The sequence below is a fragment of the Psychrobacter sp. Pi2-52 genome (assembly GCF_904846705.1).
GTDB lineage: Bacteria > Pseudomonadota > Gammaproteobacteria > Pseudomonadales > Moraxellaceae > Psychrobacter.
In genome coordinates this window covers 1-57,671 of record NZ_CAJHBS010000020.1, presented here as the reverse complement: position 1 = coordinate 57,671, position 57,671 = coordinate 1, and the positions used below count along the sequence as shown (strand labels likewise).

Here is a 57,671-nt window from a genome sequence, read left to right as displayed (position 1 = left end):
TTTACCGCGCACTCGTGGCGACTCTCAGAAGCTAATCGAAGAATGTATGCTGCTTGCCAATACTTGTGCGGCAAACTTTGCGCTTAAGCATGAGTTACCAGTCTTATATCGTAACCATGATAAGCCTGATAATGAGAAGTCGATGCGTATTCATGAATATGCGAAAAACTTTGGCTTACCATTTCCAGAAGAGAACCCGACTCAAGCGGACTATCAGCGCATTATTGAAGCGACTAAAGATAGACCAGATGCCATCAGTATTCATAGCATGCTACTGCGTTCAATGATGCAAGCAAACTATGCACCTGACAATATTGGTCACTTTGGCTTAGCATATGACGAATATAGCCACTTTACCTCGCCGATTCGCCGTTATCCAGATCTAATGCTGCATCGCGCGATTAAGGCAAAAGTCACTAATAGCCAACAACCTGTTATGGACTTTTCTCTTGAAGGTGCTGGTACACAAACGTCAGATACAGAACGCCGTGCAGAAAAAGCATCACGTTATGTAGAGTCTTGGCTTAAGTGTCATTATATGACCGATCATGTCGGTGAAGAGTTCGAAGGCGTTGTAACTACGGTTACTAGCTTTGGTCTATTCGTCACATTGACTGACTTATATATCGATGGTTTGGTTCATATCTCCAACGTTGGCGATGACTTCTTTGTCTACAATGAACAGCAACAGCAGCTTATCGGTAAAGATAAAGGCACGCTATTTGGACTGGGCGATTCGGTTAAAGTGAAGGTTGCGGGTGTCAATATGGATCTGCTACAGATTGATTTTGATTTGAAGGCTAAATTACAATCTAGTGCAATGAACCAAAGTAAAAAAGGTCAACCGAAGAAAGAGCAGCCTAAGAAAGCCCCAGCGAAAAGAAGCAGCAACCGCAGAGGCGCTGCCAAAAAAAGCTAAGCTTAGACTGATACTTAAATACTGATGTTGTAATACAATAAAAAAGGCTAACGCGATTGTTAGCCTTTTTTATGCTGTGTACTTTTGAGTTATAGATGATATAGCTATTTATTGTGCCTATTGCGCATCGTCCAATTGGTCTACACGGTCTTGCTCTGCTTGCTGCGCTTGGTCAATTTTACTGGTCGCACTATCTACGATAGCTTTCGGCTGTTGACTAAGTGGCTGGCTAGTAATATCTGTATTAGAGGTAGCTACTGTAGAGTCAGGCTGTTCAGCCGCTACACTACTGGTTGCAATCTCTCTATTTTGTTCGCGACTATTGCCATTGATAATGTTAAAGCCGAGTAATGCCACAATACCAATTACTGCAAAGATAATGACGTGTTTCATTTTCATAAAAAGCCCCGTATTTGGATAACCACCAAATATAGATTCTGTTGCACTTTTTATGCCTAAACCTTATTTAACATCTAATACCTATTCTTGCGGACTATTATTATTCAATAAATCCGTCTCATCTGAGCTTTGAGCAATCTCTTGCTCGACCTTTTCCATCAGCTTATCGTCAGGACGGGCGTCGAGAACCTCATTAGCACTGCGACCTTGTAAAATGGTCTTGGCTCGAGCCTTGGCTTGTTTTTTATTTTGGTCATCCATATGACTCTCGCTGACCTGATTTGTTTCAGTAGGTTTGGGGATAGTCGGCGTAATCGTCATATCAGATTGAATATTATTAGCATTGCTGACACTGCTTTGCATGTGCTCAAAGGCTTTTTCTAACTTGTTGTTAAAGCGTAGACGATAAATAGGCTCAGGTAAGCTAAAGCCTGTATCTTCTAGTGCATGCTTGGTCTCACGAATGGCGATACTGCGTGCTTTGGCAAAGTCAGTCTCTGATTGATCTACCCAAACCTGAAATTCCAAAACAATATTAGAATCACCCACATTGGTAATGACTGCAATCGCTTTAGGCTCGTCCAAGACAAACGCTAGTGTATGTATCGCATCCAATCCGACTTTGATTGCTGCTAAAGGATCATCATTGGCATCAACGCCTAGCTCAAAGGTGAATCGGCGCTCAGGATTTTTGGTGTAATTTAGAATTGTACCTTTAAAGACTTCAGCATTAGGAATACGTAGCTGATTACCATCTAATGTCATCAGTATTGTCGCACGTGAGGTCAAGCGAACCACGATACCCTCTTGCCCATTAATCACGATATGATCACGGGCACGAAAAGGTTGGCGAATGCTCAGCATTAGTGAAGCGATATAATTTTCAATGGTATCTTTGACTGCGAAACCAACCGCAATACCAATGACACCTGCCCCACCAAGCAATGTGCCTAAAATAGTCTCTGCACCTATTAGACTTAGTCCTAGAATCAGACCAAAGATAACAAAGATGACTTTGACCGTTTGCGACAGTAGCTCAGCGACAAATGGATTGGGTGTTAGACGTTGCCACATCCTTTTGCGATTAGATAACCAACTGCCAAACCATGCTACCAAGGCAAATATAACGATGCCGACCAATAGTAGTGGTAGCGCCTTCACTAGATTGGTCACCTGCGCTTTTAGACCTTGATAGACCGTTGAGACATTCTCTTGAACATCTAGCGTGCGGTTAATTCTGTCTTCTACAGTGACGACATCTGTTAGTCGGTTGGTTAAGTTAATCGCTTGCTGTGCTTTTTTTTCGTTGGCTGTTTCTCCCGTTAGGGTAACGACCCCTTGGGTGACACTAATATTGACGGCTTGTAAGCCTTCGATTTCAGAGAAAATACCGCTGATACGTTGACGAATATCGTTGTCTTTTTGCGGTGTTGGTGTGGTCTCGATTTGAGCATTATTAGTGCTTTCGCCACTGATTACTGGCGGTGGAGCAGGCGTTGGCAATGAGCTAGCAGGTTCTGTGGTATCACCTATTAATGTCTCATTTCCTGATATAGCAGAATCATCGTTAGATACGCTTTCCTCTGTTGTCTCTATACCTTCGGTCGTCTCTACGCCTAATGCTGCTGAGATACTAGAAATTTCTTCACTGGCAGCATGCGCTGAGAACGCAAAAAGGATGCTTAGTAGCAACACCATTTGACCCCACGCTTTTATAGAACTGCGTATTATTGGACGGTCAATGTAAGTGGCCATAAGCATCCTTTATTTTTTACGGATTTTTCTCGCTTAGCTAGTTGTTAAGAATTAGCTGTCTGGCTTTATTTAGCTATCTAAGTAAAGCTGCGCTTCGCTCAAGTTCAACGTGCCTTCATAGATAGCGCGACCGGTAATGATACCTTCGATACAATCACCATAAGGCTTCAACAGCTCGATATCTTTCATATCGGTAACGCCACCTGATGCAATCACAGGTAGTCCGCCTTCACGCGCCAAATTAACAGTTTGTTCAACATTAACGCCTTGCATCATGCCATCACGGGCGATATCAGTATAAACGATTGATGACACGCCGACGTCTGCAAAGCGCTTAGCAAGCTCGGTCGCTTTGGTATCTGTCACGTTTGCCCAGCCATGAGTAGCTACCATACCGTCTTTGGCATCGATACCGACGATGATATGCCCTGCAAATTCGCGACAAGCTTCAGCGACAAAATCAGGATCTTCAACAGCTTTCGTACCGATAATGATATACGTCAAACCTGCGGTAATATACTGCTCAATGGTGTTCATGTTGCGTACACCGCCGCCCAGCTGAATAGGCAGGTTTGGGTAGGCTTTGGTGATATCATTGACCACTTGTCTATGTACTGGCACGCCATCAAAAGCACCATTCAAATCAACCAGATGTAAGCGACGCGCGCCTTCATCTACCCAACGTGCTGCCATAGCAACTGGGTCATCAGAGAATACCGTATCATCTTCCATACGGCCTTGTTTTAAACGTACACACTTACCATCTTTTAAATCAATAGCCGGGATAATGACAGGCACAGCACACATATAGCATTCCTTATAAAGCACAAGATTGGCAATAAATTTAGTAAATTAAAATTTTGAGAATGAAACGTTATTGAAGAATCAAATAACGATAGAAAACGCAGCTTAAAAGTAGCATAAATTATGGACAGATCGAAAACCAAGATATTGCTAAGTTAGCAATCTGTTTGAATACAAATAAGAAAGACAGAAACTAGACAATCATAACCATAAGTTTTAGTACGTAGAATCACTACCAACAATCGTTAAATTCTATTACTGACTGGCAATTTTAGGTCAATTTAGCGTATAATCCTAGGTAAATTTTTATTTGTTTCTATGTGATAGTAACCATGTGTTACGCTTTTTGTTGAGTTGTTACGACTCACTAATACAGGATGGATCGAGCAATCGCTCAATATGCCAATAAAATATTGGCTAAGAAATTGCTAAAAAGGACTATCTGAAAAAATCTCAACCAATAGTCTCTAAACCATCGATTCTGCGGTATTTAACCTTAATTAGATGTCTTGCAAGTCCCTATCACTAGCTAACTATATTAAAACCGTTACGATTAAAACTATAGCAGCTTATAATAAGCGAGGTTTGCTTATCAGTTGCTTAGCTAGTTTGTCTTTTAACCAGTATATCATCTACCTTAATAGATCGTTATTTGGCCACACTCTTATTCTATCGAATATCTTTAAACGATATTAGTGAACGAGAGAGGGTCAAACATACTGGTGTTACAAGTTTTAAATTTCAATGAAACGTGTGATAAAACCTTTTGTATTTAAACCAGTCCCTTTTAGCCATGTGCTGTAGTGATTGATTTCGATGAAACGGTTTTAGCATACACCTTGGTAGCCAGTCGCCACTTTGGTAATTCGAATAAGACATTAACGTGTTGTTAAGGAGTCTAAGGTCAGCGTTAATACTCTTACTAGTAGTTATGATCATGTATTGTCTTCACAGAGCTTTCATCCCTATTTCACTATAAAGGAAATAGACGATTGAAGGCTTTGTTGAGTGATACAAACGTTCATGCTACCGATATACCAAACAGGACGTCTGGTATCGTTTTAGACTATGGACTAAGTTTTCGCTTATGATTACCATCAAAAAAGGTTTGGATTTGCCCATCACTGGTGAACCCTCCCGCGAGATATCTGAGCACCAACCGACACATGTAGCACTTGTTGGCTATGATTATGTGGGTATGAAACCCACTATGAATGTCAAAGAAGGTGACATTGTAGCCAAAGGTCAGCCCGTTTATGAAGACAAAAAACGTGTTGGCGTGATCTACACTGCCCCTGCTGCCGGTAAGGTCGTCGCTGTTAAACGTGGCGAACGTCGAGTGTTTGAGAGTCTTGTGATTGCGGTCGACCCAAATGGTGAAGAAGTAGACTTTGAGCGCTATGACTCACAGCAGCTTGCTGACCTAGACTCTGAAGTCGTTGAAACCCAACTGATTGCCTCTGGCGAATGGACGGCGTTCCGTACGCGTCCTTATAGCCGCGCACCCGAAATCGGCGCTCGTCCACATGCTATCTTTGTCACAGCAATGGATACCAATCCACTTGCCTTTGACCCGATGCTTGTGATCAATGAGCAGCTACAAGCGTTCAATGATGGACTTGCAGTATTATCTACGCTTAGTCCAAAGACCTTTGTCTGCCATCACGGCGATACCCAACTGACGCCAGTTGCAAAAACTGCAGCGAATAACGTCACTGAGTATCATGGTTTTGCTGGTAAGCATCCAGCTGGTCTTGCTGGTACGCATATTCATTTCTTGCACCCTATTAGCCGCGGTGTGACCGTATGGACGATTGGTTATCAAGACGTGATTGCCATCGGTAAATTGTTTACGACAGGTCGTCTATATACGCGCCGCATGGTGAGTTTAGCAGGTCCTGCGGTCACTAACCCGCATTTGGTTATGACTGAACGCGGTGCTGATATCACTGCATTGACCAAAGGTAAGCTGGCTGCTGGCGAGAACCGTATCATTTCAGGTTCAGTATTGTCTGGTCGCAAAGTGTTTGAAAATATCGCCTATCTGGGTCGTTTTCACAATCAGATCAGTGTATTGACTGAAGGCCGTGAGCGTCCTGCGTTCCATTTCTTTACTCCAGGTAAAAACCGCTTCTCAAAACTGCCTATCTACATTTCGCAGTTCTTTGGTGGCAAAAAGTACGACTTTACTACGACAAGTAACGGCTCACCACGAGCGATGGTACCAATCGGTGTCTACGAAGAAGTAATGCCACAAGATTACCTACCAACTCAGTTACTACGTGCATTGATCGTCGAAGACATCATTAGCGCCGTAGATTTGGGTGTGCTTGAACTGGACGAAGAAGATTTGGCACTATGCACCTTTGTATCTCCTGGCAAATATGAATTCGGTGATATTTTGCGTGATAACTTAACGCGCATTGAGCTGGAGGGCTAACCACGATGAAATTTTTACACAATATGTTCGATCGTATGGAGCCATCTTTCACCAAAGGCGGCAAACACGAAAAGTACTACGCTATTTTTGAGATGTTTGATACGTTCTTACGTCAACCAAGCTCGACCACTTATGCCTCATCGCATGTACGTGACGGCATTGACCTAAAACGTATTATGATTACTGTATGGCTATGTACCTTCCCAGCGATGTTTTGGGGTATGTACAACATTGGTCATCAAGCACTAACCGCTATCGCTCAGCTTGGCTTGCAGCCTGAAGGCTGGCGTACTGTAATCACTAGCATGGCAGGCTATAACCCAGACAGTATCTGGGCAAGCTTCGTTTATGGTGCGATGCAGTTTTTGCCTATCTATATCGTGACGTTTGCGGTAGGTATTCTCTGTGAGATTATCTTTGCTGTCGTCCGTGGACACGAAGTTAACGAAGGTTTTTTTGTGACTTCAGTTCTATTTGCATTATGTCTACCACCTGATATTCCTTTATGGCAAGTTGCCCTAGGTATTATCTTCGGTGTGGTTGTCGCAAAAGAAGTGTTCGGTGGTACTGGTAAAAACTTCCTTAACCCTGCCCTATCGGGTCGTGCATTCTTATACTTTGCTTATCCAGCCTATATGTCTGGTGACTCAGTATGGACAGCAGTAGATGGTTTCTCAGGCGCGACGCCACTTGGCCTTGCAGCCCTTGGTGTGGTTCCTCAGGACTTCGTCGACGTCTATGGTAATGCCATCACGTGGAGTGATGCATTCTTAGGTAATATGCAAGGTAGTATTGGTGAAGTATCGACGCTAGCTATCCTAATGGGTGCGGCAGTGTTGCTATGGACGCGTATTGCTTCTTGGCGCATTATGGCAGGTTGTGTGGTCGGTCTAATTGCGACGTCTCTTGTATTCAACATGATTGGTTCTGAAGACAACATGATGATGAGCTTACCGTTCTACTGGCACCTAGTTATCGGTGGCTTTGCTTTCGGTGCTGTATTTATGGCAACCGACCCAGTATCAGCTGCGCATACAAACAAAGGCCGCTGGGCTTACGGTATCTTGATTGGTTTTATGACCGTATTGATTCGCGTCATCAACCCTGCTTTCCCAGAAGGCATCATGCTGGCCATTCTATTCGCCAACTTATTTGCTCCATTGTTTGATTACTTTGTGACTCAAGCAAATATCAAACGCCAAACCGCTCGGAGGGTTCGTTATGTCCAAGCCCAAAAGTAATAACGTGAAAACCATCAGTGTGGCTTTGACGCTATGCTTGGTGTGTTCAGTGTTGGTCTCAGCAGTGGCTGTTGGTCTAAAGCCTGCGCAAGTTGAAAACGCACGTTTAGACCGCAACAAAAACATCTTAGTTGCGGCTGATATGTATGACGCTGAGTCTGATACAGCAGATGACGTCGCCGAACGCTTTAAAGACTTTGAAGTAAAAATCATTGATCTAAACGAAGGTACTTATCTCGATGACGATGCGCTAAAAACTGCTGGTATCCCTGATCGTAATGCTTATGACGCCAGTCAAGCGACAAAAAACCAAGCTCTAAGTGAAGACTTGGGTGACAACGATCCTGCTGGTATTGGTCGTAAGCCAAAATATGCCAAAGTCTATGTCAAGAATGATGACGCAGGTCAGCCAGAAACGGTTGTATTGCCAATTCAGGGCTACGGTCTATGGGGTACTATCTATGGTTTCTTAACGCTCGAAAGTGATATGAATACCATCAAAGGTATCAGTTTCTACGAGCATAAAGAAACCCCAGGTCTTGGCGCTCGTATCGAAGAGCCAGAGTGGCGTGCAAAGTGGAGCGGTATCGAGTCTTATGACGAGAATGGTAACGTTGCCACTGGTGTAACCAAAGCTGGTAACCCAAAAGAAAACTGGGTTGATGGCATTAGCGGTGCGACATTGACTAGCCGCGGCGTCAGCAACATGATTCAGTTTTGGTTAGGCGAGCAAGGTTATAAGCCTTATCTAGATACGCTACGCGAAAAGAGCGGCCAAACGGTTGAAGGTGCAGATACGCAAGCAAATCAATCAAAGCCAGCAGCTCAACCTAAAACCGAATTGGCAGCCAAGCTACCAGTAGCAAACGGCAAGGAGGCATAACATGGCTGACACTAAAAGCATTTTAACCACGCCTATCTTTGATAATAACCCTATTGCCCTACAGATCCTTGGTATCTGTTCGGCATTGGCTGTCACCACCAGCATGGCTAATGCTATGGTCATGTGTGTGGCATTGACTTTGGTAACGGCATTTTCAAGCTTCTTTATCTCAATCATCCGTAAGCAGATTCCATCAAGCATTCGTATCATCGTACAGATGACGATTATTGCTTCGTTGGTTATCTTGGTTGATCAGGTACTAAAAGCAGTTGCTTATGACGTCAGTAAAGGTTTGTCAGTTTTCGTTGGTTTGATCATCACGAACTGTATCGTTATGGGCCGTGCTGAAGCATTTGCTATGAGCAACCCACCAATCCCAAGCTTTTTAGACGGTATTGGTAACGGTCTTGGTTACTCAGCAGTATTGCTATTCGTTGCAACTATCCGTGAGCTATTAGGTGCTGGTACTTGGTTCGGTATTACGATTTTACAGCCAGTTACTGATGGCGGTTGGTACATACCAAACGGTCTATTACTGTTACCACCATCAGCGTTCTTTATCATTGGTTTGTTCATCGCTGTTGTCCGTATCTGGAAACCAGAACAAGTTGAAGAAGCTGAGTTTGTAATGAAGCCGCAGTCTAAAGGCATGGCACATGGAGGCGGTCACTAATGGGACATTATGTTAGTTTATTTATAACCTCAGTCTTTATTGAGAACATGGCGCTTGCCTACTTCTTAGGTATGTGTACTTTTTTGGCCGTATCCAAAAAAGTCTCTACAGCGATTGGTCTAGGTGTTGCGGTTGTTGTCGTGATGGCAATTACCGTTCCACTAAACAATTTACTATTCCAGTTCATCCTAAAAGATGGTGCGCTAGCATGGGCAGGTTTCCCTGATATCGACTTGAGCTTCTTAGGATTGCTAAGTTATATCGGTTTGATTGCAGCCACCGTACAGATCTTAGAGATGTTCTTGGACAAGTTTGTACCGAGTCTATATAACGCGCTTGGGGTATTCTTACCACTAATCACCGTAAACTGTGCCATCTTAGGTGGTGTACTATTTATGGTTGAGCGTGACTATAACTTTGGTGAATCTGTTGTCTATGGTGTGGGTGCAGGCTTCGGTTGGGCACTTGCTATTACAGCATTGGCGGGTATCCGTGAAAAGCTAAAATACTCAGACATTCCAGCACCGCTGCGTGGTCTTGGTATTACTTTTATCACGGTTGGTCTTATGTCGCTCGGCTTTATGTCGTTCGGTGGTATGTCCATCTAAACCGCTAAGCTCAAAGCTTTCATTAGCTATTTGACTTATTTAATTCATTTATTCGGTAGAGGTTTGGGTACAGCATAGATTATGCCCTCACACCCCTACCCCATAGATTAAGGATACCTACCATGGATTACGCTACGGCGATTGGTGGCGTTGCTATGTTTACCTTGATCATCATGGGCCTCGTCGCTATTATTTTGGCGGCGCGCTCAAGACTGGTCAGTTCAGGCGATGTCACTATCCATATTAATGATAATCCCGATAATGATGTGGTGACACCAGCTGGCGGCAAACTACTACAAACGCTAGCGGGCGAAGGTATATTTTTATCTTCAGCTTGTGGTGGTGGTGGTACTTGTGCGCAGTGTCGTTGCCGCGTTATTGAAGGTGGTGGTTCTATTTTGCCCACCGAAGAAGGCTATTTTACTCAAGGTGAAATCCGCAATCACATGCGCTTAGCTTGTCAGGTAGCTGTTAAGCAAGACATGAAAATTGAGATTGACCCTGAGTTTTTTGATGTACAGAAATGGGAATGTGAAGTTATCTCTAACGATAACGTTGCTACCTTCATTAAAGAGCTGGTACTAAAAATTCCAGAAGGCGAAGAAGTAAACTTCCGCGCTGGTGGTTATGTACAGTTGGAAGCGCCACCGCATGAAGTGCACTACAAAGACTTTGTGGTTGATGAAGAGTATAGAGAAGACTGGGAAAAATTCGGCATTTTCAACTATGTCTCAAAAGTTGATGAGCCTGTTATCCGTGCTTACTCAATGGCCAACTATCCTGAAGAGAAAGGCCTCATCAAATTTAACATCCGTATCGCAAGTCCACCGCCACGTGGTCCTGACGGTATTCCACCAGGCAAAATGTCTTCATGGGTATTTAGCTTAGTACCTGGTGACAAAGTGACAGTTTCAGGTCCTTATGGTGAATTCTTTGCCAAGAAGACCGAAGCTGAAATGATCTTTGTTGGTGGTGGTGCTGGTATGGCTCCAATGCGCTCACATATCTTTGATCAGCTCAAACGTTTGAATACTGACCGTAAGATTAGTTTCTGGTATGGTGCTCGCTCGATTCGTGAAATGTTCTATGTTGAAGATTACGATCAGCTAGAAGAAGAGTTTGACAATTTTGAATGGCATGTGGCTCTGTCTGACCCATTACCAGAAGATAACTGGGAAGGTCCAACAGGCTTTATCCATAACGTGTTGCTCGAAAACTATCTGAAAGATCATCCAAACCCAGAAGACTGTGAATACTACATGTGTGGGCCACCGATGATGAACGCTGCTGTGATCGATATGCTACACAGCTTGGGCGTAGAAGACGAAAACATCATGCTTGATGATTTCGGTGGTTAAATAACCCCGCCAGATAAACTTAAAAGTGTATGTAAAAGAGTCTCAATTGAGGCTCTTTTTTTGTGTGATTTTTAGCAATCATTGTGGTTGTTGAGACTACAAATCTAACTGGTAGATCAGCATTGCTATCCTATATCATGAACGCTCTAAATATTAAGAAAGGACTCTTATGAAAACGAAATACAAAGATCTAACCATTTGGATTACAGGTGCCTCTAGCGGTATTGGAGAAGCCCTTGCCATAGCCTTTGCCAAAAAAGGTGCTCGGATTATTTTAAGTGGACGTGATCAGGACAGATTAGACACAGTCAAACAACGCTGCAAGCGTGCTGACACACATATTGTCATTCCCTTTGATATCAGTGATTCCAGTCAAGCAAAATCCGCTTATGAGATGGCAATAGCTCAAGCAGGAAAGATCGATTGGCTGATTAATAATGCCGGCATCAGTCAGCGTTCGCTCATCATGGACACGGCTGAAGAAGTTGAACGCCAAATCATGGAAATAGATTACTTTGCTCAGACGCGTCTTACTAGACTGGCGTTGCCTGATATGATCGCACAAGGCGGCGGCAAAGTCGTGATGGTCTCGAGTGTGGCAGGTTTATTGGGTACACAATATCGAGGTGCTTATGGGGCAGCCAAGGCAGCGCTGCATATGTGGGCAAATAGTTTGCGTGCTGAGCTACATGACCAAGGTATCGAAGTAGCCACGATATTCCCTGGGTTTATTCAGACTAATATCTCTATCAATGCGTTGACTGGTGACGGTAGCGCACAAGGTACGATGGACGAATCAACCAGTAACGGTCTTACTGCGACTGATTTTGCTAAACAAGTCGTGAAGGCGCTCACTAAAGGGGATGAATATATCATCGTCGCTGGTCGCATAGAAAAACTGGCCACACGAGTCAACCGCGTCTCTCCGCCAAAACTCTATAAGCTCATACGTGAGTCACAAGTGAAATAAGCTACTCAACCGAACGAATTGTCGCTGAATGGTGCCTTCGTTGGTATTTTTGGGTTCAAGGGGTGTAAAATAAGCGTGGCTTGTTTTACACCCTACTCATTTCTACGCGATACCGAAAATATTATGAAAAACACTATATCCAGCTTATCTTCCAAAAAATCTCTGCACCTTACCTTAGTAAGCGTCGTCAGCCTTGTTAGTACTTTAGGTCTCAGCGCTTGCCAGCAAACCCCAGACTATAACTATCTGATCGGTGAGACGATGGGGACGAGCTACCATATTAGCTATCAATTGCCTGATGATGCGGACGAAGCTGCCATACAAGCTGCGGTAGACGAGCGCCTAAAACAAATTAACGATAGCATGTCTACTTATCAAAACGACTCAACGATATCTACATTCAATCGTTTGGGCAAAGACAAACCTATCACTATCGATGCGGATTTTAGTCGTGTGCTAGATGTCTCGCAAATTGTCTATCAGCAATCAGGCGGTGCTTTTGACCCTACTGTTATGCCACTCGTAAACACGTGGGGCTTTGGGAGCACCATGACGGTCGAGCGACTACAAAGTCCACCGACTGCCGTTGAGATTGCGCAAGCCAAAGCATTGGTCGATTTTGAGAGCATCATAAAGAAAGACGACACCATCTATAAAACCAAAGATGGCGTTGGTTTAGATTTTTCTGCCGTTGCCAAAGGTTATGGCGTCGATGTCATTGCTGATGTGCTGAGAGATGATTATCAAATTCGTAATTATATGGTTGAGATCGGCGGTGAAATTGCCACCTCTGGTGTGAACAACCAGCAGCAGCCATGGCAAATTGCGATTGACGCCCCTATTAAAGGCAGTACGGTCAGCGAACGTCAGACCATATCTGCTATTCGTCAACCCAAAAACACGGCTAGCCAAATGCATCTAGCGACCTCTGGCAACTATCGCAACTCTGTCATATTCGATGGCAAACGCTATAGCCATACTATCGACCCGACAACGGGCAACCCTATTGCAGGTGGTGCACCTTCAGTCACTGTCGCAGCGGACTCTGTCGCGTTGGCAGATGCGTGGGCAACTGCCCTTACCGCGATGCCTTATCACAAAGCACTAGACGTCGCTAAAACGCAAAATCTAGCGGCTATGTTCTTGGTACTAGCTGACGATGTAAAAGCAAAGGGTTCTGACGATATGTCCAACGAAGCTGCTGACGATAACATTGACGATTGGCAAGTGGTACAGACACCAGCGATGAAAGCGTTACGTGCTGATAAAAAGCTCTAAACGTTCTCCAAGCTCTAGATGGCACATTTTAAAAGCCACTGGTAAGTGATAGATGTGAAACAAGAGAATACGTTAACGCTCAACGAGCCGCACTAAAATTTGCTATACTATTATACAGTTGTTATTAACGGTGTTTAGCTGTCATGAACTTAGACAGTACTACTAATAACTGCCCTATTTTTTAAAATGAGGTTTCCTCTATGCTTAGCCAACTGCTTCCTATGCTTGCCATTACTTTCACCGTATTTGTCCTATTCTTTATTTTTATGGGCGTCGGTTATATGGTCAAAAAAAAGCCGCTTAGAGGATCTTGTGGCGGTGTTGCCAAATTGATGGGCGATGAAAATTGCTCGTTTTGTGGTAATGATCCCAATAAGTGCGATTCACTAATCGCTGAACAACAAGAGAATGCATTAAGAGCTGCTCAATTGGGTAAATCGGTTTAATAGCCTATTGGTTACCATACGCTGGTAGCATTTACCTGACATATGTTCTTATAATAGCGTCAAGTCATTCAAAGGTGACTTGGCGCTATTTTTATTGTGCGATAAGACTACTTATTTAAGATTCCTTATTATCGCCATCTTTTATTATCACTGTTCTAAAGCCGTAACTCGAAGTAACCACCCATACATTTTGACTAAGCTGCCTGCCAATTTAGCAAAGCCAGTTAAGCAAATTGTATGTCTTACGCGCTACATATATTTTTCGGTCGCATTTAAGATATCGATTACCGTTTAGGTACGTGTCTGGGTAAATGCTCTCTGGTGTTATTTTATAAGCGGCGATTTCTTGGCGCTGTCTAATAACGTGTTCTTTTTCGCTGTCATCGTTGTGCTGCTATGTCTACCTCGTCCAATCTATCTGCTTCCTCTAGCCTGCCCTCCTCACGCTTTACCTTTTGGTTGGTACTGTGTGCCATGGTTCTACTAGCCACCAATATGCGTGCGCCTATCGTCGCGCTAGGTTCTATCGCTCCAGTGGTAAAGGACGCGCTTGATATTTCTGAGTTTCAGATAGGCTGGCTAGGAGCAGTGCCTATGCTGAGCTTTGCTGTTGGTGCACTGATTTCCCCGACCATTGGTAAGCGATTCGGGCTAGAGAATACACTGATTGCCATGATTGGGCTATTGACGGTAGGGATGATTATCCGTACCGCTATCTCGACGTGGAGTGGGTTTTTAATTGGTACTTTATTACTTACCCTCGCCATTGGCTTCGCTAATACTTTAGCAGCACCTGTCATTAAGCAGCGTACCCCGCAACATATTCCGTTGATTACAGGATTGTTTAGCTTAACGATGACCACAGCAGCAGGTATCGTCGCAGGCGTGGTACTACCATTATCGGAGCAAGTAGGTTGGCAGTGGGCATTGGGTGGTTGGACGATACTGGGTGTTTTTGCCTTTGTCATCTGGCTATTTTTACGTGTGCGTTTAGGTTCATCCAATCATCAAGCCGTTATCCCTGCGGCGTTAGGTTCTTCTGATATCTCTATGTGGCGCACCACCTTTGCGTGGCAGATTGCTATTTTTATGGGATTGCAGTCATTATTGTTTTACACCGTTGCCAGTTTTCTACCCTCGATTTGGGTCAGTAAGGGACTATCTGCCGTCAGTGCTGGACAGATGGGCTCTGTATTTCAGTTTATGGCACCGGTTTCTATCTTAAGTTTAACTTGGTTGGTCAATCGCGGCCGACCTATTCAAGCATTGGCTGTATTTGCTGCTGTGCTAAACGTCGTTGGTATATTGGGTGTCAGCTATCTATCGACTGATTTGGCATGGCTATGGTCAGGTATGATGGGCATGGGCTGTTCAGCAATTTTTACCTTGAGCATGATGCTGTTCTCTATGCGCACCTATACGACCAATCAGGCAAGTGAGCTGTCTGGCATGGCTCAAGCAGTTGGTTATGTCATTGCGTTTTTTGGCCCATTGGGTACAGGTTGGCTACATGAAATGACTGGTAGTTGGAGTATGCCGCTTTTTATTATGCTGATACTGATGATTGTCAACGTCGTGATTGCTTGGCTTGTTAGTCGTCCAGTGATGGTCGATGGCAAATATATTTGATTGCTATCAGCTTTCATTTCTATCAGTTTTTGTGGTCTACAAGGCTATGATTGCTAACGCGCAATAAAGCGGCCTTAAATTAACCTTAGGGCAATATAGGTCACTGTCTTATTTTGCTATAGTCAGTTCAATATAATTTAGATACTTAATATAAGCTGGATACTCAATGTAATCTGGATAAAAGGAAGACGAGTAAAAGCACTACCAATCGTAGACTGAACGAGCCTGACGATTTATCCGACTGATACTGTATCTGGTTTAGATAGGATTTGACTATACACTGGTTTGATTGCATATAGGACATAACACCCATGATGAAATTTCCCTCACGTTTTGCTCAGCGCTTGCCTGTTATCGCTATGCTCGCGGTTGTAATGGCTATCAGTGGCTGTCAAAAAGAAGCTGAAACGACATCTGCTGATGATACGCAGAGTACCAGTACTGAAGCGACTAACAGTCAAGCCAGCACTGCTCCAGTAGCAGCTGAAACCGCAGCAACAACTGATCAACAGGTCAAATCCTCATCACTGACTATTTTAGCGCTTGGTGACTCCCTGACAGAAGGTCTGGGAGTGGACAAAGACGACAACTATCCTGCTCAGTTAGAAGATCGTCTACAAGAGATGGGCTACGCTAATGCCAAGGTTATCAACTCAGGTCTAAGCGGTGAAACCAGTACGGGATTGGTCAATCGATTGGACTGGGTGTCGCAAACCAAACCCGACATCACCATATTGACTATTGGTGCTAACGATGCGATACGCGGTATCGATGTAGCGACCATTGAAGCCAATATTCGTACTGCGGTTAAGCACCTGCAAGACAATGGTAGTGTCGTCATCTTAGGCGGTATGTCGATCTATGACAATCTAGGCAGTGAATACGTTGCGGCATTCTCAGACATTTATCCTCGTATTGCGAAAGACATGAATCTAACGCTCATTCCGTTTTTCTTAGAGGGCGTCGGCGGTGACCGGGAGCTTAACCAAGCAGATGCGATTCATCCAACCAAAGAAGGCTATGAGATTATCGTTAATAACAATATCCTGCCCATTCTAGAACCGAAGCTAGAAGAACTACAAGAGTTAAAAACAGCCGATACCGATAACACAGCTACGACTGCTCAAGACGACACGACAAAAAATACGACAAATGAGACTATTTAACGAGACCATTAAACGAGACACGGTAATGACATCATCATCTTCGACTGCCACAGCAACGCCACAAGCAGACGCTAAGACACAAGCTCTACTGACCGCTTCACAATTAAATAAAACAGTGCAAGTCGGTGAGCAAACCCTGTCCATCATCAAAGACGTGGATATCTACGTTAATGCTGGCGAGTTTGTGGTCATCATGGGTAAATCAGGCTCGGGTAAATCTACTTTGTTAGGACTACTTGCCGCGCTAGACTATCCCGATAGCGGTACGGTATCGCTGGCAGGTCAAATGCTTAGCAATCTTGACGAAGATGCGCTAGCCGTCATTCGTCAGCAAGATATGGGCTTTGTCTTTCAGTCGTTTCATCTACTGCCCACACTAACCGTCGCTGAAAATATTGCCTTTCCACTTGATATTGCCAGACGTCCAAGCCTAGCACGAGTAGACGAGCTGATAGATGCGGTCGACTTAGGTCATAGACGTCACAGCTTACCAAATCAGTTGTCAGGTGGTGAGCAGCAGCGTACAGCGGTGGCACGTGCGCTAGTATCGCATCCAAAGATTGTGTTTGCAGATGAGCCAACGGGCAACTTAGACGAGCAAAATGCCGATCAAGTCATGCAGCTACTATTGGACTTACGCCAACAGGTTGGCTCGGCACTGGTGGTCGTGACTCATGACCCTGCACTTGCCGAGATGGCAGATCGCGTCATCACCATGCATGACGGCCGCATTGTACCTACATGAATAACTGGATTGTATCTTAATGAATAGTAAGCCCACAGACAACAAATCGACTGATACAGAAAAAACTGATACCAGTATGCATCAAGAGTCCAGTTATCCCAGCGGCATCCTTAGTCAACTATTTACCCGTACCCTAGGCTCGCAAGCACTCAGCCGTAGCTGGTGGCAGCGCTGGGTATATCCTGTGTTGTTTCTACTGACTTTGACCTTGTCGCTTGCAACCTACCTGACCCTCGACTCTGTGCAGCAGTCTGTCGATAGCTACATCAATGACAATCAGCGCGCGCTCGTTGGTGGGGATCTAATCCTAAACAGTAAACAAGACTGGCCAAGCGAAGTATTGTCACAGGTAGAAACTCTCCCTAATACACAGACCGTGTATGACTATCAGTTTAGCGCCATGCTGGTCAACGATGAGCAAACCTTGCTTGCCAGCGTTAAAGCCGTCTCGCCCTCGTATCCCCTATACGGCACAGCGGAGCTTGCTTCAGGACAGCCACTGTGGAATCAGCTAACATCTGACAGTGTGATCGTCGCGCCAGAAGTGCTCAGTAGTCTACAGGCCGATGTCGGCGACCGTATCACTATTGGCGATGCGCAATTCACGATCAGTGATGTACTGACCAAAGAGCCTGACCGTCCGCTGACTACCTTTGGTTTTGGTGGGCGTGTGTTGATGAAACAAGATGCACTTCCGTCAACCAACCTATTGGGTCAACGTAGCCGTATAAACTATCGTATCGAGATAGCAGGCGACTCAGAACTGATAACCACGCAGCGTGACAAGCTCACAGATATCCTGACCAATTATCCTGATATCGAGCTCTCTGACGCAGAGTCTGCAGATACCTCGGTCTCGCGTATCTCTGATAATGTACTGATGTTTTTAAAACTGCTGGTCATCGCGGTGTTACTACTATCTGCGGTCGCCATGTACGGCGTCATTAGTGCGTTTGTCAGCAAGCAGCAGTCCAATAATGCCATTCGCTTGGCGTTAGGCGAACCGCTTGGCTCACTCAAACGTAGCTATTATCAGCTGCTTATCGTAACGACTGTCATTGCTTGTATCGCAGCGGTTGCTCTTAGTCTGGGCTTACTCAAAATCGGCCAGCCATATCTGGTGGCTATCTTGCCTGCCGATGTCGGTCTAGCCATCAATCCAATCAGTGCTATTAAAACCATTGTGATTGCTTTAGCCCTGACGTTACTGATTGCGCAGCGTGGTTTGAGCGCGCTTAGCACAACCAAACCCGCTACCCTACTCAATCAAGGGGCGAGTACGCAAACACAAAACTTGCCTTGGTATCGGCGCACGCCATTACTATGGTATGGCTTGGTGCTGGCAGGACTGTATGCCTTCTTTGCCTATGAAGTTGGCTCACTGTCATTAGGCGCACAGTTATTGGGCGGCTTGATTGGCTTTGTGGCGATATTTTGGCTATTGGCACGTGGGTGGCTCTGGCTGCTCAACAAGTTGGCAAGTAATACCAAGGTCAGTTGGATGCAGCGTATCTCCATTCATAATCTGGCGCGTAAAGGCAACCAATCAGCGTTATTCTTTGTCACCTTATCACTATCGGTGGCGGTGCTGACGCTTATCACCACACTCAATCACAGTATCAATGCGCAGTTTATCAATGCTTATCCTGAAGACGCGCCCAATCTGTTTTTGCTCGATGTGCAGAGCGATCAGCATGATGATATTGATGCGATCATTGAGGCGCCCGTCACTTATTATCCCGTCATTCGTGCCCGTGTGGAAACGGCAAATGATGTGGCGGCAAAAGATATCGAGCCTGCTGATGGGTTTGATGATCCCACGCGTGTCTTTAACTTGAGCTATGCAGATACGGTCATGGAGACAGAATACATCACTGAATCGCTCACAGATGATGCGCTATATACCCCTATCGATGCGACAAATGAGCAAATCAAACCCTTGTCTATCTTGGACACTGCTGCCAGTATGCTCAATGTCGGTATGGGTGATCAGGTGCGCTTTAATATTCAGGGTATCGAAATCATCGGGCAAATCACCAGTATTCGCACGCGCTATGAGCGTGGCCCAAGCCCGTATTTCTATTTCTTATTTGAACCGTCTGTGCTGTCCGCTGCCCCGCAGATTCAGTTTGCTACTGCCCACGTATCAGAAGATGCCATTCCAGAACTACAAGGCAGACTGGTACGCGAGTTCCCTGCGGTTACTACGATCGATGGCACTGCTATTGCGAAGCAAATTCAAGAGCTGGTAGTACAAATGAGCCGCTTGGTCTATGTATTCACTTTGCTTGCCCTGCTCACTGGGGTCATGGTGCTAATTAGCTCGCTACTATCTACCTCGCAAGATCGTATGAAAGACAGCGCATCATTTAGATTGCTCGGTATGCAAAAGCGCGACCTGTATATGCTCAATATTTTAGAATTGGGTGTGCTTGGGATTAGCGCGGCGACATTTGCAGTTGTCATCGCCAGCGTGGGTGCATGGGCGGCCATCACGCAATGGTTTAATCTACAGTTTAGTGTGCCTTGGACGAGTCTAGCTATTGGCGGTGCAGCATTAATGGTATTGCTGTTTGCCATTGCTATTATTTATGTGAGACTGGTGATTGGACGCGGGATTATGGCTAGGGTCAGGGCGATGATTTGAAGGTAAGAAATTAATACTGCTTTTGCTGCCATATTGAATAGCACAGGGGCAGGCACTAAGGTTTGTTTACTTCCCGACTAAACGATAACACTCCTATCCAAGCGTCTTTTACTTTATGCTGTATAAAGTATATCCGCGATAATCAGGGCTAATCCGCTCCTCCAATCTACGTCAGGTTTAAACTCCAGCTTTAATTTTAGAACCTATATTTAAATTTTAACAAAAACCTATCGGATAAAACTATATGGATCCTTATGAGTATCAGTTTGAAAACTTAAGTAGAAACTCATTACACTGGCATAATAAGGCCAGCGACTTATTTACATCTGCTAGGGTTTTGTGGGAGGCGATGGATAATGGTCATGCCATAGAATGTTGGTCGACTTATAAGATGCTTATGGGCTTATCTTTCGAGTTGCTATTTAAAGCAATTGCTATGCAACGAAAGCTTGCATTTTCTGCTACCCATCAGTTAGTTGAGATTGCTAATTCGGCGCACATTCGACTAACAACTGATGAGAAAGAAATACTAAGAGTATTGACTGAATACATACTTTGGGGTGGTAAATATCCTGTTCCTCACAAGAAAACTCATTTAGAAAACCATTGGAAGCATGAAAACAAAGTTGCGTATGACAAAGAAAAGCATGGAAGCCTAACCATTGAGAGAGGCAACAATAAGCTTGATCTTGATGAACTTGCAAAAATATGGATAAAATATTCTGATATCTATATGATTGAACATACAAAGAGATAAATTAATATTAATGGGTACTTTCCATGAAACAATGTTATCTATGCGGTTTAGAATTCAATGATTCATCTGTAAAGGAGCACAAAGAACATATAATTCAGCAGGCCATAGGGGGCAATCTTACCTGCAAGGATATACTATGTGAAAGCTGTGGGTCCAAGCTTAATAATGATATAGATATAGAGTTTAATAAAATATTTGAACAAACATCTGTACTATTGGGAATAAAAAGACATAGAAAAGATATAAGTAAAAAAAATATCAAAGGTAAACATCAAACTTTCATTCCTGAAATTCAGGAAATATTAGATAAAAGAAATATAGGTGTAACTTGGTCTAATAGGAAAGTATATCCCAATCAACCTTTTGAGATTTATAGCGAAGATGGTAAAGAAATAACAATCTACTCAAATTCGAGAGTAGCTAAGCATTTCAAGAAAAAAGTAGAAAATGATTTTAAAAAACAAAACCCTAACTCACCTTTACCAAAAATAACTATTTGTGAAGACTTATATGGATTAACTTTTTTTGATTTTAGAATGGATAATTACACGTTTAAGCAAGGTTTAGCTAAAATAGCAGTAAATTACGCTTCATCTCATGGAATACCTAGAGATAAATTAGAGTTAGTACTTCAGATTGAAGAGAATGACAAAACTGCTCACTTTACAAATGTTACATCTGTAATGTTTTTTCACCCTTTAGGTATAATTGATAAGCTAATCGAAGATAAGAAAGTTGAGTTCCAACCTTATCCTACACATAGTTTGATATTATTTAATTCAGTGTTCAGTCCAAACGTATTAGTATGTTACGTAGAACTATTTTCAACTTATCAGTACTACGTTGTTCTAAGTAATAATTATTCAGGACCTAGCATTCACGAGTTTTATACTCAAAAGATACTTCCTGAAGAAGAAGTTGTTTTTGAACCATATAGACAGTACTACAAAGATCGCTCGAGTATCTTATCCTCATTAAATATATCTAAAGAAGAACTTATTAACGCTTATTTGAATAAAAGTGATAGCGAAAGTGAAGAGCAGGTTGAGTGTAAACTAATTACTACAAAGAGAAATGAACGAAGGTATGATATATCCTTGGAAAAATATTTAGAAGATATTATAGATTCTACTATTTTTGAAAAAATACATGAAGTTGATAACAATACTGATACATGCAGTTTAAATGTAATTAAGGAGTTGATTTTTAATCTAAATCTCTTTTTTTATACTGACGAAAATGGTAAAGATATTTTTAGTATTGAAAGCTTCAGACAATACTATATTAACAATGAAGGAAAGAAAGTCGATTATATTGATGAATTATTCAGTAAACATAAGAGCATACTAGAAGATATAAAAGCATATAACCATCAAAAATTCTATGATTTGCAGAGGTTTCATAATAGTAGAAATATAGATAAAAAATTATCTGATTAATATTTTTATTGAGTTATAGATGTTACCTATTCCTTCTTAAAGCTTTGCCCATTTAATAATAGTCACCTTAGGGAGCGTTTTAGCCTAGATTGCAGCGATAGCTTCTAGACTATGGCGCTTACAGCACCTTGAATAGGAGTGATCGCTCGAACATTGGAACGCTACTGTACTTAGATACAGTAGCGCTACAGACTGCCAACTACAAGCATAAAACAGGATTAGCTACAAAAACTCAGCTCTTGAAACCCGAATTTAAAACGCCTTCTATTTATTTAGAAGGCGTTTTTTTACTTCATATTGCGTATAGGTATATAACCCAATATCAGCCATGCAGTTTGCTTATTTATTGGGGGGATTACCTAGTCTTCATTTGCTATACTAGCCTAACTTTTATCAATCAAATTCCTTCTTATAACACCCTCCCAAACAGCATGGTAGCCTTATGAAATTCTCAAAGTTCGGTCAAAAATTCACCCAGCCCACTGGCATCTCACAATTGATGGATGATCTGGGCGACGCGCTAAAAAGCGATCAGCCAGTCAACATGCTGGGCGGTGGTAACCCTGCCAAAATTGATGCCGTTAATGAGTTATTTTTGGAGACATATAAGGCGCTAGGTGTTGATAACGACGCGGGCGTACCCAATAGCAGCGCGATTATTAGCATGGCGAACTACTCTAACCCACAAGGTGATGCTGGCTTTATCGATGCGTTAGTTGGCTTCTTTAACCGTCATTATGATTGGAACCTTACCTCAGAAAACATCGCCCTGACCAATGGCTCACAGAATGCGTTTTTCTATCTGTTTAATCTGTTTGGCGGTGCGTTCACTGATGAGCATAACGAATCTGTCGACAAGTCCATTCTACTGCCATTGACCCCTGAGTATATCGGCTATAGCGACGTGCATGTCGAAGGTCAGCATTTCACCGCCGTATTACCGCATATCGATGAAGTGACGCATGATGGTGAGGAAGGCTTCTTTAAATATCGTGTCGATTTTGACGCGTTAGAGAACTTGCCAGCACTAAAGGAAGGTCGTATTGGAGCGATTTGCTGCTCACGCCCGACCAATCCGACTGGCAACGTGCTGACCGATGACGAAATGGCGCATTTGGCCGAGATTGCCAAACGCTATGACATACCGCTGATTATTGATAATGCCTACGGTATGCCCTTCCCCAATATCATCTACTCTGACGCGCATCTGACGTGGGATGACAATACGATTCTGTGCTTTAGTCTGTCGAAGATTGGTTTGCCTGGTATGCGTACTGGTATTATCGTGGCCGATGCCAAAGTAATCGAAGCGGTCAGTGCGATGAATGCCGTGGTCAATCTAGCACCGACACGCTTTGGTGCAGCGATTGCCACGCCATTGGTAGAAAACGATCGTATTAAGCAATTATCTGATAACGACATCAAGCCGTTTTATCAAAAGCAGGCGACACTCGCGGTGAAGCTATTAAAAGAAGCCTTGGGCGATTATCCTTTGGTCATTCATAAGCCTGAAGGCGCGATATTTTTATGGTTATGGTTTAAAGACTTGCCGATTAGCACGCTGGATCTATACGAGCGCCTAAAAGAGAAAGGCACGCTTATTGTGCCAAGTGAGTACTTCTTCCCTGGTGTCGATGTTAGTGATTATCAACATGCGCACGAGTGTATCCGCATGAGTATCGCTGCGGATGAGCAGACATTGACTGATGGTATCAAAGCGATTGGTGAAGTCGTACGTGAGCTGTATGATGAAGCCAAAAAATAAGATGAGCTGTTAGAGTTATAAATTCAAATAGCAAAACGAAAAAACGGACTGATTAATAGTCCGTTTTTTTGTGGCGCTTGGTCAATGAAGTCGATTTATTGGTTGGTCGAAATATAGTCGTCCACTTATTCAGCGCAAAAAGCACGTACGGCAGCATACAAGTATTAATCAAATCACGGATACTCGCGAGTATCTGATCACGGCTCAAGCCAGTTAAGCCAAGCGATTCAATTGTATCTCGATTGTCCAGATACTCACCCAACAGCGCAATGCAAGTTACGACGATCAGAGCGATAAATGATCGAATACCTTGGCTTTTGATAATAGGTCGCAGCGCAACCAGACACAGCAGATAAACACCAACACCGACATAGATATGTAAGGCATCTTTGGCAAGGCCAGTTGTTTCCACAACATTCATTTTAAAGGCAGTAAAATCCACTGAGATATTCCAAATATAAGCGAGTAGAAAATAACTGAGCGTATCACTAAACCATGATGGCTAAACTATAATAGCTGAAGAATAGCAGCTACAAAGTGATGGCTGAGCATAAAAAAGGCAGATTATACAATTGATAATCTACCTTCTACTAAATTAAATATTCACTTCACGTTTATCGCCTACTTACACATTCCACTCTACGAAGTTCTTGAGCAGTTGCAAGCCAGCAGTATGGCTCTTTTCTGGATGGAATTGGGTGGCAAATAGATTGTCTTGGATCACACTGGCGCAGAACGGTTGACCATAGTCACATACCGCCGCTACTTGTGAGCTATCGGCAGGCTCACAGTAATAACTATGCACAAAGTAAAAATGCGCATTGTCTTCGATACCGTGCCAGAGCGGATGGTCAAAATCCATACCGCTGATGGTATTCCAGCCCATATGCGGTACTTTTATCGTCGCACCCTGCTTGTCTTTCCACGTAGGGTCAAACGCTTCTACAGTGCCGTTTAAGATGCCTAGGCAGTCCGTGCCACCATTTTCAGCTGACTGCTCAAACAACGCCTGCATGCCCACACAGATGGCCATAACGGGCTTATTAAATACTGCATGCCGTATCACTTCATCAATGCCTGCCTCATGCATGCCAGCGATACAATCACGCATCGCACCCACACCAGGGAAGACAATTTTATCAGCCGCCGCAACGACTTTTGGATCATTGGTGATAGAGACTTCTGCCCCGACTACCGATAGGGCTTTGCTAGCAGAGTGCAGGTTGCCCATACCATAATCTAATAGTGCTACTTTAGTCATCGATTGGTTCTCATTTTTAAATATTTTGACTACTGTACTATTTATATTATTGACCGTTTATATTGTTGGCTATTACTAAGGTGTAGATAAGGTTTTGCTACAAGGAAGTCAAGCGCAGGCTGTACAACCAGTATGCCACGCTTGACTGGCCCTTTTGAGTAACCTTGTAGAAGAGCCTTAAATGCGCCTCAGAAAGCCTCTTTGGTCGATGGCAAGGTGTTCAACGCACGCTCATCGTACTCACAGGCCATACGTAACGCACGAGCAAAGGCTTTAAAGGTTGATTCGATCTGATGATGGCTGTTTTTGCCTTTTAGATTATCTAAGTGCACCGTCATCCATGAGTGATTGACGAACCCGTAAAAGAACTCACTGAACAAATCAACATCAAAACGGCCGACGTGCGAGCGCGTAAATGGGATATCCATATGCAAACCAGGACGACCTGACAGATCGACGACAGCACGGGTCAATGACTCATCTAGCGGCGCATAAAAGTGCCCATAACGACGAATGCCCTTTTTATCGCCCAATGCTTTATTGAACGCTTGACCAAGGGTAATACCAGTGTCTTCGACGCTATGATGGTCATCAATAAAGGTATCACCGGTACATTTGATGTCTAAATCAAACAAACCGTGACGCTTGATTTGATCAATCATATGATCTAAAAATGGTACGCCAGTGTCTACCGTGCCTTTACCTGTACCATCTAAATTAACGGTACAAGTGATTTGCGTTTCGGCAGTGATACGTTCAACGGTCGCGATACGTTCAGGGCGACCATATAGGTTTACGTTTTTTGACTCAGTTTGCTCAGATGTGGCAGCAGTCGTCGTTGCATTGGCTGTCATGGCTACTCTCTATCAGGTTTTATCAGTGAAAAGCGGTCAATAAATAAGGCAAAAACCTGCCCAAAATATTTTACTAGTGTCTGGGTCAGACATTAGCAAAAAATGTATTAAAAAATGATATATACAAAAGATATCAATATATTAGGGTTTATACATACTAAATATTATATAGCCTCATCATAGCAAACCCTAACATTTACTGCCACGACCAAGCGGTAAACCACGCACAAAATCACCTCATTCTGCTAAAATAGTGTGTTCAGTATTATCAATCATGACTCGCGCCGACTTTGAAGACCCTTACTTACGGCACTGCACGCTATGACATTGTGCTGTCTCATACTGCTTATTTATACTATAGAAACCCTCTATTTATAGGAACTGCTATGCCTTTAGAAGCGATCGCCATTAACAGTTTGGATGCGCCACTTATCAAAAAACCTGCTCGCGACAATGAGCTAGCAGAGCGTTTGCAGGCGTTGTACGATAGTGATGATGCACAGCCTGACGGTCTCGAGGTATTAAATCTTGTTGAGCAAGGGTTTAAACGTGGACAGTACCTCTATGTCGGTATGTTCAATGATAAGCCTATCGCTGCGGTCGCCTGCTTTGATGACGGGCAGACCAATGCTAAGCGCCTGCAATATCTCACGGTGCATCCGGAGAATCGTAAACGTGCTATCGATGCCAAGTTTATTAAACTGGTCTATGATTGCGAAGTTAGAAAAGGCGTACGTGAATTTGCCCCTGCGGACGCTGATATTCACCGTATCATGAGCGAGTACGAACTATTGCGTGTAAAAGACTAAATTAAGTGCTAAAACGGTTAATTTTACTAATATCTAATTATTTATCGCCTTTTATCAGATATAATGCAAAAACAGCTTGACAGAAGCGCCTATATTTAGTTTAATAGCGCCTCAACGAAGACGGCTCGATAGCTCAGTAGGTAGAGCAACGGATTGAAAATCCGTGTGTCGGCAGTTCGATCCTGCCTCGAGCCACCATTCGTTAATAGATTCTAAAAAGCCCCGAACAGCAATGTTTGGGGCTTTTTTTATGTCTGTTATTTATACTCATCGCTCGCTTTACTCACGGTTGCATAACATTTATGTGCTTTTTTCTACACCGCTTGGCTCAGTATACTCAGTAACTATGAATGAATAGATACCCATCATAGTACAGAGCCTAGGTGGCAGATATGAGAGAGTTTGATTACGACTTGGATTATAAGAGTTTGGATTTGCGCGCTCAGCCTGAGTTGTACCGTGTCGGTCGCGGTGAGCAAGGCGTATTACTGGTAGAGCCTTATAAGTCTGAGATTTTACCTCATTGGCGCTTTGCGACTCCCGATATCGCCCGCGAGAGTAGTGAGGCTATCTATCAGATGTTTTTAGATTACTTGGCTGACGATGACTTCGTCGGCGCAGATATGGCGCGCAAGTTTATTCAAATGGGCTATACCCGCGCTCGTCGCTATGCCAATCATAAAGGTGGCAAAAAATATAAAGGCGCGGTACCCGATGATAAAAAAGGTCAAAGCGGCGCTCATGGTCGCGAAGAGTTGCCACGACAAGAGGAAGACCCAGTTAAAGCAGAATCCGCACGAATCTTTAAAGTTAAATGGGATGAATGCCGTGAGAACAAAGATTACTTAAGAATGAAAAAAGAGCATCGTGAACGCTATAAAGATGTCGAATAGATGCTAATGCTCAAGACATTAAGCACAACAGGTAACTAAATTGACTGGTCTCAGAACGCTACTGTGCTAAGGTATGGCCAATATAATAAATATAACGATTTTCAATAGTGAGGAACAATGAACAAGCAGCTTTTAATTTTTGATTTTGATGGAACGCTCATTGATAGCGTACCTGATTTGGCCGACGCCACCAACACCATGCTAACCACATTAGGCAAAGACACCTACCCTATCGAGACGATACGTAACTGGATAGGAAATGGCTCACGCCTGCTCGTAGAGCGCGCGTTGGTTGGTAAAGTGGAAGTAGCAGAAGGTGAGCTAACGGTTGAGGAAGCCGATCATGCAGAGCAAATATTTTTTGAGGCTTATAAGAATCTTAGTGGTAGTAAAACCGTTGCCTATCCAGATGTCGATGACGGACTCAAAAGGTTGCATGCAGCTGGCTATACGCTTGCTTTAGTCACCAACAAGCCCATTCGATTTGTACCGAAGATATTGCAGTCGTTTGGCTGGCAAGATTTGTTTAGTGAAGTGATGGGCGGTGATAGTTTAGCTGTCAAAAAACCAGACCCAACGCCCCTACTACACGTCTGTGAGACTCTCAACTTTAGTGTCGAGCAGTCAGTGATGATTGGGGACTCTAGGAACGATATGTTGGCTGGACAGAACGCCAATATGGACACGCTCGGCCTGTCTTATGGTTATAACTATGGGCAAGATATTCGCGAATTAAATCCGACTGAGGCATTTGATCACTTTGCTGACTTGGTTGCTTGGATTATGAAAGATAGATTTTAGTCTATAAAGAACCTATCAAATCATCATAGTGTAACTTGCTCAAACAGAGATTACGCTTTACTGCGATAGCTCAGCGCCTCAGATACGTGGGCGCTGTTGATATCGGTACTGTTAGCCAAATCCGCGATTGTACGCGCTACTCTTAGCACTCGATGATAACCACGAGCGGACAGATTCAAGCGCTGCTGAGCAAGTTGCAATAACTGCTTTTCATTGTCGCCTAGCTGGATATATTCATCGATTTCGCTAGGGCTAAGCTCATTATTAACCTTTTGCTGGCGCTGCATTTGATGCTGGTGCGCGACTACCACGCGAGCCCGTACTTGCTTGGAGGTTTCACCTACCTGACTATTCTGCAGATCGGCAATCGGTAACGCAGGCACGGTGATATGCAAATCAATACGATCTAAGAGAGGACCAGATAACTTATCTTGATAGCGTTTGATCTGCTCAGGTCGACAGCGACAACGTCCTGATGTATCGCCATTATAGCCACATGGGCAAGGGTTCATCGCGGCAACCAGTTGAAAATTCGCCGGAAAGGTCATTTGAGAGTTAGCACGGCTAATAGTAATTTGTTTGGCTTCTAACGGCTGGCGTAATACTTCAAGCACGCTCCGATCAAATTCTGGTAACTCATCAAGGAACAATACCCCTTTATTAGCTAGCGTAATCTCGCCCGGTTTTGGCCGTGAACCACCACCGACTAGTGCTACTGCCGAGATCGTATGATGCACTTGTCTAAATGGTCGCGTCCCATAGTCGTAGTCGCTGTCTGCCACCGAATACGTACTGGCAACCTCTAGCGCATCCTCATCACTCAAGTCTGGCAATATCGTTGGCAATCGTGATGCCATGAGCGTCTTGCCAGAACCGGGTGGCCCTGTAAATAACAATGAATGACCACCCGCAGCGGCAATCTCTAACGCGCGCCGAGCATGGTGCTGTCCTTTGACGTCAGCTAAATCCACTTGATAGCCAACATGCTGCTGTGCAGGACTTGGCTGTACCACGGCTAAACTCTCATAGCTTGCACCTGGGTCAACGAGCGACTGCAGATGGTCGCAAACTGCTTTTAGACTCTGAGCAGCTAGTATCGTTACGCCATCAACGCGGCTGGCCTCATGACCATTATCAATCGGCACGATCAGTTGCGGTGTTATCGGCGGTGAGTTATCGGGATTATTTTGCTCTTGGTCACTCGCTGCTACTTGCGACAATGCTAGTGCTAGTTTTTCCGCTTTGATTGCACGTGCAACTGCCAAACTACCGGTTACTTGTCGCAATTGACCATTGAGCGCTAACTCGCCAATAAACTCATATCCTGATAGTACCTCTGGCTCAAGCTGTCCGCTTGCTGCCAGTATGCCGATAGCAATTGGTAAGTCTAAACGCGCGCCATCTTTAGGCAAATCAGCAGGGGCTAAATTGATCGTGAGGCGGCGGTTAGGAAACTGAAAACCTGAATTGAGAATAGCAGAGCGTACCCTGTCTTTACTCTCACGCACGGCGGCCTCAGGCAGCCCAACGATGGTCAATGCAGGTAATCCTTGCGATAGATGCACTTCAATGATGACCTTGGGAGCATGCAGACCAACCACCGAACGGGTATAGACTTGGGCAAACGACATCAGCATCTTCCTAATACAGAGTGTCATTGATAATAAAGTATTATTTATCAACGCGCAAACGTCGTGTTTTATTGCTGGTGTAGAGAGAATCACCAAAACCTCAGCGTCGTTCTGAGGTTTTTTATGTATAAATAACGCTCTACTTCAATAATTAAGAATACTCACCGACCACCCCACTGCTAACAAGGATTTGTTATACTATCTATTATACATTTAGCGATACATACTGCTGCCAATGATGTATTCGAATCTTATTATTAATCATTTATACAAGCGAAAAATAAACACCAAATCCGAAATCATTGTTAATCCAGAAACCAGCAGTATCTAGAGTAAAAACGAGGAATATCGCATGACAGACTATTCAGAACAGAACACTCAGCAGCCCTACAACCGTGCGGACGAGCCGCCCACGACTGTGCGCCCTGTTATGCAACCTGACAACCCTTATGCCAGTACACGCGGCAGCATTACTAGCAAGCAGCTACCAGCATTTGATGAGGCAATCATCAATAAGTACAATCGCTCAGGGCCACGTTATACCTCTTATCCGACTGCCCTAGAGTTCGCGCCAATACCAGATAACTTTAAAACAAACAGCTTTGAAGCTATCGGTCTTGAGACGAAAATCCTGCAAAACCGTGAAGCGCGTGCTCCCTTATCCTTATATTTTCATATTCCGTTTTGTCGTCACCTTTGCTACTACTGTGCTTGTAATAAGATTATTACCAAAAAAAATAGCGATTCTGGTGATTACTTGCAGTATTTAATCGCTGAAATTACCCATAAGCGCCGCCTGTTATCTACGCCAGAAGGCAGCGACAAACTATTGGTCAAACAACTACATTTGGGCGGTGGTACGCCAACGTTTTTGCATGACGAAGAGATGGTGCAGTTATGGGAGTTTTTACAGACTCAGTTTGATTTTTTGCCAGAAGATGAAGGTGACTACTCTATTGAGATTGACCCTCGTGAGCTGAGTGAAAACACTCTAAAGATACTGCGTAATCTCGGTTTCAACCGTATTAGCTTAGGGGTGCAGGACTTGGATGAAACGGTGCAAATCGCCGTTAATCGTGTGCACTCAGCAGAGCTTATTGAAAGCGTGCTAACAGAAGCACGTGAGCTTGGTTTTCGCTCTATTAATATTGATTTGATTTATGGTTTGCCGCATCAAACGCCTGATACGTTGGACAAAACCGTAAATCGTATCATCGAGATGTCGCCAGACCGCCTATCGGTCTTTAACTATGCGCATTTGCCTGAGCGATTTAAAGCCCAGCGTCAGATAAAAGATGAATATTTGCCTAGCCCAATTGCCAAACTGACGATGCTCGGCAGTACTGTTAACACATTGACCGAAGCTGGCTATCAATATATCGGTATCGATCATTTTGCCAAACCTGATGATGAATTGGCTGTCGCACAGCGTGAAGGCAAATTACATCGTAACTTTCAGGGTTACACCATCATGGGAGATTGTGACTTATTAGGTTTTGGTGTCTCATCAATCAGTCAAATTTCTAATGCCAATACGCGCTATATGTTGCAAAACGATACTGATCTACAGAGCTATCAAGCCAAGATTGATATGGCTAAAATCAATCCGACTGTCATGCCTGCGGTAAAGTATATAAAAACCTCTATCAAAGACCGCTTGCGTGAGTACGTCATCATGAACCTACTATGTCATGACTATCTCGATTTTAAAGATGTGAATCAAAAATTTGGTATCGATGCCATCACCTATTTTATTAATGAGATTCAGCAGTTGGGCGCTATGCAAGACGATAGACTGATTGATATGGATGCAGCAGGTATCCGCGTCTTACCTAGAGGTCGCTTGCTTGGCCGTAACGTCGCCATGGTATTTGATGAATATTTAGAAAAGAAACATCAAAACCGCTTTTCGAAAGTTATCTAAGTTAGCGAGTCATTCCTCAATTATTAAACATAAAAAAGACCTCAAGCGAGGTCTTTTTTTATTATTGCTGTGACTTTTTAAACTTTTAATTTATCACCGACCATACCTTTTACGGTACTTAAGATATCTGCTGGTAGTACCACCATTTTGGAGTTATCGGACTCAGCCAACTCTCGTATCGCCTTGATATATTGCTCACCAAGTAAGTATACAATCGGCATCTCTTCCTCACCCATCGCACTAGTAATCAAACGAATCGATTCTTCAGAACCTTTGGCTAGTACCACCTGCGCTTCAGCATCACGGCGTGAAGCCTCCAAGCGACCATCCGCTTCTAAGATAGCAGCTTGCTTTTGACCATCAGCACGGGTCACGGTTGCACGGCGTAAACGCTCTGCCGCTGCTTGCTCTTCCATGGATGCTTGCATGGTCTGCGAAGGATTAATATCTTGAATCTCTACCGTCTTAAGGGTAATACCCCAATCTGCGATATCTTCTGAAATCGCATGTTTTAGCTTGGTTTTGATCTCGTCGCGACTAGACAATGCGCTATCAAGATCCATCTCACCAATGATCGAACGTAGCGATGTTTGCACCAGATTACGGATACCGTATTCATAATCTTCAATACCATAGACCGCTTTATCAGGACGCACGATATTAATATAAGCGACAGCGTTTGCAATGATAACGACGTTGTCACGAGTAATGACTTCTTGTGACGGAATATCAAGTACGATGTCTTTGGTCGTTACCTTATAAGCCACATCATCTACATAAGGGATGATGAGGTTGAGTCCAGGCTCTAGCGTTTGGCTATATTTGCCCAGTCTCTGCACTACCCATTTATAACCTTGCGGTACAATACGTACGCCTTTAAACACGGTGAATACCACCAGTGCAATCAATACCACCATGACAATACTAAAGCTTTCCATAACTCATCCCTTATTATTATACCTGCATACTTTTATGCATCGCTGCCTGCGCTTTTGTACTGCTCACAATCAGCTCGTTACCCACGATATCCGTCACTACCACTCTATCGCCGATTGCCACCTGCTCCCCTCTCGTACGGCACATCCATTCAGCCGCACCAACGATAGGAACACTAAATCTAACTGTGCCAGCTTTATCTAGCTGCGGTGACACGATAATCATCCCCACCTCACCGACTATGACACTACCGCCTAGCCCAGCTTTGGTACGATCTACTGACAACGGTTTGATAAACTTAAACCAAGCCAGCAAAAACACAGCAGAGAGCACTAACCAGACGATAATCTGGACAGAGACAGAAATAGGTAGCAGCCATGATAGCGCTGCAACGATGATGGCAGCGGCGCCAAACCACAAACTGGCAAACGTCGGTACAAACATCTCAACAATTAATAATAAGAAGCCTAATACTAACCAATGCCAAGGTTCAATCACCCAAAGTATCTCCATCCTTGCCACCATTCCTATCTTTATCATTCCAGTTTTTAATGTAGCACATTTTTAAGGATAACAACGCTTTAACAGTAATGATATATTATTGGTGAGCTACTTATAAATTATTACCCTAAAAGCTTCATCATAAATTTCAAGTAAAAAAAACGACCACTTGAAGTGATCGTTCTATTAACTGAATTCAAATCTATACTAGAATTTGAAATGTGCGCCTAATGTAAAGCCATTTACATCTACATCATCGCCATCAGCGTCAATAGTAGGATAAACGTTGTACATAACCTCCATAGTTGCCATAGGGGTAATGTTGTATCCGAGTCCTAAACCACCAGATATACCTGTGTCAGAATAGCTAAAACTTTCATCTTCCTCATCGATATCAGTATTAAAATCATCTACATCAATTTTATTTTTAGCAACGCCTAGACGACCCTTCGCATACAAAGCGGTATTGGGGAACATATAGTCATAAGTAGCGTATAAACCGTAAACATCAGCGCTATATTCTGAAGTTCCAGACTCATCTTTAAAGGCATCAGCATCACCAGTGGTTAGATATTCAGCTTCAACACCAAGGTTTGGAGTAAACTTGTAGCCACCGTAAACACCGTATGATACTGCATCATCATCTACGTCATCTGGGCTATATTGACCAACTTTAACACCAGCATACGGTTGGCCTGCATAATTAACAGCTGCTTGTGCGCTCATCGTCATTACTGAACTAGCGATTACTGCGATTAAAGCCTTTTGTAGATTTTTCATATACTTTTCTCAACTGTGGATTCAATAAACAAATAATGTGTTTGATATCAAATGATACTCAACTATTTTCTACTTGCTATTAGTAGTAGAGGTATCATACCAAAATGTTTGATAAAGTAAACATATGTTTCTATAAGTTTTAAACGAAAAGAAACGACCACTTAAAGTGATCGTTTCTTTATTATAGCTGTTTAGCTAAAAGCTTGTTTTCTAAGTCATTAGAATTTTAGCTGTGCGCCAACAGTCATAAGATCTCTATCATCGCCTAGCATATCGTATTCAGCTTCAACACTGAAGTCAGAGTTTACTGCATAACCAAGACCTACACCGCCAGCAAGGTTAGTATCGTCTTTTGAACCGTCGTATAAACCTAAAGTAGTATTAGATGCTTCTACTTCAGTTTTTGCAACACCTAGCTTACCTTTTGCGTATAAGCCGCTATTTGGGAATGCATAACGGTAAGTACCATAAGCGCCGTATGTTTTAGCATCGATGTCACCGCCTCTATAGTCAGCATCATCTGAACCTACATATTCTGCTTCTACACCGAAATTAGGATCAAAGTTATAACCAGCAGTTACACCATATGCAGTTGGATCATCTGCACCATCGATATCTAGATCGAACTGACCAACTTTAGCAGCAACATATGGCTGACCTGTGTAGCCATTGCCATAGTTAACAGCGGCTTGTGCGCCTACAGAAAGTAAAGAACCAGTTGCTAGTGCAAGTATTGTTTTTTGTAGAGTTTTCATTATTAGCTCCTTCAAGTAAATTTGGACAAACAAGTTATTTAGTTGTATTGACCATTTGGCCGTATCGCCTTGTTTGCTAACGATGGGTACATAGTAACAAACTATTTCAGACACTCTGTCAGTGTTTAATGGTATGAGAGTTAAGATTTGAAAGCATTTGTCAGTGCTCGGGTTACAAAGGCCTAGATATGAAACCTTTTGTTACATCCACCCAGTTTATGCAATAATCCGTACTCATTTCACAGTTTTCTTGCTAGATAAATCGGCTAAATATGGCTGATATAACAATAATTAGAGAGAAAAAATGCAAAATTCTATCACTGAGCGCTTACAAACTGCACTTGCAGACTTAAAAGCAAAGCAGCAGTACCGCCAATTACCAGATCTGCAGCACGATGGCCGATACGTCGTTAATGCAGGTAAAGCTTTACTTAATATTGCGAGTAATGATTATCTGGGTTTAGGCGGCGATACCGAGATGCAAGCTGAGTTTCTTACTCAAGTGGGACAGCTATCTACTACACACACTCCTAAAATGAGTGCCACCTCCTCACGCCTACTGACAGGCAACGATATACAGTTAGAAGCCCTAGAAGAAGAACTGCAAAATTGGTATCAAAGCGCCATAGAAAAACAGAGTTTAGCCGATTCAAAGTCGGTGCTGGTCTTAAATAGTGGCTATCACGCCAACCTAGGTATCTTGCCAGCATTAACAACTTTGCCAGTCAAAACACTCATTCTGGCTGACAAGCTAGTACATGCCAGCATTATCGATGGGATGCGCTTGAGCCAAAGTAAACTTGTTACCTATCGACGTTACCGTCACAACGATTACGAACATTTGGCCAAGTTTATTGAACAAGCAGACGAGACGGTTGAACGCATCATTATTGTCACCGAGAGTATATTTAGTATGGATGGTGACCGTGCTGACTTGCCTGAACTAGTACAATTAAAATCCAAAGATGCTCGTATTGAGCTGTATGTCGATGAAGCACATGCTATTGGAGTGCTTGGCGATACAGGTCTAGGATTGGCGGAAGAAACGCATACCTTGGCTGATATTGACTATTTGGTGGGTACCTTTGGTAAGGCATTTGCTTCAATGGGTGCTTATATAATGTGTGATGAGGTCGTCAAACAATGGCTGATCAATGCCATGCGTCCATTGATTTTTAGCACTGCACTTCCTCCTATCAATCACGCATGGACACGATTTATTTTAGCAAAGATGCCAACCTTAACTGACCAACGTGCGCATCTAGCACAGTTGTCTACAATGCTTAGTCAGGCCATCGACCCACAACACCGCGTAACTTCAGCTGTCCAAGATATTAGCTACAACTCACCCATTGTGCCTTATATCTTGGGCGACAATGCACGCACGCTTGCCAAAGCACAACAGTTGCAAGCCGCTGGATTTTACGCGCTACCTATCAGGCCACCTACTGTGCCCGCAAACACTGCTCGCATTCGTTTAGTTATGAATGCCAAACTGACTAACGAAGACTGTGCGCGACTGATACAGCAGTTGTAACTTTATCGTTTGACAAAGAATTTACTTCTACTATTGATAGATAACTGGCGCACTTGGATATAATGAAGCCTATGACAACATTCGACACAGCTGATGACCTCAGTGTTAGAAAACAAACCATCGCTCGCCACTTTGCCAATGCAAGCGACTATGACCAGCATGCCAATGTTCAGCAGATCGTTTGTCAGTACTTATTAGACAGTATTGCTAATACCGAACAAAGTAGTGTGCTAGAAGTGGGTGCAGGCACAGGTCAAATGACGCGCCTACTCGCTGAGCATATACAGAGCGAGTACTGGATCATTAATGAGTTATGTAGTGAGCAGACTGCTACATTGCAATCAATACTGCCGACTGCTGAGATCATTATCGGCGATGCTGAAACGATAGATTTAGCAGAAAATCATAGCTTGATAGTTAGTGCCAATGCCGTGCAGTGGTTTGATAATCCATTGAGTTTCGTCACGCAATCAGCGCAGCATCTACAATCTGGAGGCCAGCTAGTCTTTAGTACTTTTACGCCAAATAACTTTTTACAAATCAAAACTCTCACGGGTCAAGGACTTTACTATCCAGATATTAATGAATGGCAATTGGCATTAGACAGTGCTGGCTTTGAGAATATCAAACTCTCAATTCAGCGCTTTGATTTACCATTTCCTACCCCCTACGCTATCTTAAAACATATGAAACTCACCGGCGTATCGACCAATCAAACTCAAGCTAAATCAGAAGATACTCAAACCTTTGTATGGACAAAATCTCGTCTACAGCAATTTGAGTCAGACTATTGGCAGCAATTCTCAGAAAAGAATGACATAGGACAGCTCGTGGTTAATTTAACCTATGAAGTGCTCATAGTGAGTGCGTTTAAAACTTAATTTATTAACTGATAGTAAAAATAGTGGCTAGTAAGAACTGTGGCTAATAGGCATAACAACATTTAGAAATAGCAGCCATAAAAAAACGCACCCCGAAGGATGCGTTTTTTCATTTAACTAGTTAGTAGCCGTATTATTTTTTGTCTTCGTCTACTTCAGTGAACTCAGCATCAACGACGTCGTCATCAGCTTTGTTGCTACCAGCATCGTCAGCACCTTGTTGGAACTGGCTTGGATCCATACCTTCTGCACCAGCGCCGCTATCAGCGTAGATTTTTTGGCTGATTGGCAAGAATGCATTGTCTAAAGCTTCAAGCTTAGCTTTGATTTCGTCATGATCATCTTCTTTCGCTGCAGCTTCAAGCTCAGTGATCGCAGATTCTACTGTTGATTTTTCTTCATCAGTGACTTTATCTTCTGCTTCTTTCAGCGCTTTTTGTACGGCATGAATACGACCATCTGCTTCGTTACGAACTTGCGCTAGGTTAGCGAACTTCTCATCTTCAGCAGCATTGGCTTCTGCATCGCGAACCATTTGTTCGACTTCTTCATCCGACAGACCAGAATCCGCTTTGATTTGGATACTTTGTGCTTTACCAGTACCTTTATCAGTTGCTGAGATGTTCATGATACCATCAGCGTTGATGTCAAAAGACACTTCGATTTGTGGTAAGCCACGTGGTGCTGGTGGGATATCCGTCAAGTCAAAACGACCAAGCAGTTTGTTTTGGTTAGCGATTTTACGCTCACCTTGATATACCTGAATCGTTACTGCTGGCTGGTTGTCTTCAGCGGTTGAGAATACCTGTGATTTCTTGGTAGGAATCATGGTGTTTTTCTCGATAACTGGCGTCATAACACCGCCCATCGTTTCGATACCTAGGGTCAATGGCGTTACATCAAGTAGCAATACGTCAGTTTTATCACCAGACAATACCGCGCCTTGGATTGCCGCACCAGCTGCCACAGCTTCATCAGGGTTCACGTCTTTACGTGGCTCTTGACCAAAGAACTCTTGTACTTTTTGTTGTACTAGTGGCATACGAGTCTGACCACCAACCAAGATTACATCGTTGATATCGCCAATTTTTAGGCCAGCATCTTCAAGGGCAATCTTACAAGGGCCCATGGTGCGCTGTACTAACTCTTCCGTTAAGCTCTCTAGTTTTGAGCGACTGATGGTCACAACCAAATGCTTAGGACCACTGCTATCAGCAGTAATATAAGGCAAGTTCACTTCAGTGCTTTGTGCACTTGATAGCTCAATCTTCGCTTTTTCAGCCGCTTCTTTTAGACGCTGCATCGCAAGAGAGTCACCTTTTAGGTTAACGTCTTGCTCTTTTTTGAATTCAGCCACTAAGAAATCAATCAATGCTGAGTCAAAGTCTTCACCACCTAGGAACGTATCACCGTTGGTTGCTAGTACTTCGAACTGTTGCTCGCCATCGACGTCTGCAATTTCAATGATTGAGATATCGAAAGTACCACCACCTAAGTCATATACAGCAACAGTGCTATCGCCTTGCTTCTTGTCCATACCATAAGCAAGTGCAGCAGCAGTTGGCTCATTGATGATACGTTTTACATCAAGACCAGCAATTTTACCCGCATCTTTAGTTGCTTGACGCTGTGAGTCATTGAAATAAGCAGGTACAGTTACAACTGCTTCAGTCACGCTCTCACCAAGATAGTCTTCTGCTGTTTTTTTCATTTTTTTCAAGATTTCAGCAGAAACCTGTGGTGGCGCAAGCTTTTTACCGTTGATTTCTACCCACGCATCGCCGTTGTCTGCTTTAGCAATTTTGTAAGGAACCATGCCAATGTCTTTTTGCACGACTTTGTCATCAAAACGACGACCGATCAAACGCTTGATCGCAAACAAAGTGTTGCTTGGATTAGTTACTGCTTGACGCTTAGCTGACTGACCAACAAGCGTTTCGTCATCTTTATAGGCGACGATCGATGGTGTTGTACGCGTACCTTCAGCATTTTCGATGACTTTAACTTTGTCACCTTCCATTACTGCTACACACGAGTTAGTAGTACCTAAATCAATACCAATTACTTTACCCATAATCAATTGCTCCTAATTTGTTTTTAACTATAAATACTTATTTATCCAGACCGTAGTCGGTCACTTGTTGCTATATATCGGTTTACCCGTCGTATTTTTCAAGGCAATAATCACGCAAAAACTATGTTTCATGTCATTTTTTGTGAAAAACCTTCATATTAGTAGGGTTTAGCCCTAAAAATATTACTGACCAACACGAACCATAGCTGGACGTAATAGACGACCGTTTAGGCTATAGCCTTTTTGTAAGACCGTACCAACTGTATCTGCCGCTGCTTCTGGGTCAATACCCACTGCTTCATGGAAGTCAGCATTGAATTTTTCACCTTGTGGATCGACCACTTCTACGCCGTTTTTGGTCAATACTGCAACCAATGCTTTGTGCGTTAATTGCACACCCTCAGCGACTGGATCATTGGCATCGGCATTTTCGATAGCGCGCTCTAAGTTGTCAACGATGTCTAACAATTCTTTAGCAAATTTCTGTAGTGCGAATTTTTTGCTCTTATCCGCTTCTTGCTCCATGCGTTTTTGCGCATTATAAGCTTCAGCATTAGCGCGTGCAGTACCTTCTTTGGCTTGTTTTACTTCGCCTTCTAGCTCAGCAATACGCGCTTTAAAAGTATCAAGGTTGATTTCGTTTTCGATAGTCGTTTCTTCACCTGAATTATTCTGTGGATCAAACTCTTTCATGGTTTCTTCTAAGATACTGTCATTGTGATCAATATTCTCATGTGCCACATTTTGGTCAAGATTTTCGTGGGTCGGGTTTTGCTCGCTCATGATAGCTCCTTGAAATTTCAATAATGAATATTAAGAGACGGCACAGTAGACCAAATCATTACTGGTCCTACTATGCCATTATTAAATGCTCGATGTTTCTAACTCATTGTTTTTTAATACGCTTCAATAGCTGCTTGATAAAGGTGATAAGGACAAATTTCAAGCCTAGAGCAAAGGAATTTTTACCATTTATGACAAATATTCGTGAAGTCTGGTTAAAGAGATGCATCTAATGTTTTTACTCCATGTCAATAAATCTCAATATTTGCTCACAAAAAGAACAAAAAACCACTATTTATTCCAATTGCTTTACGCTTATTAATCAAGCTATTACCAAACGATACGCTATTATTCTGCTAGCTATTTTATCATTGCTATAAATATTATCGCCCACACTCAAATGCACGCTAAAAATCATTTATGAGAGCTGTTATGTCTAATTCAAAAAATTTATCTATCAATACTTTGCTCAATAAAGCATTGATGACATTGCACTTAGCGTCAAAAGAAAATCCAGTGTCAAAAGAATCATCAAATCAAGATGCGAAAGCGTATGACTCATTAGAAAAACGTTTGAGCGTTAAAGAGAAAATACTCGCTTATAACCCTGTGGCAAACTATCAGCCGCATACATTGCATTACGCAATGAAAAGTCTCGGCTACTTACCAGACCCTATTTTGGAAGGCGCGATTGGTTATCTTAAAGGCCCTAATTCAAAACAGTATCTACATGCAAACGCTCATCTACGTCTCATCCTTGCAGTAAATAGTTACCTCAAAACGCCGTTAGAACTAACCCCAATGCCGGAATTGCGTGAGAGATTTACTGCTGATGCGGTAGCCATGCAATCACCTAGAGTATGGCAGCAAGCCAATACGACTATGCTAGGCAATATAAAGCCCTTCACTAAAAAAGGTGATTCACCTGTTAGCTGGAAAGATGAAATGATTGCCAATGCTGATGATGGCGACATGACTGTCCGTTGTTATAAAGCCGGCGGCAAAAAATCTGGTTTTAGAAGAAAACGTATCCATAATCCTGATGAAACAGTCATGCTGTTTTTTCATGGTGGCGGGTTCTGCATTGGTGATGTCGATACACATCATGAGTTTTGTCATGCAGTATGTGAGCAGACTGGCTGGTCTGTGGTTAGTGTCGATTATCGCTTAGCGCCTGAATGTCCTGCTCCAGCAGCATTAAAAGACTGTATCACTGCGTATGATTGGTTAGTTGAACACTGTCACACATTGGGCGCATTACCCTCTCGTATCGTTTTAGCAGGTGATAGCGCAGGTGGTGGTTTATCAACTTTAATTGCGCAGCAGCTGACCGCACCGAGCAAAAGCGCATGGGCAGACCTAGGGTTAGATGGACAGAAAATGTTTAATCTATTAGAAAAACTACCCGAACCTCTAGCGCAGATGCCTTTGTACCCAGTCACTGATATTGAAACAGATTATCCTAGTTGGGAGCTATATGGTGAGGGTCTACTATTAGATCATGCTGATGTAGCAGTATTTGATGCTGCTTGTTTGGAGAACAGTCCGCTGCCTCGCTTACACATACTGAACTCACCTATGTTGGGTGATAATAGTAAAGTCTGCCCAACTTACATTGTAGCTTCTGAGCTCGATGTATTACGTGATGAGGCATTTGCTTATGCAAAGCAGCTGAAAGGTTACGGCGTTGCTGTAGAGACCTATACTGTGCTTGGTGCACCGCATGGCTTTATTCACTTTATGAGTGTTCACCAAGGCCTTGGACAAGAGACAAACAATATCATTCTTGGGTTTAGCAGCTTTGTACGTGATATCATCAGTACACAATCGCGGTTAGCTGCATAGACCGCTTGCTAGCTAATTATCGGTTTGTATATTCAATTTGTATTGCCAGATAGTGTAATTAACCAAATCTCTGAGCGCGATCCCAATCGAAAGGGAATGCCCCAAAAACCATAACCAGAGGACACGACGAAGTGCCCTTTACCAATCTGCTCATAGCCATAGCCTAATCTATTAATAGCATTGACGATGAAATTAGCGGGGAATACTTGACCGTTGTGGGTATGTCCCGAGACTTGTAAATCTATAGGTAATTGACTGTGATTATCTATATCACTCGGTCTATGGTCTAACAATATCACTGGCTGCGACGTATCTACTTGCGTCAGCAGATCGGTAGTTGCTACACGTTGACGTTTATGATTATCAAAACGTCCAACTAACCATACTGGTTGACCCTCGTGCTCGATATAGAGCACCTCATCGTTCAACAATTGTATACCTGCATTTTGCAGCGCTTCGCTAATGGGTCGCTCATGACCATACAAATCATGATTACCCAATGTCGCATAGACACCACGTGGCAGACTACTGCACAATTCTGCTAAGTTTTGCTCCATATGATATTCATTAAAGGCCTCTGTATTATCATCCATAATATCCCCTGGCATTAGTAGCATATCTGCACCAGAGCGAATCATAAGTTGTTGCAATCTATCTATGGCTTTTACACCAAATAATCGTCCTATATGCAAGTCACTAGCGACTGCAATGCGTAATGGCTTGGTTAAAGGTTTATCTATATTAATAGAAAGCTTGCGTATAACAGGGGTATAGGCACTATATAACGAATAAATAAATAGTCCTAAAAATAGGAATAGCGCTAGTACTCTTAGCCCTATAGCCATTTCATTCGATTGGTGTAACGTACTACCTGATAAAGCAACTACTAGCAGATACCCTCCGTAGAATAGACTCACTGCCAACGCCGTCAGTATCATAAAATGCATGATTAGCATCCACCCACTAATCCAACGATAACTGTTAGCAAATGCTCTTTTTACGCTCAATACTAATAGGCCATTAGTAATAATGAATACACTGGCCCATATCATGGTCTGTAATGTTGGCGTTATCCAAGGCTGGAGCCACCACTGTATGCTCAATACTGTACCTAAGCTAAATAACTGTAATAGCAGAAAGATAGTGAAGAAAAATGCGTAACGCATGGACTGCCCTTAGACATAAATACGGTTCAGTAATTGATTATCAGAAGATGGTTTGTAATGTTTCACATGAAACAACCACTATATAACTATTTTTGGTTTTCTAACGCCTGCTGGAGTGTTGAATGTTTGAACGAATAACCTGCATCTAATAGCGCTTGTGGCAGCACTTTTTGACCATCGATAAGTAGGGTCGACATTTCGCCAAACATCAGCTTAAGCAAAAACTCTGGTAAAGTAAAAAACGTAGGGCGATGTAGCCATGAGCCAAGTGCTTTGGTAAAAATATGATTGGTCACAGGATTTGGAGCAGTAAGGTTATACACGACTGTATGTGTATCATTTGCGGTACTGTTTGCAGTTTTGATAGTGCTGTCACTAATAGGTGTACTATCTTGGGCTAAGCTTTCAATGTGATTACCATCTGAGTCGCTAGTAAGTTTAAGCTGCTGCTCGATAATAAAGATGACCGCACTAACCCAATCTTCACGACTGATCCAGCTCATGATTTGCTGTCCATCACCCAACTGTCCACCGACACCAAATTTAAATGGTAGCAACAATTTAGCCACCATACCGCCCTCAGGATGAATAACCACACCTGTTCTGACAATAGCTACAGGAACATCGTGATTGGTCGCTTTAAGTGCTAATTGCTCCCATTCATCACATAATGTATGGGCAAAATCCGTCTCATAATCGCTGTTTTCAGTCAGTGGCTTATCGCCTTGTGTACCATACCAGCCGATTGCCGATCCGCTCACCAATAACTTGGGTTTTGTGCTAGCACGTGCGATAAAATCCAATATCGACTGAGTAGGTTTGATACGGCTCGCCATCAACTGTTCTTTTCGCTCATCGCTCCAACGAGAGTCAGCAATCCCAGCACCTGCTAAATTCAATATGACATCAAAGCTCATATCAGACATCGCAAGCTCGTCATAAGTCATCATATTGATATCATCGGGATGTGGTTGGCCGCTATTACGAGTTAGCCAAGTAATCGCCACGTCTTTATTTTGTGCGCGAGACCGTGCCATTAACTCTCGGCTAAACGCACTTCCCAAAAACCCTGAACCGCCACTAATCAAAACATTCATACCTTACTCCCTATATGCCTCAAATATCACCACTATGACTTATCTTTGAGTTACTTATTGCTGAAGTACTTATCGTTCAATAAAAACCAGTCCGTTATAACCATCGTCTACTTTTTTGTGGTTTTTATCAAAACGACTTTTACATGCTTTTGGTAAAGGAAGGTGAGGAATGAAAGGTTTACGAGGTCAAACATTGCACTTTGATAATTACTGTCAAAGATAGAAGTTTTTTTATTAAAAAAGTATCTTAATTTTTTGGCTAATATTGCAGACTTTGTTTAGGTTTAGGTAATGCGGACATACCCACAATCAAAGCACTTATACCTCCTACTAAGCTAATCGCCAACCATGTACGAGCATCTTGACCAATAAAAAATGTGGCATTAATAGAAAAACCAACAAGAAAAACTCTTACCCACCATCTTTTGGACTTATATGTTTGTTTGGAAGCAAGCCATATACCGCACAATAGTGTAGGCATTCCAATAAGAAATACACCTGCAATAAGGTAAAAAGGTATGGCTACAGCGTATGCCAGACCTATATCCTTATTCCACATTATCAGCGATACTAAAATAGGGAATAAGATCAACTGATATAGCGTACCTAAAGTTAAAAATAAAAATATCACCATTTTTTTTGGATAGTGGCTGTTGTTATCTAACATTAGTTTTAACTCATAAGTTGGTCAATTTGTGAATGGAAATAATATAGCTGTTATAAACCGTTTCGAACTTTCTTGACCATCCAAACGCATCATAATATTTCAGAAATAGTTTGATTAGCTCTTTATTTAATGGCTCAGCCTACGTCTTCAATATTTTCTTTCAATACTGGTAAAGCTGACATACCTGCTAATACGGCACTTACTCCTCCAGTTAAACTGATAGAGAACCATATCACTAAACCAAATTTAGAAAATATAAACCAAACAAAAAATAAAGCATTAATAAGAACTCCCATAAAAAAAGTTCTTATCCACCACCCATCTTGTATGTATATTTCTTTATACGAATGCCACTTTCCCATCATTAATGTAGTTGGTATCGCAAACAAGCCACCTGCAATAAGATAAACTGGAAAAACAGTATGAACAATAGACCTATGCTGTCATCTGAGCTAAGAAGTGTAGCTATCCATGGAAAGATAATGAGCTCACACAGCGCACCTACGAATAAAAATAACTTAGTAACCTTCATTTTTGGATATTCAGCCAAACTTTCGTTCAAACTATGACTTGGCTGATTTAATTTATTTTTCATATGACCGCCTAAATCCTATTCAGGGCTACCGTCAGTATGTGATAAACAGTATTTGTGCCAGAACTACTGTAAAAATGTAGCTCATACAATAGAAAACATGTTAAGTAAGGCAAACAGGTAGCAAAAAAAACGTCTACATCTTTCTTGTCCACTAACGAATAACCAAGCCTGTCGTTGCGTCACGAATCTGGCTAGGTAAGGTATAACCCAATGTATCACCCTGCAAATAACCAATTTGCTCTTCGAAATAAGCATAGGCGGCTTCAAAGGTGCTAGCAGGCGTTTGTCCTGATCGGTTGCAGCTTGTAGAAACCAATAGACCAAATGGATTCTGCTCACTGACCATCTGCTGGCAAAGCTGACGAACTGTAGGATGCGAGATAACTCGAACAGCAATAGTCTGATGCTGACCGGTAATCCAAGTGGGCACAGTGCTTGCAAGCGGCTGAGGAATCGGTAATAACCAAGTATGTGCTTGGCGATTGTGCTGTTCATCTCTACTATCGTCTGTCTGCCAGCTATCAATAACCTGCTGGCGCTGAACATCATCTAAAGAGGCTAGTAAGGGGGCTAAGCGAGACACACTATCAGTAACGACTATCATGCCTTTGGCTTGTGGACGTTGTTTGATATCCAAGATACGCTGAACAGCTGCTTGGTCATAAGGGTCGCAACCAATACCCCAAACGCTTTCTGTAGGATACGCGAGCAGTTTTCCTTCTTTTAGCCACTTAGCAGCTTGGATGGCAGAATTAGTAATAAGAGGTGTAGGTTGGCTCATGACTTAAATGGTTCGTAGAAGTAAATCCTAATAATACCACAATAGAGATATTGTCTAGGAGAGTCTATAACTAAGGGCTATCTATGCCAGTGTCCAATAAGGAATATTTACGTTACTTTAAACGCGCAAATATCGTCCACCTTGTTCGCTGATAAGACCCATTAACTCAAGCTCCATTAGCTGACCAATCAACTGCGGCGGTGCAAGCTTGGTTGCACTAATAAGCGCATCTAAATCTTGCCCATGCCAGTCAAGCTGCTCATAGATTGCAGTTAAATGCTCAGGCACAACGACTGTACTGCGCGCAGGTTTTATCTCAGAGGATGGTTGCCGGCTAGTAGATTTGATTGAGTTTTTCTCTATCTCAAACGTATCGGAAGTCTGAGTGACATTCGAGTGATTGCTATTAGAGTTGGTAGCGTTTGCTGTTCTATAAGCGCCTTTATCGTAATCAAGCTGACCATTGACGTCTTCTAGTACTTGCTGCGGATGATAAATCAAGGTCGCACCTTCACGTATCAAATGATGGCAACCTTCTGCATTACTATTATCAATATGACTGGGAATAGCAAAGACCTGTTTACCTTGTTCAGACGTGAGACGTGCTGTTATAAGCGAGCCGCTTTTGATGGTCGCTTCCGTTACAATGGTCGCGAGACTCAGCCCAGCTACCAAACGATTGCGACGCGGAAAAGTATGTTTATGTGGCTGCGTATGCGGTAGTAGCTCACTAATAATGCAGCCACCTTGCTCGATAATTTGAGTAAATAACTGATCCCGATGATTGGGATAGTTTACATCGATCCCCGTACCCATTACACCAACTGTACGTCCCTGATAGTCAGAATCTGCCTGTGCTAGTGCACCTAAATGTGCGCGTTTATCTACACCCATAGCTAAGCCGCTAGTAACAATATAGCCTGCTTGCGCTAAATACTGTGCCATATCAAACGTGATTTTTTGCGCATGCGCGGTGGGTTTGCGGCTACCTACTATAGCGATTTGTGCTTGATGTAGGCGCGCGCTATTCCCACGATAAAATAATAAAGGCGGCGGGTCGTAGATTTGTGAGAGTTGGGCAGGATAGTCGGCGTCATCAGCGAATAGCAGACCATAGCGCCCATCTATCAATGCTTGCTGAATCTTATCGATATTGGCGAGTGTTTGCTCTGGCTGTTCATGACGTTTGAGATGGGTGTGGTGAATACCGAGCTGCTTCCATGCCTCTACTTTGGCTTGCCAGGCAAGCTGCGGATAACTGAAAGAAGTGATCAATTTGTGATAAGCAGATAACGATGCATTCACCTCGTACCACAGCGCTAAAATAGCGCGCTGATCGTCGGATAAAGAAGAGGTGACTGCCGTCATTGTCATCTGTCTCGTATAGGCAAGCTTAGATTAGTATTTAGTTTAATATATTGCTTAATACGGCCTTATAGCTATTTATAAATAAGGGGGTGGTAACAACTGATCGCCAATATTAAGTGGTAACTCAGAGTCAAGTACGTAAGCATAACTGATGTGGTCAAAGGTATTAAACACCATCACCATACCGCTAGGCTCGTTTGGTAGACGTACTGGTGTGTCATTATCTTTGGTATCACGTACCAAAGGCCCTTTTTGATAAACCGTCAGCACATCACCTGGTTTGGCGCCTTGTAAGCTACCCAAGTTGATAGCGACTACACTACCCTTCGCAGCCGAGCTGATAGAGTCCATGACACGTACGATCATACCGCCGCGACTGACACTTGCAGGGGTCGGGTAAAAAACAGGTGGAATCGCGTTGTCCAGCTCTACAAATACGCGATCCCCTTCACGCACTTCTTTGCCATAGCTGTCGATAAGCTGCAAGCTAGTCACACCATTACTTTCTGTAGAAGTAACGAGACCTGTCGCTACCTGCGTAACTTCTAAGCCTATCACTTCTTGCGTTTTGGGGTCTACATATAGCTCACCCTCACGGTAGACGCCGTAACGCTGGCCCACGATAAGCGGTACGCCTTTAGCATAGACTTTATCACCACGCGCAGTAATTAAGTTACGGTTTTTAGAAGCTAAAATATAAGGTGTGGTATTAAAGTCTTGGGGATTAACGATCAGCGTTTTATCAAGCCAATGCTGAATAGCTGACCACGGAATAGGAGGAATGCTATTGGCCGTCGAGGTAATCGCGACCGTGCTCGTACTTACATTTCCAGTAAGCTGCTTTTCAACGCCAGCACAGCCCTCGCCCGTATCGACACCTATGAGTGTCTTGCCTTGAATAACGCAAAGAATAAGAATGTCATTGGGATAAATCAGATTGGGGTTTTTGATTTGCTTATTGGTTGCCCAAATTTCTTTCCAGCGCCATGGGCTATCTAGATAGCGACCTGAGATATCCCATAAGGTATCGCCTTTTTTAACGATATAACGATTGGGCGCATCAGCTTTGATAGTTGGCGGCGGATTGTTAGCTTGAGCCGTGCTCATCAACATGGCACTACTAAACGTCGTCATTAACAGTGCTTTTGCTATCTTTTTTAAGCTCATCTTCATCGTTATATCCACAATATGTACCACTATGATCGACACAAAGAACCGTACTTAATTTATCACTGCAAAAACCTCTAAGATCAATAAAAGTTTAATTATATCAGTAACTTGTTAATAAAATTCTCATGGCGATTATAGGGTAACTGTTCAGTGTAATTGGCTAGAATAATTCCTAAAAAAGCGCCTAGCACAATGATGACTTGCTGACGCCGTTTCTAATATTACAATTATATCTACCATAACACAATCATAAACACTTTATTACAATGGTGTAACTTTTACGTGGATATTTTTCCTTGCTGATGATAACCCTAAAGACCGTAGTTACTTAAGCAGGATTCGGTGCGACATGTTGGCGGATTTGTTCAGCAACCAGTTCAGCCTTGTTATCCAGTACCACTACGTGCTGTGATAAATCTTCTAACCCTTCAGTATGCGCTGGACGAGCGATATCTATCTGACCAATAGCTTCAACAATAGTGTCCGCAAACTTAACGGGTAATGCTGTCTCTGCACAAACGATGATTTCGCCATCCAGCTGTAGCTCTTTAGCGACTTTAATGCCGTCTGCAGTATGTGGATCAACCAATTCACTATGCTGTTCATAAAGCGCTTTGATGGTTTGCAGACGATCGCTGTGAGTAGATTTACCAGCAGCAAAACCATAGCGAGTATTAACCGCTTCCATTAGCTCAGATAAGTCGAAACCTTGACCAGACTTCACCCCTTCAAATAACTCATGAACACGCGCGCTGTCTTTTTCTAATAATAGATAAACAAAACGCTCAAAGTTAGATGCTTTTGAAATATCCATCGACGGGCTTGAAGTGACATAGGTTTTTTCAGTCGGACGCGGCTGATAAGCGCCTTGATTAAAGAAGTCATTTAAAACGTCGTTTTCATTGGTTGCGACAATCAAACGGTCAATTGGCAATCCCATTTCGCGAGCAATGTGACCAGCACAGATATTACCGAAGTTACCTGATGGTACGCTAAAGCTGACTTTTTCATCGTTACTCGTCGTGACCGCAAAGTAAGCTTTAAAATAGTAAACAATCTGCGCTAGGATACGACCCCAGTTGATAGAGTTTACCGTGCCTAGGTTATAAGCGGCTTTAAACTCAGCATCTTGCTGTAGCGCTTTGACGATGTCTTGACAATCATCAAACATCCCATCGATAGCAATGTTATGAATATTAGCATCGGTCAAACTATACATCTGCGCACGTTGGAATTCACTCATTTTGCCGTGTGGTGACAGCATAAAGACTTCGATATTTTCTTTGCCGCGCAATGCATACTCTGCTGCACTACCCGTGTCACCACTGGTCGCACCAATGATCGTAATACGTGCATCTTTTTTCTTAAGCACATATTCAAAGGCATTGCCCAAAAACTGCATGGCAACATCTTTAAATGCCAATGTCGGACCGTTTGATAATCCTAGAATATATAAGCTATCTTCAAGCTTGCGGACAGGAACAATCTCGTCAGAGCCAAACACATCAGCAGTGTAAGTACGCTCAATGATATCTTGCAAATCAGCCACAGGGATATCTGTTGCAAAACGCTGCATAATCGCCATCGCAAGCTGTGGATAGCTGAGCGTACGCCATTCATCAAGCGTTGCGCTATCGATGTTTGGATAATGCTCAGGCAACATCAAACCACCATCTGGGGCAAGACCCATCAAAAGCACATCACTAAAATCCATCGGCGCTGTCTGACCACGGGTACTGATATATTTCATTAGATTGTCCTGTCTACAATAATGTTATTCAATAATTAAAACGGTTTATTCAGCAGTTTTTTGTAGCAATGCATAATAAAAACCATCGCCACTCGCGCTATCAATCGGCAAGCACTGACGACCGATTGCTTGTTCGATACCCCAGTTGCAATCTTCAGTAAACTCGATCACTGCTGCATCATTATGATGAGTGATAAAGTCCTGCATTTGCTCGACGTTTTCTTGCTTTAAGATGGAACATGTCACGTACAGCAAATAACCACCAGCTTTGAGTTGTGGCCATAAGTTATGCAAGATATCTGCTTGCAACAATGCCGTTTGCTCGATGTCTTCTTCAGTACGTAAGATACTGATATCAGGATGACGGCGAATCACGCCAGTCGCAGTACAAGGAGAATCTAATAATATCGCATCAAATACCGGCTCATTTGTCGCCGCTTTTTTATTTTTGCCATGCTGCCATCTGGTTGCATCCGCACAGACAATATTAAGTGCGATGCTGTTATTTGCTTGCTGCAAATCATGCTGACTTAGATTTAAACGCTGTAAATTTTCACGAATACGCTCGATACGCGGCGCTTCGTTATCAATAGCTGTTACCTTGATATCAGTAATCGCAGATGACGTTTCATTATTGTCTTGTTTCACGTGAAACAACGATGATTCGTCGTTAGCGCTTATTAGCTCTAACCAATGAGCAAGCTTTCCACCAGGTGCTGCACAAGCATCTAGAATATGTATCTCATTATTCGTATTTTCCGTATCAGATTTTTCAGCACTAAGCTTAGCCATTAATGCTTTATTGATAATCGGTGCAGCTAACTGAGCATGCATATCTTGCACGCTAGCCGTTCCTAAAGCGAAATCAGGCAAAGCATTAACGGCAGTGCTTTGATGTAGTCTAAGACCTTTGGTTGATAGCGTAGCAGCGGTAGACTCTGATGAGTTCGCTACCTTAAAGCCAGTCGTTAGCTCAACGATATCTGCATCAATTTCTGCCCCATCCAATGCATGCTGATAATCCTCTACCGAAGTAACCGCAGAATTCACTCGTAAAAACATCGGGGCTGGTTGGCGCAAGCCTTGTGTCAGCTCATCATACTGTTCGCTCCAATCTTGCTTAAGCTGATAAGCGAGCCAGTTCGGTAAGCTATGCTTTTTATCGCATTTCTTACGGAATTTGCTTGGATTCTTAGCGACTTTACGCAAAATAGCATTTACTAAACCAGTCGAGTGAGCGAATTCAATCTCTTTGGCAGCTTCAACGGTTTCATGAATCGCAGCATGGTCAGCCACTTCTAAATATAGCAACTGTACTAAGCCTACTTGAATGGTGGTACGCACCTCAATCTCGTCGATAGGGTTGTCTGCTAAGCTATCGAGCAAACGTGCCAGCGCATGCCACTGACGCAATGTCGTGAGCAGTAATGCGTGAGCAAAACCTTTGTCACCATCGTGCAGACTATTTAGCAATGGATCAAGGACGCTTGATAGCGACTGACCGTTTTGAATAGCCAGTAAAGTACGAATCACACGCACGCGTACGCTGCCATTCATAATAAGATTGCTTGATGGTTTGAGCTTATTGTTTCTAGGCGCAGTACTGTTTTGTCTCATTAAATTTCATTTCCTTGACGTATGATCGATAGCGTCTTGTGCAAGTAGGTTAAATATAAGTAACGTTATTTTGTTTCTGACGTAAATTGATCGCCGTCATTTAATTGGTTGCCATGGCAAACTTGTTCAGCAGTCATCGGCTTACCACCTGCAAACTGTAAATGGGTAATGGCTAAAATGGTGGCTGATGATTCAGCGTCACTCTCTTTACCACAAGCGACTAAAATCGCTTTTCGTCCGACACTGATAACCGTTCCAGCAGGCTCATTGGTTTGCTGCGATGTATTTACAGGTAAGCTAGCCAGTACTTTAACGCGCTGCCCCGCCAAAAAAGTATAAGCACCTGGCCATGGCGTCAACCCACGAATTTGGCGTTCAATAGCGGCAGCAGGCTGCGACCAATCAACTTCGCCTTCGGTTTTGACCAGTTTTTCAGCGTAGTTGGCTTGACTATCGTCTTGAGCGATAGCTTGATCTTGATAAGTGGGCAAATCCTTTAATACCGTACTAATGGCTGTCGCACCAAGTGCAGCCATCTTATCATGTAGGCTAGCAGCGGTATCATCAGAGGCAATACTTTCGCTAACTTTATAAAGCATGTCACCTGTATCAAGACCTTTGTCCATCTGCATAATGGTAATTCCTGTCTCATCGTCTCCGGCCAAGAGTGCACGATGGATAGGTGCAGCACCGCGCCAGCGTGGCAACAGTGAAGCGTGAATATTCAAGCAACCATGAGTAGGCGTCTCTAATACACCGATAGGTAAAATCAAGCCATAAGCGGCGACAATCATCACATCTGGTTGATAGGTGCGCAGAGTTTGCCTAGCAGCTAGACCTTCTGCACTAGACTTTTTGAAAGTGACTGGCTGCTCTACAGCGATATCATGTGTCAATGCAACTTCTTTTACCGCAGAGGCTGACAACTTTTGACCACGACCTGCTTTACGATCAGGCTGCGTGTAAACAGCGACTATCTCTATATTCAGCGCTGCTTGCTGCTTAATTAATGACTCAAGGCTAATAGCAGCAAATTCAGGCGTACCCGCAAATACTACCCTTAATCGGTTAGTAGTTGGGTTATCATGGTCAGTAAGCGAGTTAGATGTATCAAAGGTAGGAGCAGTTGTAGTCATAATCATGCATTATATAAAGTTTATTTGTTCATTATAGGTGAGTTTACGGCGCAGTGCCATGATTGTAATGACCTCACTTCATGATAACCAATGACATTATTTGCCTTTATAATATCAAGGACATCGAACGTTCTATTTATATCTTTTACAAAACAATTTGGTGTTAATAACCACTCTCTGTAAACAGTAAGCCGTTATTCTGCTATAAACAGAAGGTAACACTATAAATGTTAGACAATTCAGCTGTCGTATAATTCACCTACAATATGTAGAAACCTCATTTTTATTTCACTATATTCTTTCGTGTCGAGATAGGGCCACGCTTTCATGCAACAGTTTCAGTCCTTACAACGCTTATTGATTTTTTATGCCTTGTCTCTCACGGTTATGTTACTGCTGTACTATGTCACACTGTTTGATGGGATAAAAAAACATAGTGAGCAACATAGCATAGATACTTTTTATTCCCTACAGCACAGTATTATTGAGCATGCAGCACCTGTAGATAGTGAAATAAAAAAAATCTTAGAACAACCTACTTTTGATCAACTGAGTTATCAGCTGATTTTAATGATGCCTTCTGGGCAGACCTATATTCATCATAATACTCGTCCTAATGAATCTGCTTTTTCTACCGTTGCTTTCCCTACCATCGGTACATCAGCTTCTAGCAGCAGCGACCATAGCTCTTATACTGTCAATAGTAATGAACTAACAGGGATCATTAATCTAAAAAGCGGACATCAAATTTATATCGTATTACGTCATGAGCCTTTTGTTGTTGACTGGATATCTTACCGTTATTGGCTCCCTTTGATGGTCGCCATCATACTATTCTTCATGGCATTGCTCTATATGCTCAATCGTCGAACTAACTGGGAACAATTACTGGTTTATACCGATAATTTGAGTAGCCGCGCAAAAGAATCTTATACGCCGCCGCCGTTTTTACAAAAGAAATCTACTACCGAGTTCATGCTGTTAGGTCATGCATTAAGTCGAGTCAGCTACCAACTACATAATGACTATCGGCGTATAAAAACATTGACTCATCGGTTAGAACGCTTGGTTGATCAGGCACCCTTACCGATGTTGATGAGTATACGACATGGTCAAATTAGTTTCTATAATCAGCGTTTTGAGCAAGTGTTTACTCCTCCTACACAGAGGGAACAGAGCTATGAGCTGACTGATTTCGTTGAAGGGAAAGATGAGGCCACTCAAATACTCTTAAAAACTATTTCAAGTTTACGCGTTGCTCGCACACTCATGGTTTATGGCTTGGAGAACAAACAAGCCTACCAACTACACGTAACACCATGGTTCGGTGAACATGGGCAAGTTCACGGTTTTACTGTGATTTTTAATAATGTCGATGAGATTTTCCATCAATCTGAGCAATTACAGCTGCACAACCAACAACTGCAATTACAAATTGATGAATCAAACGAAGCCCAGGCATTTATAGGTCGTAAGTTAAGGATACCACTAGAGAAAATAATTGATTCGTTGGAACCCATCGACCCTTCAACATTGACGACTCAAGGCAAAAAGACTCTAAATACATTGATTGCAACCAGTCAAAGCATGTTGACTGTGCTCAATGAGACGCTAGCAACAGAGGAAGTTGAAGTCCGAAAAACACGTCTGAGTATCGAAACGGTTGATATTTATAAGGTAAGCAAAGAGGTTAGCAATTTAGTCACAAAAGAAATAAGACAACAAGGGTTAGAATTGATCTATTTCTTTGCACCGGACTGTCCTCGTTACATCGAAACTGATTACATTCGACTGCACCATATCCTATTAAACCTATTGAAAAACGCTATTAGTTTTACAACATCAGGCTATGTCGCGCTCACTGTTGATCGTGTACCTGAAGATAAAGTAACGCGAATAAGTAATCAGCCTTTAACTCCTAACAATGACACGACAATGCCTGCGCAGACATCTTATTGGATTCGGTTTAGCGTAAAAGACACTGGAGCAACTATTACTCCTGAGAGAAAAAATCAATTAGTCAATATCTTGAATCAAAGCAATCATAACTTAGTTGAAGACAGTAATATTGGCTTGAGTGATGCCAATAGCTTTGCTCAGTTACTCGGCGGTTTTATCGAACTAAGTAATACGGTGGATAAAGAGACGATATTTAGCCTCTACCTTCCTTATCCTCATACCACTTATCAATCGGTATATCATCGTTGTTCGCAGCTGCCCCATATTCACCTTATCGCTATCATCAATCAGCCTCTAGTTGCTGAACATTTACAACGTTTGTGCGAGTACTTAACGATATCCGTGACTATCTACAGCACTTTAGATAGAGCCACTGTACAGCAGCTAAAAAATAAATTAAAACAAGATGAGCAAACCATCATTCCTGTCTTGTTATTAGATTATGAATACAGCGAATCCACCACCGTATCAGATCATGCGAGCAACAAGTATAGCGAGCAACAAGAAGCGTTAAAAGACCTAGTCACTACGCCTTCACTACCAAAGATATTACTTAGCATGAAACTTGAAAGGCATATACCTTCTACTTTACTAGGCCAATATGATGGGTTTTTGACCAAACCCTTGGACGCAAGTTTACTACTTTCTGAACTGCTACGTTTAACCTTGTTTGCAAGGAAAACGCTAAACATACTGGTCAAACATCAATACGACAGTAGTCTATCTTTTGTAGAAGATATACCTAAGAAAGAAATCTTGTCTCCACTAATTTTGGTCGTAGAAGACAGTCCTACTAACCAAAAGATAGCCTGTAAGATGTTAAGTAAGCTTGGTTATCGTAGTATTGTCGCAGAAGATGGACAGCAAGCACTCGAGAAACTCAAAAGCCAACGTGAAGAGATTTCTTTGATTTTGATGGACTGCAGAATGCCCGTTATGGATGGCTTACAAGCCACACAAATGATTCGTTCACAAGGCGATAAAATACCGATTGTGGCGCTAACTGCAAATAATACAGAAGAAGATCGCGATGCTTGTATGCAAGTTGGTATGGACGAGTTTTTATCCAAACCCATTAGTAAGAAAGACTTAGAAGCCGTTTTGCAGAGTTTTATACAATAAATCTCTAGTGCAAATAAAAAATACCCTATCGATATCACTTAATCAAAGTAATATCGATAGGGTTAAAAGCTTGGTACGAGAATAATATTTCGATAAGCTTAATTGTTATTTCATAAACCCATTATTGGCCAAAAATGCTTCTGTGATTTGGCTTTGCGGGTTTGACGCATTCATATCGCCAGATTGAGATTTATTTAATAGACGCTCTAGATAACGGGCAACGATATCTACTTCAATATTAACTTTGTTACCTACTAACCAATGCTTAGCGATATTCGTCACTTGAGCAGTATGCGGAATGATATTTAGAGAAACAATATTGTCACGCACTAAATTGGTCGTCAGACTGATACCATCTACTGTAATAGAGCCTTTGGTCGCTGTATAGTGCGCCAGCTCCTGCGGTATCTCAATCTCAATATAGATAGAACGAGCATCTTGTTGTAATTTACTAACGACCCCTACTCCATCTACATGACCAGCGACGATATGACCACCAAAACGAGTTGTCGGTAGCATGGCCTTTTCTAGATTGACCGTATGTCCAGCTTTTAACCCTTCTAATGCTGTTCTAGCAATAGTTTCACGTGAGACATCAACAGAGTAGTAATTACTTCCGAGCTCCACCACGGTTAAACAAATACCATTTGATGCAATAGAATCGCCTAGCTTCACGTCACTGAAATCTAAGTCATCAGACTCTACTGTCAAACGTATATCACCGCCTGTCGCCTGCATCGATTTAACTTTTCCAACGCTTTCTATAATTCCAGTAAACATACTATCCTCATCTCATTACTGTATTGCCTTCATAGGCGAATATTTTAGTTTATCAAATCAGCTATCAATTCTTTATCACAACTTGTTCAAATAACTGAAAGTGAAACATCGTTAGACTTGACCTTTAATAGGATAGATTGTGGATAAGTAAGGATAAATCAATAGAGGTATAACTAGAAGTCGCTATAAATGCATAGTTATCCACAATAAATGAAAATTACACATGAAACCTATTTATTTATAAACATACGGTTAAGGTATTGATTTATATAATAT

General features: G+C 42.7%; 49 protein-coding genes and 1 tRNA gene (1 of these 50 running past the window's edge). 26 read left to right on the top strand and 24 right to left on the bottom strand.

Features of this window, described 5'->3' with window-relative positions; translation table 11 throughout:
- Positions 1–919, top strand: the final stretch of a protein-coding gene (gene rnr / locus JMY00_RS10880; RefSeq protein WP_201580164.1) for a ribonuclease R. It extends 1,358 nt beyond the left edge of the window; 919 of the gene's 2,277 nt are visible here — the last part of the coding sequence; its start codon lies beyond the left edge, outside the window; the stop codon is at positions 917–919.
- 117 nt (positions 920–1,036) lie between these two features.
- On the opposite strand, the gene JMY00_RS10875 is transcribed toward rnr, so the two are convergent.
- From JMY00_RS10875 to hisA, 3 genes are all read right to left on the bottom strand, one after another.
- Positions 1,037–1,318, bottom strand: coding sequence for a hypothetical protein (locus JMY00_RS10875; protein WP_201580163.1), 282 nt, complete (start codon positions 1,316–1,318; stop codon positions 1,037–1,039).
- Between the two features lie 81 nt (positions 1,319–1,399).
- Complete coding sequence (locus JMY00_RS10870; RefSeq protein ID WP_201580162.1) at positions 1,400–3,073, bottom strand: mechanosensitive ion channel family protein; 1,674 nt, start codon at positions 3,071–3,073, stop codon at positions 1,400–1,402.
- Positions 3,074–3,142: 69 nt separating this feature from the next.
- Positions 3,143–3,880 (bottom strand): 1-(5-phosphoribosyl)-5-[(5-phosphoribosylamino)methylideneamino]imidazole-4-carboxamide isomerase, encoded by a 738-nt coding sequence (hisA, locus tag JMY00_RS10865; RefSeq protein WP_102091064.1) that lies wholly within the window; start codon positions 3,878–3,880, stop codon positions 3,143–3,145.
- Positions 3,881–4,964: 1,084 nt separating this feature from the next.
- Between hisA and JMY00_RS10860 the strand changes: the two genes are divergently transcribed.
- The 16 genes from JMY00_RS10860 to JMY00_RS10785 all read left to right on the top strand — a co-directional run bounded on the left by JMY00_RS10860 (position 4,965) and on the right by JMY00_RS10785 (position 23,922).
- Entirely contained in the window at positions 4,965–6,317 is a 1,353-nt protein-coding gene (locus JMY00_RS10860) for a Na(+)-translocating NADH-quinone reductase subunit A (RefSeq protein WP_165598636.1), read from the top strand.
- A 5-nt stretch (positions 6,318–6,322) separates the two neighbouring features.
- The gene (locus tag JMY00_RS10855) at positions 6,323–7,558 is read left to right on the top strand and encodes an NADH:ubiquinone reductase (Na(+)-transporting) subunit B (protein WP_057762164.1); all 1,236 of its coding nucleotides are present in this window, start codon (positions 6,323–6,325) and stop codon (positions 7,556–7,558) included.
- Positions 7,539–8,441, top strand: a complete 903-nt coding sequence (locus tag JMY00_RS10850; RefSeq protein WP_201580161.1) for a Na(+)-translocating NADH-quinone reductase subunit C — start codon at positions 7,539–7,541, stop codon at positions 8,439–8,441. Before JMY00_RS10855 ends, JMY00_RS10850 begins: the two co-directional genes overlap by 20 nt.
- 1 nt (position 8,442) lies before the next feature.
- Positions 8,443–9,114 carry an NADH:ubiquinone reductase (Na(+)-transporting) subunit D gene (locus tag JMY00_RS10845; protein WP_057762168.1) on the top strand — a complete coding sequence of 224 codons (672 nt, stop codon included), beginning with the start codon at positions 8,443–8,445 and terminating at the stop codon, positions 9,112–9,114.
- Positions 9,114–9,722, top strand: a complete 609-nt coding sequence (gene nqrE, locus JMY00_RS10840; RefSeq protein ID WP_011281361.1) for an NADH:ubiquinone reductase (Na(+)-transporting) subunit E — start codon at positions 9,114–9,116, stop codon at positions 9,720–9,722. Before JMY00_RS10845 ends, nqrE begins: the two co-directional genes overlap by 1 nt.
- A gap of 122 nt (positions 9,723–9,844) precedes the next feature.
- Positions 9,845–11,080, top strand: a complete 1,236-nt coding sequence (gene nqrF, locus JMY00_RS10835) for an NADH:ubiquinone reductase (Na(+)-transporting) subunit F (protein WP_201580160.1) — start codon at positions 9,845–9,847, stop codon at positions 11,078–11,080.
- A 169-nt stretch (positions 11,081–11,249) separates the two neighbouring features.
- Complete coding sequence (locus JMY00_RS10830) at positions 11,250–12,050, top strand: SDR family oxidoreductase (protein ID WP_201580159.1); 801 nt, start codon at positions 11,250–11,252, stop codon at positions 12,048–12,050.
- A gap of 123 nt (positions 12,051–12,173) precedes the next feature.
- Positions 12,174–13,328, top strand: a complete 1,155-nt coding sequence (locus tag JMY00_RS10825) for an FAD:protein FMN transferase (RefSeq protein WP_201580158.1) — start codon at positions 12,174–12,176, stop codon at positions 13,326–13,328.
- 200 nt (positions 13,329–13,528) lie between these two features.
- The gene (nqrM, locus tag JMY00_RS10820) at positions 13,529–13,774 is read left to right on the top strand and encodes a (Na+)-NQR maturation NqrM (protein ID WP_057762175.1); all 246 of its coding nucleotides are present in this window, start codon (positions 13,529–13,531) and stop codon (positions 13,772–13,774) included.
- Positions 13,775–14,170: 396 nt separating this feature from the next.
- Entirely contained in the window at positions 14,171–15,403 is a 1,233-nt protein-coding gene (locus JMY00_RS10815) for an MFS transporter (protein ID WP_201580157.1), read from the top strand.
- Between the two features lie 311 nt (positions 15,404–15,714).
- The gene (locus JMY00_RS10810; RefSeq protein ID WP_201580156.1) at positions 15,715–16,569 is read left to right on the top strand and encodes an arylesterase; all 855 of its coding nucleotides are present in this window, start codon (positions 15,715–15,717) and stop codon (positions 16,567–16,569) included.
- A gap of 25 nt (positions 16,570–16,594) precedes the next feature.
- Positions 16,595–17,314 (top strand): ABC transporter ATP-binding protein, encoded by a 720-nt coding sequence (locus JMY00_RS10805; protein ID WP_201580155.1) that lies wholly within the window; start codon positions 16,595–16,597, stop codon positions 17,312–17,314.
- A 19-nt stretch (positions 17,315–17,333) separates the two neighbouring features.
- Complete coding sequence (locus JMY00_RS10800; RefSeq protein ID WP_240990733.1) at positions 17,334–19,961, top strand: FtsX-like permease family protein; 2,628 nt, start codon at positions 17,334–17,336, stop codon at positions 19,959–19,961.
- 244 nt (positions 19,962–20,205) lie between these two features.
- Positions 20,206–20,718, top strand: coding sequence for a hypothetical protein (locus tag JMY00_RS10795; protein ID WP_201580154.1), 513 nt, complete (start codon positions 20,206–20,208; stop codon positions 20,716–20,718).
- Positions 20,719–20,741: 23 nt separating this feature from the next.
- Entirely contained in the window at positions 20,742–22,157 is a 1,416-nt protein-coding gene (locus JMY00_RS10790) for an HNH endonuclease (RefSeq protein ID WP_201580153.1), read from the top strand.
- Between the two features lie 442 nt (positions 22,158–22,599).
- Complete coding sequence (locus JMY00_RS10785; protein ID WP_201580152.1) at positions 22,600–23,922, top strand: valine--pyruvate transaminase; 1,323 nt, start codon at positions 22,600–22,602, stop codon at positions 23,920–23,922.
- Between the two features lie 52 nt (positions 23,923–23,974).
- Here the strand turns inward: JMY00_RS10785 and JMY00_RS10780 are convergent, their stop codons facing one another.
- The 3 genes from JMY00_RS10780 to hisB all read right to left on the bottom strand — a co-directional run bounded on the left by JMY00_RS10780 (position 23,975) and on the right by hisB (position 26,037).
- Positions 23,975–24,343, bottom strand: coding sequence for a hypothetical protein (locus JMY00_RS10780; RefSeq protein ID WP_218870062.1), 369 nt, complete (start codon positions 24,341–24,343; stop codon positions 23,975–23,977).
- A 204-nt stretch (positions 24,344–24,547) separates the two neighbouring features.
- On the bottom strand, positions 24,548–25,183 hold the full coding sequence (gene hisH, locus JMY00_RS10775; protein ID WP_057762687.1) for an imidazole glycerol phosphate synthase subunit HisH: 636 nt from the start codon (positions 25,181–25,183) through the stop codon (positions 24,548–24,550).
- Positions 25,184–25,371: 188 nt separating this feature from the next.
- Positions 25,372–26,037, bottom strand: a complete 666-nt coding sequence (gene hisB / locus JMY00_RS10770; protein ID WP_240990732.1) for an imidazoleglycerol-phosphate dehydratase HisB — start codon at positions 26,035–26,037, stop codon at positions 25,372–25,374.
- 386 nt (positions 26,038–26,423) lie between these two features.
- Here hisB and JMY00_RS10765 point away from each other — a divergent pair, with 386 nt between their 5' ends.
- From JMY00_RS10765 to JMY00_RS10750, 4 genes are all read left to right on the top strand, one after another.
- A complete protein-coding gene (locus JMY00_RS10765; protein WP_201580151.1) occupies positions 26,424–26,846 on the top strand; it encodes a hypothetical protein in 423 nt (140 codons plus the stop codon).
- A 122-nt stretch (positions 26,847–26,968) separates the two neighbouring features.
- Positions 26,969–27,044: transfer RNA gene (locus JMY00_RS10760), tRNA-Phe, on the top strand.
- Positions 27,045–27,238: 194 nt separating this feature from the next.
- Positions 27,239–27,739, top strand: a complete 501-nt coding sequence (locus JMY00_RS10755; protein WP_201580150.1) for a DUF4385 domain-containing protein — start codon at positions 27,239–27,241, stop codon at positions 27,737–27,739.
- A gap of 117 nt (positions 27,740–27,856) precedes the next feature.
- A complete protein-coding gene (locus JMY00_RS10750; RefSeq protein WP_102091081.1) occupies positions 27,857–28,540 on the top strand; it encodes a phosphoglycolate phosphatase in 684 nt (227 codons plus the stop codon).
- Positions 28,541–28,590: 50 nt separating this feature from the next.
- Here the strand turns inward: JMY00_RS10750 and JMY00_RS10745 are convergent, their stop codons facing one another.
- Positions 28,591–30,171, bottom strand: coding sequence for a YifB family Mg chelatase-like AAA ATPase (locus JMY00_RS10745; RefSeq protein ID WP_201580149.1), 1,581 nt, complete (start codon positions 30,169–30,171; stop codon positions 28,591–28,593).
- Positions 30,172–30,523: 352 nt separating this feature from the next.
- On the opposite strand from JMY00_RS10745, the gene hemN reads away from it, so the two are divergent.
- The gene (hemN, locus tag JMY00_RS10740) at positions 30,524–32,095 is read left to right on the top strand and encodes an oxygen-independent coproporphyrinogen III oxidase (protein WP_201580148.1); all 1,572 of its coding nucleotides are present in this window, start codon (positions 30,524–30,526) and stop codon (positions 32,093–32,095) included.
- A 77-nt stretch (positions 32,096–32,172) separates the two neighbouring features.
- Here hemN and JMY00_RS10735 read toward each other — a convergent pair whose 3' ends face one another.
- The 4 genes from JMY00_RS10735 to JMY00_RS10720 all read right to left on the bottom strand — a co-directional run bounded on the left by JMY00_RS10735 (position 32,173) and on the right by JMY00_RS10720 (position 35,067).
- Positions 32,173–33,033: an SPFH domain-containing protein gene (locus JMY00_RS10735; protein WP_201580147.1), complete on the bottom strand. Its 861-nt coding sequence runs from the start codon at positions 33,031–33,033 to the stop codon at positions 32,173–32,175.
- 16 nt (positions 33,034–33,049) lie between these two features.
- Entirely contained in the window at positions 33,050–33,544 is a 495-nt protein-coding gene (locus JMY00_RS10730; protein ID WP_201580146.1) for an NfeD family protein, read from the bottom strand.
- 195 nt (positions 33,545–33,739) lie between these two features.
- On the bottom strand, positions 33,740–34,312 hold the full coding sequence (locus tag JMY00_RS10725) for a porin family protein (RefSeq protein WP_201580145.1): 573 nt from the start codon (positions 34,310–34,312) through the stop codon (positions 33,740–33,742).
- 218 nt (positions 34,313–34,530) lie between these two features.
- Positions 34,531–35,067 (bottom strand): porin family protein, encoded by a 537-nt coding sequence (locus tag JMY00_RS10720; protein ID WP_201580144.1) that lies wholly within the window; start codon positions 35,065–35,067, stop codon positions 34,531–34,533.
- A gap of 304 nt (positions 35,068–35,371) precedes the next feature.
- Between JMY00_RS10720 and JMY00_RS10715 the strand changes: the two genes are divergently transcribed.
- Both JMY00_RS10715 and JMY00_RS10710 read left to right on the top strand, forming a co-directional pair.
- Positions 35,372–36,604, top strand: a complete 1,233-nt coding sequence (locus JMY00_RS10715; protein ID WP_201580143.1) for an 8-amino-7-oxononanoate synthase — start codon at positions 35,372–35,374, stop codon at positions 36,602–36,604.
- A 71-nt stretch (positions 36,605–36,675) separates the two neighbouring features.
- Complete coding sequence (locus tag JMY00_RS10710) at positions 36,676–37,485, top strand: methyltransferase domain-containing protein (RefSeq protein WP_240990731.1); 810 nt, start codon at positions 36,676–36,678, stop codon at positions 37,483–37,485.
- A gap of 133 nt (positions 37,486–37,618) precedes the next feature.
- Here JMY00_RS10710 and dnaK read toward each other — a convergent pair whose 3' ends face one another.
- On the bottom strand, positions 37,619–39,559 hold the full coding sequence (gene dnaK / locus JMY00_RS10705) for a molecular chaperone DnaK (RefSeq protein ID WP_201580141.1): 1,941 nt from the start codon (positions 39,557–39,559) through the stop codon (positions 37,619–37,621).
- A gap of 183 nt (positions 39,560–39,742) precedes the next feature.
- Complete coding sequence (gene grpE / locus JMY00_RS10700) at positions 39,743–40,342, bottom strand: nucleotide exchange factor GrpE (RefSeq protein WP_201580140.1); 600 nt, start codon at positions 40,340–40,342, stop codon at positions 39,743–39,745.
- Between the two features lie 432 nt (positions 40,343–40,774).
- On the opposite strand from grpE, the gene JMY00_RS10695 reads away from it, so the two are divergent.
- On the top strand, positions 40,775–42,187 hold the full coding sequence (locus JMY00_RS10695) for an alpha/beta hydrolase (protein ID WP_201580139.1): 1,413 nt from the start codon (positions 40,775–40,777) through the stop codon (positions 42,185–42,187).
- A gap of 32 nt (positions 42,188–42,219) precedes the next feature.
- Here the strand turns inward: JMY00_RS10695 and JMY00_RS10690 are convergent, their stop codons facing one another.
- The 10 genes from JMY00_RS10690 to fmt form a co-directional block, all read right to left on the bottom strand.
- Positions 42,220–43,353, bottom strand: a complete 1,134-nt coding sequence (locus JMY00_RS10690; RefSeq protein ID WP_201580138.1) for a metallophosphoesterase — start codon at positions 43,351–43,353, stop codon at positions 42,220–42,222.
- An 86-nt stretch (positions 43,354–43,439) separates the two neighbouring features.
- Entirely contained in the window at positions 43,440–44,450 is a 1,011-nt protein-coding gene (locus JMY00_RS10685) for a TIGR01777 family oxidoreductase (RefSeq protein WP_201580137.1), read from the bottom strand.
- A gap of 259 nt (positions 44,451–44,709) precedes the next feature.
- Positions 44,710–45,117, bottom strand: coding sequence for a hypothetical protein (locus JMY00_RS10680; RefSeq protein ID WP_165597793.1), 408 nt, complete (start codon positions 45,115–45,117; stop codon positions 44,710–44,712).
- A gap of 134 nt (positions 45,118–45,251) precedes the next feature.
- Positions 45,252–45,413, bottom strand: a complete 162-nt coding sequence (locus JMY00_RS10675) for a hypothetical protein (protein ID WP_201580136.1) — start codon at positions 45,411–45,413, stop codon at positions 45,252–45,254.
- 450 nt (positions 45,414–45,863) lie between these two features.
- Entirely contained in the window at positions 45,864–46,493 is a 630-nt protein-coding gene (locus JMY00_RS10670; protein WP_201580135.1) for an L-threonylcarbamoyladenylate synthase, read from the bottom strand.
- A 117-nt stretch (positions 46,494–46,610) separates the two neighbouring features.
- Positions 46,611–47,861: a DNA-processing protein DprA gene (gene dprA / locus JMY00_RS10665; RefSeq protein ID WP_201580167.1), complete on the bottom strand. Its 1,251-nt coding sequence runs from the start codon at positions 47,859–47,861 to the stop codon at positions 46,611–46,613.
- A 75-nt stretch (positions 47,862–47,936) separates the two neighbouring features.
- A complete protein-coding gene (locus tag JMY00_RS10660) occupies positions 47,937–49,034 on the bottom strand; it encodes a LysM peptidoglycan-binding domain-containing protein (protein ID WP_240990730.1) in 1,098 nt (365 codons plus the stop codon).
- Positions 49,035–49,359: 325 nt separating this feature from the next.
- Positions 49,360–50,781, bottom strand: a complete 1,422-nt coding sequence (gene thrC, locus JMY00_RS10655; protein ID WP_201580133.1) for a threonine synthase — start codon at positions 50,779–50,781, stop codon at positions 49,360–49,362.
- A gap of 45 nt (positions 50,782–50,826) precedes the next feature.
- A complete protein-coding gene (locus tag JMY00_RS10650; protein ID WP_201580132.1) occupies positions 50,827–52,398 on the bottom strand; it encodes a transcription antitermination factor NusB in 1,572 nt (523 codons plus the stop codon).
- Positions 52,399–52,463: 65 nt separating this feature from the next.
- Positions 52,464–53,534: a methionyl-tRNA formyltransferase gene (gene fmt, locus JMY00_RS10645; RefSeq protein WP_201580131.1), complete on the bottom strand. Its 1,071-nt coding sequence runs from the start codon at positions 53,532–53,534 to the stop codon at positions 52,464–52,466.
- A 327-nt stretch (positions 53,535–53,861) separates the two neighbouring features.
- On the opposite strand from fmt, the gene JMY00_RS10640 reads away from it, so the two are divergent.
- Complete coding sequence (locus tag JMY00_RS10640; protein ID WP_201580130.1) at positions 53,862–56,615, top strand: hybrid sensor histidine kinase/response regulator; 2,754 nt, start codon at positions 53,862–53,864, stop codon at positions 56,613–56,615.
- Positions 56,616–56,720: 105 nt separating this feature from the next.
- Here the strand turns inward: JMY00_RS10640 and JMY00_RS10635 are convergent, their stop codons facing one another.
- Positions 56,721–57,395 (bottom strand): riboflavin synthase, encoded by a 675-nt coding sequence (locus JMY00_RS10635; protein ID WP_201580129.1) that lies wholly within the window; start codon positions 57,393–57,395, stop codon positions 56,721–56,723.
- Positions 57,396–57,671: the final 276 nt, after the last annotated feature.

What these genes read in the sequence shown, in the direction of transcription:
- JMY00_RS10780 (WP_218870062.1), bottom strand. Translation starts at nt 24,343, where the DNA reads ATGAATGTTGTGGAAACAACTGGCCTTGCCAAAGATGCCTTACATATC.
- JMY00_RS10845 (WP_057762168.1), top strand. Translation starts at nt 8,443, where the DNA reads ATGGCTGACACTAAAAGCATTTTAACCACGCCTATCTTTGATAATAAC.
- JMY00_RS10730 (WP_201580146.1), bottom strand. Translation starts at nt 33,544, where the DNA reads ATGGAGATACTTTGGGTGATTGAACCTTGGCATTGGTTAGTATTAGGC.
- JMY00_RS10680 (WP_165597793.1), bottom strand. Translation starts at nt 45,117, where the DNA reads ATGTTAGATAACAACAGCCACTATCCAAAAAAAATGGTGATATTTTTA.
- nqrE (WP_011281361.1), top strand. Translation starts at nt 9,114, where the DNA reads ATGGGACATTATGTTAGTTTATTTATAACCTCAGTCTTTATTGAGAAC.
- JMY00_RS10855 (WP_057762164.1), top strand. Translation starts at nt 6,323, where the DNA reads ATGAAATTTTTACACAATATGTTCGATCGTATGGAGCCATCTTTCACC.
- JMY00_RS10675 (WP_201580136.1), bottom strand. Translation starts at nt 45,413, where the DNA reads ATGGGAGTTCTTATTAATGCTTTATTTTTTGTTTGGTTTATATTTTCT.
- JMY00_RS10755 (WP_201580150.1), top strand. Translation starts at nt 27,239, where the DNA reads ATGAGAGAGTTTGATTACGACTTGGATTATAAGAGTTTGGATTTGCGC.
- fmt (WP_201580131.1), bottom strand. Translation starts at nt 53,534, where the DNA reads ATGACTACAACTGCTCCTACCTTTGATACATCTAACTCGCTTACTGAC.
- JMY00_RS10640 (WP_201580130.1), top strand. Translation starts at nt 53,862, where the DNA reads ATGCAACAGTTTCAGTCCTTACAACGCTTATTGATTTTTTATGCCTTG.
- grpE (WP_201580140.1), bottom strand. Translation starts at nt 40,342, where the DNA reads ATGAGCGAGCAAAACCCGACCCACGAAAATCTTGACCAAAATGTGGCA.
- dnaK (WP_201580141.1), bottom strand. Translation starts at nt 39,559, where the DNA reads ATGGGTAAAGTAATTGGTATTGATTTAGGTACTACTAACTCGTGTGTA.
- dprA (WP_201580167.1), bottom strand. Translation starts at nt 47,861, where the DNA reads ATGACGGCAGTCACCTCTTCTTTATCCGACGATCAGCGCGCTATTTTA.
- JMY00_RS10785 (WP_201580152.1), top strand. Translation starts at nt 22,600, where the DNA reads ATGAAATTCTCAAAGTTCGGTCAAAAATTCACCCAGCCCACTGGCATC.
- hemN (WP_201580148.1), top strand. Translation starts at nt 30,524, where the DNA reads ATGACAGACTATTCAGAACAGAACACTCAGCAGCCCTACAACCGTGCG.
- JMY00_RS10725 (WP_201580145.1), bottom strand. Translation starts at nt 34,312, where the DNA reads ATGAAAAATCTACAAAAGGCTTTAATCGCAGTAATCGCTAGTTCAGTA.
- hisH (WP_057762687.1), bottom strand. Translation starts at nt 25,183, where the DNA reads ATGACTAAAGTAGCACTATTAGATTATGGTATGGGCAACCTGCACTCT.
- JMY00_RS10870 (WP_201580162.1), bottom strand. Translation starts at nt 3,073, where the DNA reads ATGGCCACTTACATTGACCGTCCAATAATACGCAGTTCTATAAAAGCG.
- JMY00_RS10800 (WP_240990733.1), top strand. Translation starts at nt 17,334, where the DNA reads ATGAATAGTAAGCCCACAGACAACAAATCGACTGATACAGAAAAAACT.
- JMY00_RS10830 (WP_201580159.1), top strand. Translation starts at nt 11,250, where the DNA reads ATGAAAACGAAATACAAAGATCTAACCATTTGGATTACAGGTGCCTCT.
- JMY00_RS10660 (WP_240990730.1), bottom strand. Translation starts at nt 49,034, where the DNA reads ATGAAGATGAGCTTAAAAAAGATAGCAAAAGCACTGTTAATGACGACG.
- JMY00_RS10715 (WP_201580143.1), top strand. Translation starts at nt 35,372, where the DNA reads ATGCAAAATTCTATCACTGAGCGCTTACAAACTGCACTTGCAGACTTA.
- JMY00_RS10685 (WP_201580137.1), bottom strand. Translation starts at nt 44,450, where the DNA reads ATGAATGTTTTGATTAGTGGCGGTTCAGGGTTTTTGGGAAGTGCGTTT.
- JMY00_RS10825 (WP_201580158.1), top strand. Translation starts at nt 12,174, where the DNA reads ATGAAAAACACTATATCCAGCTTATCTTCCAAAAAATCTCTGCACCTT.
- JMY00_RS10860 (WP_165598636.1), top strand. Translation starts at nt 4,965, where the DNA reads ATGATTACCATCAAAAAAGGTTTGGATTTGCCCATCACTGGTGAACCC.
- hisA (WP_102091064.1), bottom strand. Translation starts at nt 3,880, where the DNA reads ATGTGTGCTGTGCCTGTCATTATCCCGGCTATTGATTTAAAAGATGGT.
- JMY00_RS10805 (WP_201580155.1), top strand. Translation starts at nt 16,595, where the DNA reads ATGACATCATCATCTTCGACTGCCACAGCAACGCCACAAGCAGACGCT.
- nqrF (WP_201580160.1), top strand. Translation starts at nt 9,845, where the DNA reads ATGGATTACGCTACGGCGATTGGTGGCGTTGCTATGTTTACCTTGATC.
- JMY00_RS10745 (WP_201580149.1), bottom strand. Translation starts at nt 30,171, where the DNA reads ATGTCGTTTGCCCAAGTCTATACCCGTTCGGTGGTTGGTCTGCATGCT.
- JMY00_RS10690 (WP_201580138.1), bottom strand. Translation starts at nt 43,353, where the DNA reads ATGCGTTACGCATTTTTCTTCACTATCTTTCTGCTATTACAGTTATTT.
- JMY00_RS10875 (WP_201580163.1), bottom strand. Translation starts at nt 1,318, where the DNA reads ATGAAAATGAAACACGTCATTATCTTTGCAGTAATTGGTATTGTGGCA.
- JMY00_RS10790 (WP_201580153.1), top strand. Translation starts at nt 20,742, where the DNA reads ATGAAACAATGTTATCTATGCGGTTTAGAATTCAATGATTCATCTGTA.
- JMY00_RS10850 (WP_201580161.1), top strand. Translation starts at nt 7,539, where the DNA reads ATGTCCAAGCCCAAAAGTAATAACGTGAAAACCATCAGTGTGGCTTTG.
- JMY00_RS10795 (WP_201580154.1), top strand. Translation starts at nt 20,206, where the DNA reads ATGGATCCTTATGAGTATCAGTTTGAAAACTTAAGTAGAAACTCATTA.
- JMY00_RS10650 (WP_201580132.1), bottom strand. Translation starts at nt 52,398, where the DNA reads ATGAGACAAAACAGTACTGCGCCTAGAAACAATAAGCTCAAACCATCA.
- JMY00_RS10765 (WP_201580151.1), top strand. Translation starts at nt 26,424, where the DNA reads ATGCCTTTAGAAGCGATCGCCATTAACAGTTTGGATGCGCCACTTATC.
- JMY00_RS10710 (WP_240990731.1), top strand. Translation starts at nt 36,676, where the DNA reads ATGACAACATTCGACACAGCTGATGACCTCAGTGTTAGAAAACAAACC.
- JMY00_RS10810 (WP_201580156.1), top strand. Translation starts at nt 15,715, where the DNA reads ATGATGAAATTTCCCTCACGTTTTGCTCAGCGCTTGCCTGTTATCGCT.
- JMY00_RS10815 (WP_201580157.1), top strand. Translation starts at nt 14,171, where the DNA reads ATGTCTACCTCGTCCAATCTATCTGCTTCCTCTAGCCTGCCCTCCTCA.
- JMY00_RS10750 (WP_102091081.1), top strand. Translation starts at nt 27,857, where the DNA reads ATGAACAAGCAGCTTTTAATTTTTGATTTTGATGGAACGCTCATTGAT.
- thrC (WP_201580133.1), bottom strand. Translation starts at nt 50,781, where the DNA reads ATGAAATATATCAGTACCCGTGGTCAGACAGCGCCGATGGATTTTAGT.
- JMY00_RS10670 (WP_201580135.1), bottom strand. Translation starts at nt 46,493, where the DNA reads ATGAGCCAACCTACACCTCTTATTACTAATTCTGCCATCCAAGCTGCT.
- hisB (WP_240990732.1), bottom strand. Translation starts at nt 26,037, where the DNA reads ATGACAGCCAATGCAACGACGACTGCTGCCACATCTGAGCAAACTGAG.
- JMY00_RS10720 (WP_201580144.1), bottom strand. Translation starts at nt 35,067, where the DNA reads ATGAAAACTCTACAAAAAACAATACTTGCACTAGCAACTGGTTCTTTA.
- JMY00_RS10635 (WP_201580129.1), bottom strand. Translation starts at nt 57,395, where the DNA reads ATGTTTACTGGAATTATAGAAAGCGTTGGAAAAGTTAAATCGATGCAG.
- JMY00_RS10735 (WP_201580147.1), bottom strand. Translation starts at nt 33,033, where the DNA reads ATGGAAAGCTTTAGTATTGTCATGGTGGTATTGATTGCACTGGTGGTA.
- nqrM (WP_057762175.1), top strand. Translation starts at nt 13,529, where the DNA reads ATGCTTAGCCAACTGCTTCCTATGCTTGCCATTACTTTCACCGTATTT.
- JMY00_RS10695 (WP_201580139.1), top strand. Translation starts at nt 40,775, where the DNA reads ATGTCTAATTCAAAAAATTTATCTATCAATACTTTGCTCAATAAAGCA.